This is a genomic window from Tenacibaculum agarivorans (assembly GCF_001936575.1).
GTDB lineage: Bacteria > Bacteroidota > Bacteroidia > Flavobacteriales > Flavobacteriaceae > Polaribacter > Polaribacter agarivorans.
Genome location: NZ_MSMP01000005.1, coordinates 57672 through 115342 on the forward strand (window position 1 = coordinate 57672; position 57671 = coordinate 115342).

Below are 57671 nucleotides of genomic sequence, written 5' to 3' on the forward strand. Positions count from 1 at the left end.
GTAAGTGCCGCAACAGCAGCTTCACAAATCAGTGAAGCAGGAATAAAAACTGTAAAAATGTTTACCTACAACCAATCTGATTGTATTACAGCATTTGCCAATACAGGTTTACAAATTTTAGTAGATGTACCAAATGACGATTTACAAGCTTGTGCAGGTAATGATAAAACTACGATAGATGCAATTGTACAAGTACTATCAGATAATTCAAATGCTATTCCTACACTTTGTGTTGGAAATGAGCCTTTAGGAAGTTGGTGGAACAATGCATATGCGCCTTATTTAGTAGATGCATTAACTAATATTAAAGCAGCAATTACAAAGGCAGGACTTTCTACAAAAGTTACGGTTCCTTTTAATTATGCAATTATGGGTGTTTCTTATCCGCCTTCAGCAGGAGCGTTTAATAAGAGTAAAATCAGTAGTAGTTCCAAAAAAACTATCAAGTCAATTGTATTAGAGGTATGTAAAATTTTAGCATCAGATAATTCTGCATTCATGATTAATGTATATCCATTCATTACTCAAAACAATCAAAGAAGTATTTCCTTAAAATATTGTTTATTTACTGCGGAAAACGATAAAAGTGTTTGGGTAATAGACGGAAGCTATACTTATAAAAATATTTTTGATGCAATGTACGATGCGTTGTATGTAGCATTAGAAAACAATGGTTACGGAAGTTTACCAATTGTTATTGGAGAAGCTGGATGGCCAACTGGACCTAATACTACATATCCATCAGCAACAACGGCTAATGCACAAACATTTAACCAGAATTTAATTAACCATTGTACTAGTGGAAATGGTACACCACGTAATTCAGGAATAAACATTCCATGTTTTATTTTTGAAATGTATGATGAAGATACTAAACCAACAGGAGCTGGTACTTTTGAACACGATTGGGGAGTTTATGGTTACAATTCAACAAAAAAGGATTACGAAGTAAAATATCCTTTGACTTGGTAGTATTTTTAAGGTAAAGTCATTTAGATATAAGAAATAGCTTTTGTATCATATTTCATCACTACATGAATGACTTATATCACAACTAAATAAAGCTTTTAAAACTAAAAAATTATGAATGTACAAATTATAGATACTCCATTAAATGTTACAGATTCAATAGATTGTTTAATAAAAGAAGGAGTAGAAACCGTTTTTCGTTATTATGCGTATGATATAGGATTGTCAAAAGTAATTTCAAGAAAAGAAGCCACAGCAATTGTTAGTGCAGGTTTGAAATTGGGAATTGTATATGAAAATTACAATGGAAACCAATTAAATTCATTTAATTACAATTCAGGTTATAAAGATGCATGTGCTGCTTATGTATATGGCTCAGAAACTATAGGACAGCCTTTTGGTACAGCTATTTACTTTGCCGTAGATGTAGATGTAACGGATGATCAAATTAATACGTTAATTATTCCTTATTTTGAAGGTATCAGAAAAGGTTTAGCTGATAATGCAAAAAATGGAGAAACCTATATTGTAGGAGTATATGGATGTGGAGCTGTTTTGCAGGCCTTAAAAGCAAAAGCACTCTGTGAATACAGATGGTTGTCTGAATCTACAGCATATAATGGAACATCTGTGGCAATAGAGAATGATGCATATGATTTTAGGCAGGTATATGTGTGTGGTTTTTCAATTTGTGGAATTACTGAAGCAGATGAAGATGTATTGGCTCCGGAAATAGGAATGAATGCTATAGGAACAATAACATCTTTAGATAATGTTAATGAGTAATTTTTTTAATGCTAAACAAAGTTCTTTCACCAATTTAAATTTACGTATGGAAATTATATAAAAGTCCATAGTTTGAAAACCAAAAAGAAAAAATTATACTTAGGAAGTATAACTAAATAATGTAATAAAACTAAAAACGAAGTTGAAAACAGTTTTCAACTTCGTTTTTTAATTGTATAGAATATAGTGTTTACACCATTGTTTTATTACAATAGGTTGCTTTTTCAAAATCTCTAATGTTGATTGAGATGATAGGAACATCTGGAAACATTACTTTTAATGTTGATACAACACTATCAGAAAGCTTTTTCTTTTGATCTACAGTGCGTCCTTCCATGATGTTAGCAAAAACATGAATGAAATCATCAGATGTATTTCCAACAGTGTAGTATTGAAAAGGGTTTATTCTAACTTTAATATCACCCTTAGCAAATAAACCAGAAGCATCTGCTGTATCATAAACTTTCTGAATAATCTCTTTAGGAGATTTTAGTTGAATGATATTTTCTGAACAATCAATTACAAAATGTGGCATAATAATATATTTGGATATAATTTTAGTTCTCTTTTTCGTATCCTTTAGGTCTTTTAGATCGAATTGGAGCTTTAGGTTCTGGTTTTAATTGGAATTCATTTCCTTTTAATAACCGTAAAGCTTCTTCAACAGCTTTTTCTAACTGAGGATCGTTTCCTTGTATTACTTTTTTAGGATCTTGTATAACTTCAATATCAGGAGCAATTCCTTCACCTTCAACAGCCCATTTTCCATCTAAATCGAAGAAACCACCACGAGGGGCAACCATACGGCCACCGTCTATAAAACGAGGAGTATCCCAAGTACCAACTAATCCTCCCCAAGTTCTAGTTCCTACTAAAGGGCCTATTTTTTTCAATTTGAACATGTAAGGCAATAAATCTCCACCAGATCCAGCACGTTCATTAATAATCATCACTTTTGGTCCCCAAATTCCTGCCATCGGTGTAGTCCAAGGTCTACGATCATTAGCTTTACTATTAAAATAGCCCATTAAATCTCTAGACATGATATCAATCATATAATCTGCAGCAGAACCACCACCGTTGTTTCTTTCATCAATTACAGCACCTTTTTTATCTTGTTGAGAAAAATAATAACGATTGAAAGATGTAAATCCTCTACCAGATGTATTCGGTACATAAACATAAGCTAGTTTACCATTAGATAATTCATCAACTTTTCTTCTATTCCCTTCAACCCAATCAATAGATCGTAATTGACGTTCGCTAGGTACAGGCTTTACTAAAATAGTTTTAGCCCCATCTTTAGAAGGTTTAGTATTTACAGTAATATAGATTTCTCTACCAGCAGTTTGCTCTAGTAATTGATACGGATTCATATCTGCTGTTAATGAAATTCCGTTAATCTCTAGTAAATAATCACCTTTATTTACATTAATACCAGGTAACGCTAAAGGTGCTTTTACGTTCGGATTCCAACGTTCTCCCGTATAAATTTTAGCAAAATGGTATAATCCCTTATCAATTTCAAAGTCACAACCCAACAAACCTACAGGAACTCTATTTAATTTTGGTGTATCTCCACCGTAAACATATGAATGACCAACAGCTACTTCACCGCTCATGATATCTACTACATAGTTTAAATCCGTTCTATGTCTTACGTGATCTATCCATGGAGCATACCACTTGTACACATCATTCCAAGGCGCACCATGTACATTATCTACATACAAGAAATCACGCATGTATCTCCAACCTTCCTTAAAAATTTGATGTGCTTCGGCTTTTGGATCTACTTTTATTTTTAGATTAGTTTTTAAAGCTCCTTTTGGTCCCTTAGTAGGTGTTTTGCTACTTACTAAGCTCCATTTACCATTTATAGATAATAGTACTGAATTTCTATCTTCAGAAGTAACCATTCTAGTTACTCCTTTATTAAATAGAGTAGCCTTTTCTTTGGTAATATCATAACTGTGAATTGTTAATCCACGACGTATATTAGGAATAGATTCAGCTATAAACACTATATTTTTTGGACCTTTAATCAAAGAAAGATAATTTCTAGGAGGTAATTTTAAAGCAACAGCTCTATTGAATAAACCTTCTTCATCTATAGTAACTTTAATCTTAGGAGTCTTCTTTTTATCTTTTCCTTTCTTACCTTTTTCATCTTTTTTATCTTTTGAAGAGTCCTTTTTTTCTGCTTTTATTTCTTCTTCGTCAGTTTTAGGTAAGTTTGGCGCTTTGTCTTTTGAATTTAAAACAACAGCATATAAGCTTCTAGTTACATTAGGATCATAAGAACTCATATCTAACCATCCTGATTGTAATCCATAATCAGTGCTAGCAAGTGTGTAGATATATTTACCCGAGGCATCCCAAACAGGAGAAATAGCATCTGCAATAGGATCTGTAATTTGGATCGTTTTTTTAGTACTAATTTGGTAAGCATAAATAGATTTAAAATGGCTATCATTTTGCTTAGCATAAGCAATCCAGTCACTATCAGGAGACCATTGTGGATTCATTGATCTATTTGGGTGTGCATACCTATCAGTAGCGACTTTAATTGTTTTTTTAGTGGCTAAGTTTAGTATCCAAATATTAAAATCGGTATCTGTATAAGCAATATGTTTACCATCTGGAGACCAATCTGGTCTGAAGTAAAAAGTTGGATTAGGTATTGCAATAAAGGTTTGATTTTTTCCGTTTTGATCGGCAATAACTAATTGGTATTCTCCACTTTTATCTGAAAACCAAGCAACTTTATCTCCTTTTGGAGACCAAATAGGTGAACGATCTGCTACACCAGGTGTATTGGTAATATTTCTCCAAGTTCCATTTTCTTTTGGAATGGTGAAAATTTCACCACGATATTCAAAGATGGCCCTTTTTCCTTTAGGAGATACATTTGGATTGGTTAGATTTCGACCAGTGACATTCATCCATCTTGTTCTGGCATAGTTTAAATCTCCTTTTACGTTGATTACAATTTGTCGAGTAGCTTTCGTTTCAGGATTTACAAAATGAATATATCCACCTTGTTCATATACAATCCCGTTTTGATTAGCATCTAAACTCTTTACATCAAACTTTTTATGAAATGTAATTTGTTGTTCCTGTTTGGTCTTTATATCATAAGACCAGATATTACTGGTATAATCTCTTTCTGAGATGTAGTATACTTTCCCTTTATACCAAACAGGATCTAAATGCCTTTCTTTATCTTTTTGTGGCGTTGTAGTTAATTGTTTTGTTTTTAAGTTCACAATCCATATTGGCATGGCTTGTCCACCTCTGTAGTTTCTCCATTCAGCATCCCACCCAGTAATAGGAGTGTAGGCGATGTATTTTCCATTTTTAGATATTTCACCATAAGCAGCTCTAGGAATGCCAACAGCGACTGGCATGCCACCATCTACAGAAACCTTGAAAAATTTGTTAGTTTGTGTTGGTCTGCCTTCTCTAGAAGAACGAAAAATAATTTTATTATCTGGAGTCCAACCTTGTACAATATCTGGTGAAGGATGGTATGTTAATCGTTTAGGTTCACCACCTTCAACTGGAATTACAAAAACATCAGTGTTACCATCGTATTCGGCAGTAAAGGCAATCATTTTACCATCGTTAGAAAAATGCGGGTTTGATTCATAGCCATTATCGCTGGTTAATCGCACTGCATTTCCTCCATTTATGGGAGCCTTCCATAAATCATTAGCATATACAAAAACAATATTGTTATTTGAAATTGTGGGTTGTCGTAGTAGTCTTGTTCCCTGTGAATTTCCCGAAATTATTACAAATAATAATCCAAGAATGAGTAGTCCTTTTTTCATTAAAAATTATTTGATTATGAAGAGTAACAAAGCTACTTAAAAGAACTAGGTGAAAAAGTGAAGAATATGTTAAAGCTCAATACTATAAGCTATTTCGCAAACAATTGACTCATATCTTTAAAAGCTTTAAATTCTAATGCGTTATTTTCAGGGTCTTTAAAAAACATAGTAGCTTGTTCACCAACTTTTCCTTTAAAACGAATGGTAGGTTCAATCACAAATTGAGTATTTAATTCTTTTAATCGTTCTGAAAGTTTTGTCCAGTCTTCCCATGAAAGTACTACACCAAAGTGAGGAACAGGTACATCATGTCCATCCACAGGATTTGTGATAGCTTTGGTAGGTACAAAACCATCTTTTTGATGTATCACCAATTGATGCCCAAAGAAATTAAAATCTACCCAATGATCAGCACTTCTTCCTTCTACACACTGTAATATGTCTCGGTAAAAAGTTCTACATTTTTCTAAATTTTGAACAGGTATTGCTAAATGGAAAGGTTGTGTCATATTTTAAATCAAATGGTGCTAAAAACCCAAAGATAATATACTTCAAAGTATTTGTAGGTTTTCTGATTCTTAAAATCTGTAAAAATTAAATTATTTATATACTAGATTTAGCCTATCTTATGGTAGTAATGTAAAGCCTTGTTACATTTTTTTTATTCTGTTGAACTGATCTTTTGAAATTTGGTAAAGAATTTAATAATCAGCTGCTACTGCAGCATAATACTTCTAACTATGTCAAATCTTACTATTCCATCTGTTCAAACTACAAGCAAATCTGCAGAACAAACTACTGAATTACATAATTATTTACTAAAGATAGCAAAGAGTGATGCTCCATATGTAAATCCAATTGGTGAAGCGGAACCTTTACTCTCATTTAATGGGTATTATGCACTTAATAGCACAGGAGCATTTCTAACTATTGATACTAACCTAGTGGTTAAAAATGGTGAGGTAACTCCTCACGTAGCATTAATCTATTCACCAGATGGTGTTACTTCTAGCTTATATCATCTTACTGGTCCAGATAAGGCTTTCAAGACCATAACATGGGCAGGAACTACTCTTATAGCTCAAACGGATCTAAATAGTGATGTCCCAAGTTTTACCCTTGAGTTTACACGTAAAGACAGTAGCCAATTAATTACTTCATCTTTTGAGGGTAAAATAACTCACGGTGTCAGTCAAGAGATTATAGAAATTAATGGGGAAACGTATAACAATCCAATTCCTATGGCTATGTACGCAGGTACTTACCATGAAAACAAAGGAAAAGGAGATGAAATCCTTAAAATAGGAACGGACAATACACTTCAGTACAACTATACCAATGTAGGTGGTAGTGGAGGTAGCCTTCAGAATGTGGATGTTTTCGTATATAATCTTAATATGTATGTATTCTCTTTCAGTTCTTTAGATGGTCTATTTAATTATAGTATTATCATGGGAACTTCAGCTGAAGGAGGAATGGTGTGTAATGATCTTTTTTCATTGAAAAATACACAATTATCTATTCCTCGCTCGTTACAAACGGTAACAGCAACTCCAGTTAAGAAACCTGTAAAGGGAACAAATGCAGCAAGCGAAGAATTAGCAAAGTTTGCTGGATTCTATCATATCAATTCAAGTTCTCAGGTATTTAATAATGCATTTATATCAATAGAAGGAGAATATAAAACTGTCGAAAACGGTTCAACTGCATACACAGTTACTCTTGGAGTTTCTTTAGACGGTACTTCATCAACAATTTATACCTTTGATGAAACTATGACCTTTGTACAAAATGGAAATAGCTGGGAACTTACAATTCCAATTACTGATCCTGTGGGTAGTACGCTAAAAATAAACTTCACACGTCAATATGAAAGCGCGTATCCAAATTCAGGAAGTTACTATGGTTCGGTAGTGAGTATTTCAGGAAGTTATAATGTGGCTCAGTTCACAGGAGAAAGCTTATTGAATGTAGTGCCATTGATGGGATTCTCTGGAGCTTCAATGAAAGTTACTGCGTCGTCTACTGAAACGATTGTAATTAATAGTAACTCTGAAATTGAATATCATGGTACAACGTATACAACTTTAACCGTTGTTCCTTTAATGTATATTGTAGGGTTTATTGATGAAAATGAGGATGAGGTGATTCTTTCTTTGGGAACTGACGGAGGAAAAGGAAATACTTGCTTAACTACGGTAAGAAGTACTACAATGGTTAATGGACAACGAGAGGCTGGACCTATTAAAAGTGTTGAACTATACACGGCTATTCCTGATGGAAATGCTGGTATACCACAACACTAATAGCTATATGTTTATTAAGATGAAAAAGCCTGGTAACAGGCTTTTTTTATTTTATAATTAAATATTTTAATTTATTGAATTGTTTTTTATCTTTAAAATAAGAGATTTATGAAAAAAGATTTATGATGGGTTAAGTTTAATTGACTGTAAAATAGTTTTTTATTTAAGTATAGAAGGAAGTGCAGATCAAATTTTTAGTCAAAAACAGCTAATATATCTGTAATCTTATTGATTAAATGATCAAACGAAAGTTTGTTGTATTTTTGGTGCAAGTAATGCTTACTGAAATAAAAAGTAATAATACATAAAATAAACATTTTCAGATTGAAAAAGAGAAAAGAATATTCATCAGAAGATATTTTAGAACAACTCGACAAATGTGCAGAGGATTTTACATTTCCAATGTTAGATAATGGATATATTTATCCTGTTCATTCTAAATTAAGTGCATACCGTGATGAAAAAAGATGGGCCTTAATAATAGAAGTAATTGGATTTAATTATAGAGGTGGTGGACATAATGGAATCTCAAATTGTTTACACATTTTTGGTAATTGTATTTCTACTAAACCAGGAACGGATAACGATAATTTCTTGTTTATAACAGATAATGCGCCTGAACATCTGACTTTTGATGAGGAATATCTAGAAAGTTTGAATCCTGAAACGAAAACAATGATTTTGAGAGATAAAGAAATTATTGTTAACCATGATCCTGAATTTTATTTAAAAAAAGGAATTGAACTTGAAGAAAATGACAAAATTTTCGTTTGGGAATTTTTGAGAGGCTTAGAACCTGAATATAATAATGAATTTGAGGCCACAGAAAATGAAATACGTGCACGAATTCCTTTAGACTTACCAAAAATTATGGAATTAACAGAATGGAATCATCCTGATTGTGCGAATTCTGAAATTCCAAGTAATAATGAAACTTTTAAACAAATAGCAAGAGTTTTGGAAACTGGACTAGATGAATTTTATAAACCGACAAAACAGCCAAATAATCATTGGAAAAATTGGCCTGAAGGTGGAGCTTTATAATAAATAAAAAGACACTAATCCTGTATGGATCTATTCAAAACATCTTATATTAAATATAGAAAGACATTTAAAATTGGAATTAGATTCTTAATTATTGGAGTTTTATTTTGGCAATTCGGATTTTTTACTCGATTTAACTACTTAACAGCTAAGATTGATATATGGAGAGATTCACCAAGGATTGTGTCATGTGGAAGGTCACTTTACCCTTGTGGAGTACCCTGTATTTCACTTAAAGAGAAATATGGGTTTCATGAATCGAATATTAGTTGTGTTGTTACGACACCTCAGATTCGTGGTATAAAATTATATAATGCTCAAATTATAAAATATCTGAATAAAAAGAATGGAGAGGATTGGCAAAAAGAGTATCATGCTGAAATGGAATTACTGATTAAAAATAATATGTTAGAATGATTATATCTAATTTAATCGTATTCAAAAACAAATTTCGATTCCACTAGTTCTTAATCTATTTTTCATGAGTAATAATTAATTTTTATGATTTCCCCAATCTACCAAAAGAATGGAATCTTACCAATAGTGTTGAAGCGCTTAATTATATAATTTCTAATTTACAACCCCAACATTGAACCAGAATATACATAGAACGTAACTAATACTAACTCTCCTAAAAAAACACCTGTAAACATATATTTAAATGGCATTTTTATGATGCCAGCAACATAGCATATAATATCTGTTGGAACTAGTGGGAAGAATGACCATCCCAATACTAAAAATGTAGCTTTAGAGCTTTGTAACTTACGTTCCCATTTTTTTACCTTTTTTGGATATTTTTTTTCTAGGTATTCACTAAATCCTAAAATATCAGCAAAGTAATATAGTGAGGTAGCAGATAACATGATGCCAACCATAGAAATAATCAATACAAGAAATAATTTATCAGGAAAGAGTAGTGCGCCAGCAATAACAAAAGGAGTACTTGGTATCAAGAAAAAACCTCTAACAAATGAAATAATAACATAAACCAGCATTATTTGTCCTTTATAAGAGCTTATAAAGTTTTTAATGTAGTGTACAGAGAATATTTCAGGGTTTTTTACATAACGATATAAGAGGTAGATAAGTAATACTCCCCAGAGTATATAAAAGATTTTTTTTCCGGTCTTTAACATAGTTTTTCTACTAAATGGTTAATTGCGCAATTGTATTCTATTGCTAGAGTTTAATAGATAAGACGATTAGTGAAAAAAAATGTTACTTCACTCTGAAAAATTAAAGCGTCAATGATGATTAGTAAAATATTAGAAGAGGAGGGAAGAATAGTAATAAAGCAGAAAGTAATACTAAATAAAAGCTATATAAAACGATTTTACTTTTGATTTCGATAAACTCAATCACCAGTAAAATCACTTGAACTGATAAGAATTTCGTGTCTAAAATTTACGTTAAATAAGAAAAAGAGGCTACCTGAAAATTAGTCATTCCGAACCTTTCGACTCGCTCAAGACAGGTGAAATGAAGGAATCTTTTTAAGCTGAATTGCTAATAATAAGATTACTTCAAAATTAAAATTTTTCGTAAAGACACTTGAAAATTACTTTTCAGATAGCCTCTTTTGTTTCTCATATTCAGTATACAATTATTTAAGAATTAATTAGGTGAAATACGTACCGCAGTTCCTGTTACAGAAACAACAAGTACTGATGAATTGGATACAGTTTCAATATCTACTTTAATACCTACTACAGCATCTGCATATAATGCTTTAGCATTATCTCTTAATTTTTGAAAAGCCTCTTCTTTTATATTGGCTAATCCTAATTCATAAGCTTCATAGTACTTTTTCATACTAAACATATCTTTAAAAGACATTTTAGTTCCTTTATAGGTGTAAGAAGAGTTGTAAGAAATACCAGTAACTATTCCTTTATATTCCGTTATTTTATGTCCTTCTATAGAGTTAGTTGTTGTTAAAATCATAGGTGTTGTTTTTACTATTAGTATTTAAAAATAATATTTTGTTACATTTTCAAATTTAGAAACCAACAGCAGTATCATCACCTCTATGATCTGCACCAGCCTCCAATCTTCCATCAGGTAATACCAAAATAGCATCAACTTTACCAATTACGGGTGAATTTGTTTCGTCTAGAATATATCCCAATGCTTTGAGTTCATTTTTAATATTTTCAGAAAAACCATTAGGCTCCATTTTAATATCATCAGGTAGCCATTGGTGATGAAAGCGTGGTTGATTCACCGCTTCTTGCATTCCCATATTGTATTCGTGGACATTTAGAATAGTCTGTAAAACTGAAGTAATAATCGTTGAACCTCCTGGGGTACCTACAACCATAAATAGATTTCCATTCTTCTCAATAATAGTTGGTGTCATAGAACTTAACATTCTTTTTTTAGGTTCAATTTTATTTGCTTCAGCACCAACTAATCCAAACATATTTGGAGTACCCGGTTTACTGCTAAAATCGTCCATTTCATTATTCAAGAAGAAACCTAATTCGCTGCAATATAGTTTTGAACCAAAAGCGGCATTAATTGTTGTAGTTACCGAAACAGCATTCCCAAATTGATCAACAATAGAGTAGTGGGTAGTTTCATTGCTTTCTGAAAATGTAATGCTACCATGAGAAATGGTATTAGAAGAGGTAGCTTTGTCAAAAGAAAAACTTTCCATTCTTGAACTACTATAGGTTTTACTAATTAAAGTTTCCTTAGGAATATTTACAAAATCAGGATCCCCAAGAAAATGACTTCTATCTGCATAGGCTCTTCGTTCTGCTTCAGTAATTACTTGAATTGATTTTGTTGAATTATGCCCATATGCAGCTAAATCATAAGGTTCTATAGCGTTCATGATTTGCGCTAAACAAATTCCTCCGCTAGAAGGAGGAGACATTGAAATAATTTTTAAATCATCGTATGTAAACACTATTGGCGTTCTCCATTTTGCTTCATAGGTAGCTAAGTCCTCTTCGGTAATTATTCCACCATTCTCTTGCATGAATTTAGCTAAGGTTTTTGCAGTTTCACCTTTATAAAACTCATCACGACCATTTTGTTGAATTCGTGTTAATGTTTCAGCTAAAGATATGTACTTTATAGTATCACCTTTTTTCCAGTTATTATCTAATAGTATTTTTTTGGAGTTTGCTTTTCTAAAACCTGGTGTATGTTTTATTAAACGCTTTTCTTGTTTTTGAGTCACTACAACTCCTTTTTTGGCTAAGTCAATAACAGGTTGTATAATTTCTTTCATAGGTAGTGTCCCAAATTTTTGATGAGTAGCAAAAACACCTGCAACTGTACCTGGAATTCCAACAGCCATAGCTCCTAATGTACTTTTATCGGGAATTACATTTCCTAAAGAATCCAAATACATATCTTTAGTAGCGGCAAGAGGAGCTTTTTCTCTATAGTCTAAAGCACCAATTTCTCCATTATTTTTTCGATAGACCATAAATCCACCACCACCAATGTTTCCTGCATATGGAAAAGCAACAGCTAACGCCAATTCAGTAGCAACCATAGCATCAAAAGCATTTCCTCCTTTTTTTAGAATATCAGCTCCTATTTTAGAAGCTTCTTTTCTAGCAGAAACTACTATAGCTTTTTCTGTAATTAGACCAATTTCAGGTTGTTTTTTACAATTGGTGAGTAATAAAATAAATAAAAGAATTGTAAAACTTTGTTTCATAAGGTTGAAGTTATTAGGTAGTGTTTGGTTGAAATGTATTATTTTTTATCGATTTCTGTAGTTACGAAGTCGATTAATTCTATCATAAAAGTTTGAAAATCATTTTCAAGATCTGAATAACGTAATTTTAAATCTTCAATAGCTAAATTCATTTTAGACCTCCCTTTCGTACGTCGGTTCATTCCGTTTAGAACATCTTGAATACCATCAATAAACTGATAATTATATAACCAGTTGTATTGAATCATATAGGGTAGTAATTCTTGTGTTTTTTCTGGTAATATTTCTTTATTCTTTTCTAAAAGTTGATAAATACTATCGGTATAAATATCTAATGGAATTTGAGAATAATCTCCCCAGTTCTTAGCTAAAAAATGATCGTAAAAAATATCGATAATAACGCCGCTATACAAGCCATATCGCTCATGTAAACGTCGTTTACTTTTACGTACAATTGTATTGGCATCTGTGAATGTATCTATAGCTCTATGTAGGTAAATTCCTTTTTGTATGTCTTCTGGATAGTGCTTAAACTTATTTCCTTTTACATGATCAGCTATAAAATTGCCAATCATTATTTGCACATTATTTGGAGATAAATAGAGATGAGCTAGAAAATTCATTGCATAAATGTAAGCAAAAAAAGATAATGGTTTTCCTATTACTTAACACTAAAATATTCTTTAAATGAAAGAGGATCTCCTTTTGGTGTAAATCCTTTAATTTCTATTTGAAATTCACCTGTAACATCTGAAGTATAAAAAACAATTTCATTTTTAGTGGAGTCTACATTAGGATCCCAATATAATTGTGTTCTATAATCAGGAACTTGCATGTTGATCTTGTTATGCTCTTGAAAGAAGTACTTCTTTTTAGGTTGAATATTCATTATTTTAAATTCTTGAATGGAATTTGAAACTGGAACGTAATCTTTTTTAAAAGTGTTGATAAAAGTAATACCTTGATAAATAGAATTGCCGTAGCAGTATTTCTGATTAATTACAGAGATTGAGCTGATTTTACTACAATCATAATTCAAAAAACTATCATGATCATATACAATATGACCATCAACAATCAGTAGTGAAGGAATATTACCTACTGCACCTGTAGCTTTAGTATCTCCAGAAGGGACTATAATCTCTTGTTTTTGATCGATACGCCTAATTTTTGCACTACTAATTATTTCAACAAAAGTTTCTTGCAATGTTTTAAATCGTTTATAATCATCTAATCGATATGTTGTTTTTTTATGGTTAAGTAGCGAGTCATTATATACCAAGGGTAAAATGATATCTTCTTTTACGGTATAATACGCGTTTTCTATTTGAGCATAAATACTACGTTCTTTTATTGTATTTATGTTGTTTTGAGTTAGTTTGATTGGTGAGGAGTTATCATTTTCTTTTTTAATTCCTTGGTCTTCTTTTAGTTTGATACTAAAATCCGAAGCATTAGTATCAAGGATTTGGATGTAAACTTTTTGACTATTCACATTAGGAATATTGAAATAAAATTCTCCAATAGTATTTGTTGTGGCAATTAAAGGTAAATGACTATGATCTATTGATAAGGAAATTAATTTGTTAGCTACATTTTTGTTGTTGTTGCTTTCTATTTTTCCTTTGATTAGATTTCCTCTTAGTTCTGGTAGAAACATAGTGTTTTGATATGTTATTTTGTCAAAATCGGCGTTCTTTTGGTTTTTTAAATTAAGATGAAAATTATCTTTTTTTCTTACGGATATTGAGAATTTATCAATTTGTAACGTTTTGATTTTTTCTAAATTCAAAAGTACTTTCTCTCTTTTTTGATATATTGTTTTATCAGTAGAAATTTGTTCACTTGTAGTTAAAATAGTGTTCTTTTTTGATATGATTTCTTGATCTGACTGCGCAACTATTCTATCTGAAAAGGGATTGATAATAACAATGGAATTTTCGAAGTAATTTGTGTAGTTTTTCATCCATTGGGTATAGCAAATTAATGTATAGGTATCTGTTTTTAGAGAAGGATTGATAAAAAAATCACCATAACCTATTCCTTTTTCTAACGCTATTTTTTGTTTTAAAACAGAAGTGTTTTCTGAAGATAATAACTCTATATAGGCTATTTTACTGTAATTTGAGAGTTTATGATTTTGATTAAAGCAATAAATCTTATAATACAGTTTTTCCCCAGTAACAAGAAATTCATTATTGTAATGAACTGATATCTGTTCTTTAGGAAATTTGGATAAATCGATTGTAGAAATAGACTCCGATTGTGAATATGAAATCGAAACGATAGCGAGGAGTAAAAATGTAATTATTTTCATTAGTAATAATGTTTAATCTATCCAAAAACTTGGAGCTACAGGTTGACCAACTCGAGTACAATCGCCACATGATTTTCCGATTAAAATATAAGGTTGATTACTGTCAAGAGGATCATTAGAAGGGTTATTGGTAAAATGAATATATCCATTTTCTAGTAGGTTTAATAGCGGAGAGCGTCCAAACTGATCTTCTATAAGTGGGTTAGGCCTATCTAAACAAGCAGAAGTTGTTACGTAGTTTGTGAAATCTGTTGTAGTAATATCTTTTCTATTGATATAGAAACGTTTGGAATATACTGAGGAAACTTCAAAAAATCCAGAGACTTTAGCATTAGATATATTTGTTTCTGCACTAATATTACTAGGAATATTTCCTAATTGTACTTGAGAAAAAATCTGATCAGGATCTGAAAATGTACTTAATAATTCATAATAATCGTAGGTATTTTTATTCAAGACATATTGATCTACTTTAATACTGTATCGTAAACCAATAATATAACTATCTAAAGGAATTGTTCTAATAGGAAAAGCAGCAACACGATCTTCGGCCAATGTTTTAGTTTCAGTAACCATAATTTTTTTAATTTTTTGATTACCATAGCAGAAACCTACACCGTCTATATCGGGATCTTTATCTTCAGTAGTAAAGGAATATGGATTTTCGGAAAGAAGTTTAATTCTTCTAGGACTCCAATGAATAGCCCTTACTTTATAAGTTTCGTCATAAGTATATCTATAATAATTAGCATTTTGATTTGTGAGAATACTATTTACCTTAATCACTACTACTCGTTGATTATTATCGTCTGATTCAACATCAAAATCAAGATGATTAATTTCTGAAGTTGTAGGCAATTGTTCTGAAGAGGATTTGTACTTTATTCCTTTCGGAGTTTCTATGTGTAATGTATATGATTTGGAAGATTCAGCAGCAAATTGAGTGATAGAAGTATACTCGCCATTTTCATTTTCTTGAAAATTATATACTGTACCAGTATCATCAGTAATAAATACTGTAGCATTTTCCAAAGGATTAGGTTCAGTAGCATCAATTTGTATAGTATTTGAAAGTACTACCGTATGATTTTTAACTTCATTAGTTAAAATTGCTTTAACTACGATGTTTTCTTCCAGTGTTATATTATCAATTTCTAAAAGCTGTGTACAATTCGTAATTAGAAAGATAACTAATAAAAAGTAAAAGTAGTGTTGACGCTTTTTCATTTTTTAGAATTTAAAATTATAGGTAATAGTTGGAATGGGAACAGAAAAGATAGAGTTTTGATAGCTTTGTACATTTCCATTAACAGATTCAAAAAAGACAGAGTAAGGGTTATTTCTACCCAAAACATTGTATACAGAGATGTTCCAAAAACTATGAGCGAATTTTTTTATTTTATGATTTCCTTCAATATTTATTCCGACATCCATTCTATAGTAATCAGGTATTCTAAACTGATTTCTATTACTGTAGGTTAAAAACTCTATATCGTTAATTATAAATTTTCCTGTAGGATAGGTAATAGGTTTACCTGTTTGATAGGTGAAGTTTACAGATAAACTATATCGCTTAGTAAATTTATAATTTAAAACAGCATTAACATCATGCGGTATATCGTAATTAGTTGGAAAAAAGTTACCATTATTCACCCTTTCTTCATCAAACATACTATTTAACTGAATTAGAGATCTAGAATAACTGTATCCCAACCAACCGTTTAAGCGACCATTATTTTTTCTGAATAAAAATTCTACACCATAAGATTTTCCTTTTCCTTGAATTACTTCAGTTTCAATATTTTCATTTAATAACAAATTAGCACCTATTTTATAGTCTAGTAGATTGTTATATTCTTTAAAATACCCTTCTAAACTAAATTCGTAATTATTGTCTTCAATATTTTTAAAAAGACCTAGAGATAACTGAGATCCTTCTTGAGGTTTTATATTAGAATCAGAAAGCCTCCAAGTATCTACAGGTGTAGCAGTTGTATTGTTATTTAATCGATGTATATATTGAAATGATTTATTATATCCAGCTTTAACAGAAAAACTATTGGTAAAAGAATATCTTCCAGAAATTCTGTAGCTTAGATTATGATATGTTTTATAAATAGAATTGTTATCGTGATTAATTGTGTTTACTAATGTTGATTCATTTTTAGGAAGATCACTTTCGTAAATTCTTTCTGAAGAAGGTCCTAAAGCTAAAAACTGATTCAATCTTAGCCCAAGATTAAAGTTTAGTTTTTTATTGATCTTAATTTCATCTAATACAAACAAACTATTCTCTAATGCTTTTTCTTGTGATATATTAAGTGGTATAGTTTCAGAATTTTCTCCATTAGGAAGTATAGACCCTGGATTTATTGTATATAGTTTAAATTCTAACCCATATTTAAAATCATGCTTTGCGGAATATTTATATTTCATTAAGAGTTTTAAATCTGTTTCATTGATACGATATTTCAAATTAAACCCTTTATTAGTATCGTCACCTTCATAATCTATATTAAAAGTATAATTACTATTAGAAAGCGTTAAGTCTCCTGTGTTTTTAGCATTAAATTTATGTTTCCAGTTTAAAGAGACTAAAGTATTTCCGTATTCATTTATGGTATCTGATGCAATTTGATATTGATCTCTGCTGTGGTATCCTGTTACTTGTAAAGAATTTTTTTCATTTATAGTATGCTTGTACTTGGCAATCACATCAAAAAAAGAAACACTACTATTTTTAATATCTTCATTATCTATAAGGTCTAATATCCAATCAGAATATGTACTTCTTGCACCTAATACTAAACCAGATGTATTATTAATAATTGGTATATCTATGTTGACATTTCCAGTAACTGGACCTACAGAAGCTTCACCAGAAAGCTTTTTTGTGTTAGGGTCATTTGTTTGTATGTCAAAAACAGAAGACAGTCTTCCTCCATATTCTGCTGGAATATTTCCAGTATATACTTTTAAATTATTTGTAGTAAATGGATTAATAGCTGAAAATAATCCTAAAAAGTGTGTAGGGTTATAAATTACGCCATTATCTAATAAAAATAAGTTCTGGTCTACTTTTCCACCTCTTACATTTACGCCTTCAGATCCTTCTCCTGCTGATTTAATTGCGGGCAAAGTAATAGCAACTTTTAAAATATCTCTTTCTCCTAAAATAGTCGGAATAGTTTTAATGTCTTTAGCTTTAATACTACTAATTCCAGCTATAGTCTGCCTTATATTTTTAGTTTTATTAGCGTTAATAACAACTTCATCCAATTGTTCGGATATTTCGTTAATAGAGAAATTAAGTATACCATTATTGTAAATAATTAATTTTTTGGTTTCATTTTTGAATCCACTAAAAATGGTTTCTATTTGATTCTCACCGTAGGAGAGGTTTAATTTAAACTGTCCGTTTTTATCAGTAGTTGTATAATTACTTTTTTGACTACCAATTATGGTTACGCCCTCAAGGGGTACACCTGTTTTATCATTAGTGATAATACCTGTTAAAATGTACTTTTCTTTTTTATTATCAGTTTCTTTTCCAATTTTTATATACTCATTTTTTATGTCAACAGAAGAATTTACAAAAATAGGTGAGTCTATTTGTGTAGTATTATCACTGTTTTCATAGACACTTTTTTTAATTAAATTTCCTTTAGTTAAAATGATTTTAAATTCTTCTAAAATGTAATAATTAATATTGCTTGTTTGTAAAAGATCATCTAAGACTTTTTCAATTTTTGAGTTGTTATAAGATATTGAGTATGTTTTTTTTGTAAACCATTCGTCTAAGAAATAAAAATGATAATTAGTGTTTTTTTGAATCAATTTAAAGATTTCTATAGCTGTTACATTTTCAGCTTCTAGTGTAATTCTTTTTTCTTTTTCTTGCGATTGAGCTATGGAAAATAATAGACTAGTTAATATGAAGAGTAGCTTTTTTTTCATTATTCATATATTACTTTCATGAGTTCTATACTAAATTCTTTGAAGTCGTTTTTGAGTTGTTTTTTGTGTTTTTGGAAGAATTTTGAAATTACTTTTTTCTTTTCTGGAAAGATTTTTATAAAATCTCTTTTAGACTTTACAATCGTATATTGTTCATCTTTTTGAAGAATATATAGATCTTTTTCCTTTTTGAATGTGTGATGTACAAAGTTTTTATCTTGATTATCTTTACTCACTTTGCGATGCTTTCTGAAAAGAGAATAATGTTTATTTGAAGCTATTTTTTCTATAAATCCATATGGCTTGGTTTTAATGAAAGAAGTTGCTCCAATTTTAAAATTTTCCACAAATTCCTTTTCAGGTATAATTGATATATGTTGATTTAAATTTGAGATTTTTAGAACAACATAATCGTCTACGATATCATATTTTATAAAAACGTTATAGAAAATTTCATTTCTATATGTTATACTTCCTTTTTGGAATACGTTTGTTTTAAAAAAATTATGAGTTTCCTTACTTCTTTTTATATATTTTTCCTTATAAACAGTACCATAACTTAATTTTGTGTTTACATTATTTATAGTATTATCTAAAAGAGAATAAAGTAATTCGTGTTGCTTTGTGTCCTGACTTAATAAGTTTTGGAGAAAAAGCACACTGAGAAAGAAGATGGTTAACTTCTTCATATCAGATTTTTAGCTTGGTTAATTACTATGCAATTTAAAAATTAACACGTAGTAAAAAACGATAAGTACTTATTTTGCTATTTTGTTTTCATAAAATGAGAATTAATATGAAGTATCGTTAGTTTTGTTGTGTCGAAAGTGAAAGAATAAAATAAAAAAACACAGTTATTAAAAAATAACTGTGTTTTACGTAGCTCTTATGGGGATTATAGCTAGATAAAATTCTTATTATTTTACACTAAAATATTCTTTATAAGAAATAGGTTCGCCATTTTGTGTAAAACCTTCAATTTCTATCTCAAAATCACCTATAACATCTGAGGTATAAAAAACAACCTGATTTTTTGATACATCTATATTGGGATTCCAATATAATTGTGTTCTATAATCTGGAATACGTTGCTTTTTACTAGTGTTTTGATATGTCTCAAAATAGTATTTTTTAGGTAGTTGAGCTTTAACGATATCAAAACTTTTAATGTAATCTGATTGAGGGATGAATTCTTGTTTAAATGTTTTTACATCAATTAATCCTTGACAAATTTGTCCTCCAAATACATATTTATCTCTAACCACAGCTATGCTTTCTATTTTTTTTGGATCAATATCAAATAATTGATTATGATCATAAACAATATATCCATCTACAATTAACAGTGTTGGTAGAAATTTTTGCGTTTTAGCATTAGGTTCTCTAACATGCAAAGAATATGTTTCACCTTCTTTAGTATAAAAAACGCTTTCTAAAACTTCAATAATTGTTTTTTTAACAGTTTTAAATCGTTTATAATCATCTAATAAAAAAGTTTCTTTTCTTTCGTCGAAGCTAGATTTTGATTTTGATAATGCTATTAATGTGTCCTGTTTAATTTGTTTGTAAGCGTTTTCTACTTGTAAGTAGAAAGCTCTGTCTTTTATAGCTTCAATTAAGTTGTTGTCTAGATCGATTTTAGTAAAATTATCAAACTTCTTATCTATGGTATTATTTGTGATCAACTTGATTTCGTATTTATCCCTAGTTTCATCAAAAACTTGAAGAAGGATTTTTGAAGCACTAATGTCTTTTAGATTAAAATAAAATTCACCTTTTTCATTAGTAACACCACTTCTAGAAAAAGTATCATCATTAACTACAGATAAGCCTATTTTTACATCTGAAACACTGTATAATGAATCTTTAGATTTTATTTTACCATGAATTAAATTACCTCTTACTTCGGGTAAGTAAAAACTATTGTTTTTGATTTTTTGGTATTGGTTTTTAGAAAAGTTAACACTTGTTGTTTTATTGGGTATTTTGTTATTTGTTTGTTTTATAGAAATAGAGTATTTACCATCTTTAAGCTTATCTTTTAAAGATAGATTCACTTTTTCTCTTTTTGTGTATGTTTTTAAGGTATTGTTTCTTTTTAAACCTTCCGCGGAAGTTGACGTTTTACTAATTAGATCATTACTTTTAAAAGGATTAATAATAAAAATATTCTCTTCAAAGAAGATGTTTTCATTTTTCATCCATTGTGTGTAAGCGATTAACTTGTAGGTTTCAGAGTTTAAATTTGGGTCAATAAAAAAATCACCAGAGCCTAAACCATCTTTCAGATTTATCTGTTGTTTAATAACACTTTTATTCTCAGAATTAAGTAATTCTACATAAGCGATTTTACTAATTTTAGAAAGCTCATCTTTTCCTTCCAAAAAATTATATAATGTATAATAGAGTTTTTCTCCGGTTAATAAAAAGTTCGAATTTGCGTGGACATAAATTTTTTCTTGGGGTAATGCTTTTAAATTGTCAACGAAATTTTCAGATTGCCCAATTAATAATGCATTTATAAAAATAAATAGTGTTGATAAAAGTTTCTTATTCATGAGTTAATTTTTAGTCGATCCAAAAATCGGGTTTTACATTAGAGCCAAAAACAGTACAATCTCCACAAGGTCTTTTTACCATAACAAATGGTAAGTCATTCATATCATCAACATCAGTAAGTCCAGAATCTCCAAAATTATAAAATATATATCCTTCTTGTATAGCTTCTTCTAAAGGTCTACTTCCAAAATTCCCAAATTTTGGAATTACTCTTGGCTCACAGGTTTCAGGAAAGTCGCTAAATTGATTTTGTAGAACATCTTCTTTATTAAAGAAAAGGCGCTTAGTAGCTACTGAATTCACTTCGAAGAAACCAATTACTTTTTCTTCTGGATCAGTATCCGAAAAAATGTTTCCTTGAATAAAGCTAACCTGACTTTGAGCAAATACATTTTCTGAAGTAGAAAACTTATCTAAAATTTCAAAATAGCTGTAAGCATTTAATGTTTGAACATATTGCTTTACAAGGATACTATAGCGATCTCTTAATATAAAATCTGTAGGAGGAATAGAACGTATTTTAAAATCGACAACTCTGTTTTCAGATAAATTGGAAGTTTCTGCTTGTAAAATTTCACTAGAAACATTAGTTCCATAGCACACTCTTCCAAATTCAGGATCAGCTCTCTTTACTGCTAATGGAGGGTAAACAGATGTATCCAATGTAAAAGAACTCCAAAAACGTGAAACAATTTGGTAGGTTTCCTCATATTCATAGAAAAAATATTTAGCATCAGCATTATTACTAAATGAATTGACAGTTATTTCTACTTCATCTTCATCTTCAAACTGTTTTTTAGTTACTTTAAAATTTATAGCTTCTACTTCAGCAGTTTCAGTAAGATTTTGATCTGTAGAGCTATATGTTTTCCCATTTTGAGTTTCAATTTTTAATTGGTAAATGGTATTTGCTTTAGCTGAAAAACTATTATCTGTTGTATAGACTCCCGCTTCTTGTTCTGTAAAATTATGTACAATAGTGCCATCTTCTATAACAGAGACTTTAGCATTTCTTTCAGGGCTAGGATCAGTAGAGTCTATTTGAAAAGTTCTTGATAATTTAATGGTATGAAATTTATTTTCATTGGTTAATCTACCTTCAATAACTAAAACATCTTCAAAAGTTAAATTAGTAGTTTCAAAAGGTTCTATACAACCTATTATAGAGATCAACATGAAACTGAATACTGAAACGATTTGTATTTTATAATTTTTCATAGGTTAAAATCTGAAATTATAGGTTATAGTAGGTATTGGAGTAGAAAAAATAGAGCTTTTAAAGCCTGTAACATTACCATTAACGGTTTCAAAAAAGATAGAATATGGATTGTTTCTACCCAGAACATTATATACAGATATATTCCAAAAACTGTGGGCAAACTTTTTAATTTTATGATTTCCTTCAATATTTATTCCAATATCAAGTCTATAATAATCAGGAATTCTAAATGCATTTCGATTGCTATAATTCAAAAACTCTGATCCTTGGAAGATAAATTTACCTGTAGGGTAGGTAATAGGCCTTCCTGTTTGATAACTGAAATTACTAGAAATACTATATCTTTCCGTTAGTTTATAATTCATAATGATATCTAAACTATGTGGCTTATCATAGTTTGTAGGAAAGAATTTCCCATTGTTTACAATTTCTTCATTGAAATTACCATCTAGTTGTATTAATGATCTGGCATATGTATAGCCTAACCATCCGTTTAATCTTCCTGCTTTTTTACGGATTAGAAATTCTACACCATACGATTTTCCTGGACCTTGTAACACTTCTGTTTCGATAGTTTCATTAAGAAGTAAATTGGCACCAGTTTTAAAATCAAGTAAATTTTCATATTTTTTATAGTAACCTTCCACACTAAGTTCATAATTGGAATTATCAAAGTTTTGGAATACTCCTAAAGAAAATTGTGTACCTTCTTGAGGTTTGATGTTGTGATCCGATAATCTCCACGTGTCCAATGGAGAGGCAGTTGTATTATTACTTAATCTGTGGATGTATTGAAATAGTTTATTCACTCCAGCTTTAACAGATAAGTCATCATTTAGTAAATATCTCGCCGATAATCGATAACTTAATCCTTGATATGTATTAAAAATTTCGAAATTATCTCTTTCAACTGTATTTAATAAAGACGATTGATTTCTTGGTAAATTATCTTGATATATTCTTTGAGAGGTAGGTCCTAAGGATACATATTGAGAAAAGCGTAGTCCTAAATCTATGGCTAATTTATCATTCACCTTGAAAGCATCTGAAATGAAGATCCCATTTTCTATACCCTTTTCTTTTGGGATATTTAAAGGTGTTACTACAGAGTTTTGCCCTTTAGGATTTATACTTCCTGGAGAAACATTATATAACTTAGATTCAAGACCATAAACAAACTGATGTTTTTTAGAATGTAAATATTGTAACTTGAGTTTTAAACCGGTTTCGTTGATGTTATAATTTAAATCAAAATTCCTGTTTTGATTTCCTTCAAAATCAATTCCAAACTCATAGTTACTATTAGATAAGATGAGATTTCCTTTATTCTTATCATTAAATTTATGAAACCAATTAGCAGTCACTATAGTGTTGTTATATGAGTTTAAGGAGTCTGAAGCAATTTGAAACTCGTCATTACTATAATATCCCGTAATTTTTAAGGTATTATTTTTATCAAATTCATGGTTGTATTTTAGTATTGCATCTTGAAAACTAGCACTACTATTAGCCAATTTTTTATCATCTAATATGTTAAGAATCCAATCAGAATATGTGCTTCTTGCTCCAACTAAAAGACCTGATTTATCTTTAATAATAGGCACTTCTAAACTTAAATTTCCTGTTACTGGACCTATAGAAGCCTCTCCTTTAAACTTTTCAGTACTTGCATCTTTAGTATTAATATCAAAAACAGATGATATTCTACCACCATATTCAGCGGGGGTATTTCCTTTATAAACATTTAAGTCTTCAGTAGTAAAAGGATTAATAGCAGAAAATAGCCCTAAAAAGTGAGTGGGATTGTACATTACTCCTTCATCTAATAAAAATAAATTCTGATCTACTTTTCCACCTCTTACATTAACTCCTTCAGAACCTTCACCAGCAGACTTAATACCGGGTAAAGTAACTACGGCTTTAAGAATATCTCTTTCTCCAAGGACTTGAGGAATGGTTTTAATATCTTTAGCTTTTATTTGAGTAATTCCAGCTACTGTTTGCTTTACATTAAAGTTTCTTTTTGCATCAATAACAACTTCATCAAGTTCTTCATTTTTTTCTTTTAAAGAAAAGTTAAGATTTCCATCGCTATGTACTACTAAAGCTCTAGAATCTCTAGAAAAACCTGAGGCAGATACTTCAATATAATTTTTACCATAAGGTAACTCTAAGCTGTAAAAACCATTTTTAGTAGTAGTTGTAAAGATGTTTTTTTCTCGTTCAAAAATTGTTACTCCTTCAAGCGGTTGATTGTTTTTTTTACTTTTTATTCTACCTGATAGTTTATAAAAATCTTGTCTTTCTTGTTTTTCTTTACCCACTACATAAGAATCTTCGTCAGTAATTATAGGTGCATGGTAATTATTTTTTTGATCTTCTTCAAAAACGGTTTTTCTAATCAAACTTCCGTTTGTAAGTATAACTTGATTGTTTTTGGTGATATGAAAATTAATATTTGTGGTACCAAAAATATGATCTAGGATTTCAGTAATATCTTTATTATTGAAAGTACCGTTGATTTTTTCAGTATCTAACCAATCTTTAATAAAGAAAAAACGATAATTAGTTTTTTTCTCAATTAACTCAATAGCTTCAAGTTTACTTAAATTATTGAATTCAATATCTATTTTAGTATTCTGGCTAGATAACTTTAGGAAAGTTACTAGAAAGATAAGTGATAATAATGCTCTTTTCATAGGTGTTCTTACAAGTTGTTTTCTATTTTACTACATAACGCAATCATAAATTTTTCGAAATAACTTTTTCTTAGTTTGCGTTGTTCGTTAAAAAATTGTTTTATTTCCTTTTTTTGCTCAGGAAATATCTCATAAAAATCATTTTTACTTTCTACAGTATAATATTCATTTTTGAATTTTAGAATATAACTTTCACGTTGCTTGAAAGAGTAGTAGTTGTAACTTTTATCTAATTTCTTTGTTTTGGTTTTTTGAAATTTTTTGAAAAGTGAAATTTGACCAAAGTCTTTTAGAATTTGAGCGTAACCATGTTTTTTGGTATTAACAAATTTAGTGGTATTAATAGTGAAATAATCCACTAAGTTATTTTCTAAGTGAATAGATAGACCTGTAGTTACAGATAAATCTGTAATGTAGTCTAGAATTCTAGCAATAACCTGATCATCAACCAAATCATATTTAATTTCTACATTGGGATAATATTCTCCATTATAAAAAACACTTCCTTTTGTATATTGATAGGTTTCGTAATAGTTGTGAGTTTCTTTAGATCTAGCGTACTTTTCAGCAAATAAGGGTCCATAACTTAAAGTAGAATTTTTTAGGTTAACAATTTTATCAAAATTGGTATAAAAAGACTCTAAGTTACTATCTTGAGAAATTACTGTAGCACAATAAGATATTAGAAAAAGGGATAGCACACTTCTTCTCATAGTAATTAATTGTTTGGTTGATTAAATTTAGTTTTTGGAGGCTAAATCTGGAACTAAAATAAAAAAAAACAGCTTTCAAAGCTGTTTTTTAACATTTAATTCTTGGTCTTAGGTATATTTTTAAGGATTTCTAATAAAAACTCCCAAAATTTTAACGTAGATGAAATTTGTGCTCGCTCATCTGGAGAATGTGCACCTCTAATATTAGGGCCAAAGGAAATCATATCCATATTAGGATAATTTTGTCCTAAAATTCCACACTCTAATCCAGCATGACATGCAGCCACGTGAGGTTCAGAATCATTTAGTTCAATATATAGCTTTTTCATGACCTTTAATATATCAGAACTCATATTAGGGAGCCAACCTGGATAAGATCCTGAGAACTCAACATCAAAACCTGCCAATTCGAAAATAGATCGTAATGAGTTGGCTAAATCCCATTTATTAGTTTCAGATGATGATCTGGTTAAGCATCCTATTTTGATATTTCCATCCTTAACAATAACTCGAGCAATATTATTAGACGTTTCTACCAAATCGGTTATATCTGGACTCATACGATATACACCATTTAAAGCACCATAAATAGATTTTATCAAGCCTATTTGAACTCCTAAATCCATAACATAATTAGGTAATTCTACTTCTTTAAGTTCTATGGTTAGATTAGGTTCTAAGGATTCAAACTCTGCTTTTATTTCATTAATTAACTCATGTAATTCAAGAAAAAAAGATTCTTTAGATACTGTATCAACAACTATAATAGCAAAACTTTCTCTTGGAATTGCATTACGTAGGCTTCCACCATTGATTTCTGAGATGCGAAGTCCGTGATTAGTAAAACCATCAAATAATAAACGGTTCATAATCTTATTAGCATTTCCTAATCCTTTATGAATATCCATTCCAGAATGCCCACCATTTAAGCCAGTAACGGAAAGCTCAAAAGCTAACGTATGTTCAGGAGTTTCTTCTTGCTTATATGTACCAGTAGCAGTAATATCAACACCTCCAGCGCAACCAATGCCAATTTCATCATCTTCTTCAGTATCAAGGTTCAATAAGATTTCTCCGGTTAATAATCCTCCTTCAAGTCCCATTGCACCAGTCATTCCTGTCTCCTCATCAATAGTAAATAAGGCTTCAATTGCTGGGTGTGCAATATCTTCAGAAGATAAAATAGCCATTATAGAAGCTACACCTAAACCATTATCAGCTCCTAAAGTAGTTCCTTTTGCTTTAACCCAATCTCCATCAACAAACATCTTGATACCTTCTGTATCAAAATCAAAAACAGTATCTGAGTTTTTTTGATGTACCATATCTAAATGACTTTGCATTACTATGGTTTTTCTATCTTCCATTCCGGAAGACGCAGGTTTTCTTATAATTACATTTCCTACTTTATCTACACTAGTTTCTAAATTCAATTTTTTTCCAAAATCTACCATAAATTGAATTACTCGTTCTTCCTTTTTAGAAGGACGTGGAACAGCATTTAAATCAGCAAAATGATTCCAAACCGCTTTGGGTTCTAAATTTCTTATTTCTGTACTCATTGTAAGTATTTGTTTTAAAGGAAAAAGTATGTAAATTTTAACGTCACATAAGAATCGGTACCATTTGGTACCACTGGAGGTATTGAAGCTGGAGAGTTTCGATGTGGATTAGTTAATCCATGGTGATAACGAACACTAGCCATAAACTTATCTAAATATTGAGCGTTTAACCCGATAGTTAAAAATAGATTTATAGGAATATTAGTATTTCCAGCATTAAAGTTTAAATTTCTAGTATTAATATTGAAAGGAGTTAAGAGGTATGATTCTTTCTCACTATCAACAATGTTATATTTATAACCAAAATCTGTAGTGGGGCCAATACTGATACCAAAGTCAGAATTTCTAGTCACATAATAATTGTAATTTATTAATACAGGTACACTAAAGTTTTCTAAATTATATCCAATTTCTTCAATTGTAGTTGCAACGCTATTTTCACGCCCCAGAAGTTTTAGATTGTGTCTATTATAGTTTAAACCAATAAATAAATCAAAACTATCACTTAATTCTAGAGCATATATCAATCCTAAAGAAAAACCTACAGACGATTTTGTTTCAAGATAATTTGGATCCGACATAAAATAAGTTGCTCCACCAGTAACTCCGATTCTACCAGAAAAGATTCCGTTATTGTATCTTCCATATCTTTGACCAAAGACATTAATAAATGCTAAGAAAATAAGCGAAAATGTAAGAGATTTATACATGCCACTAAATTAATAAAAAATAAAGATATCCTTATATTTGCATCAAATACTTTTGAATGGATTTTTCCTCTAAATTATTAGAAAATGCGGTTAATGAGGTAAGTAGATTACCAGGTATAGGTAAAAGAACTGCTTTACGTTTGGTATTACACTTATTAAAACAGCCTGCTGATCATACGAAGTACTTAGCCAATGCATTAACACAGCTAAGAAATGAGGTGAAAACATGTAAAAAATGTCATAATATTTCCGATACAATACTTTGTGATATTTGTAGTAATCCGAATAGAAATTCTGAAATTGTATGTGTTGTTGAAGACATAAGAGATGTAATGGCGATTGAAAATACAGGTCAATTTAGAGGTTTATATCATGTTTTAGGAGGTAAAATTTCACCTATAGAAGGAGTTGGACCTCAAAATTTGAATATTGAATCTCTAGTAGAAAAAGTAAAAAGTGGAGAAGTAAAAGAACTGATATTTGCTTTAAGTTCTACTATGGAAGGGGATACAACTAATTTTTACATATACAAGCAAATAGAAAAGTATGCTATTATTACTTCTACTATAGCAAGGGGGATATCAGTAGGGGATGAATTGGAATATGCAGATGAAGTAACATTAGGACGAAGTTTATTAAATCGAATACCTTTTGAAAATAGTTTAAAACAATAAAAAGCACCTCTAAGGTGCTTTTTTATTATTCATTATAATTTGTTGTACGTTTAAAAATACTATTGTTTTTTATAAACAGTATTTCCATTTAGAATTTTCATGGTAGTATTATCATCTGAAAATTCTATTTGTGATTCAATATTATTAAATGTGTATAAACTTTCACCTTTATTTTCCCAAGTATTAGTACCTTCTATTTTTATACAGTCAGTATTTACTGTTTGAAAAGTTTCAGATACCGTTGAGTTATTGGTTTTAAATTCTATGGTAGACATTTTCTCACAATCAGGTTGTTCTACATTGTCTATTGAAAATAAATTCCACTTTCCTAAAATAGGATCGTTAACGTTACTTGAGTTCTCATCATCACTAGAACATGAAAGTAAAGCAACGATAGCGCAAATGGTTAATACATATTTATACATAATAATTAGATTATTTTCTTTTATAGGTAAACCCTCCGATATTCATATTGGTATTATTCTCACTAAATTTTATTTCACCAACTGCTCCTGAAGTATAACCATGTCTTTTTATTTCGTACATACTGTTACCTTTGTTGGTCCATTGACCTCTTTGGTTGTTATCTGTTATTTCTGTACAATTGTTATTTACTACATTAAACTCAGTGTAGGTATATGAATTGTCTTCTTTGAATTCGTAAGTAGTTTTCTTTTGGCAGTCACTATCAATGTCTACATTATTATTATTTTTAATTAAGGTCCACGTTCCAATAAGAAGATCCTTATCAGAAGTGTTGTCGTCAATTATATCTTCTGCACCATCAATAGCTTCTTCAGCAGTATCGGAACAAGAAAAAAGACACAAAAAGGCAAATGAAAGAATTAAGATTTTTTTCATAATTAAGGGGATAATTTAATATTCAACAACGCAATGTACTTATTTTTTATGAAAGCTTATCTTCATTCTGAGTATTATTTTTTATAAGCTCTTCTTCGTATTTATCCCAACTTTTTTTAGCTCGGATTTTTTTATACAATCGAACACTCATCATTAATAAAACAGAAACCAATACAATACCAATAACTCCCCAAATCCAATTGATAGCATTTTTAAGGACTACTAAAAATACTACTGCGAACAATATTATAGTGGCAACCTCATTCCATATACGAAGTTTTAAAGAAGAATATTTAACTTCATCTCGTTGTAATTGTTTAAAAATAGAATGACAAGCTCCGTGATAAAAGTATAATGCTAAAACAAATGCCAATTTTACATGCATCCATGGCATTTCTAGATAAATAGGATTCTTAACCAACATCCAAAAAGCAAAAAAGCTGGCTAAAACAGCGGAAGGCCAAGCAATGATATACCACAACCTCTTTTGCATTAATTTATATTGTGTTTGTAAAATTTCTTTAGCAGGTGTTTCTTTTTTTTCGGCTTCTGTATGATATATAAATAAACGAACCATGTAAAAAAGACCAGCAAACCAAGTAACAACAAAAATTATGTGTAATGATTTAATGTATAGGAAATCCATAACTATCTCTTTTCAAATTCATTAATCCATTTAGTTAAAGCATCAACCCATTCTTCATTATCATTCAAACAAGGTACAGTATAGAATTCATCTCCACCAGCTTCGATAAATTCTTCTTTACCTTCCATAGCAATCTCCTCTAAAGTTTCTAAACAATCAGAAACAAAGGCAGGAGTAACAATCGCTAGTTTTTTAATACCGTCTTTTTCTGCTTTCTTAATGATGGTTCTATCAGTGTATGGTTGTAACCAAGGATCAACACCTAAACGAGATTGAAAAGTAGTAGTGACATCATTTTCATCTAAACCTAATTCAGCAATAACGTTTTTAGTGGTTTGAAAACATTGATGACGGTAACAATAGTTATGTGCAGCAGATTGTGTATTGCAACAACTACCATCTATTTTACAATGAGATTTTGTAATATCAGATTTTCGAATATGTCTTTCTGGTACTCCGTGATATGAGAAAAGAATGTGATCATATTCCTTATCTGATAAATATTCCTTTATGCTATTAGATAAAGCACTGATGTATTCCTTTTTATTATAGAAAGCAGGAAGATCAGTCAATTTCATGTCTGGAAAATGTTCTTTTCTTAATTTTTCAGCTAAAACTAAAATAGTTTCCGTAGTTGCCATAGCAAATTGTGGATACAAAGGAACGATAAACACATCTTTTACACCTTTATCATATAACTCTTGCATTCCTTGTTGTATAGAAGGATTACCATAACGCATAGCTAATGCAACAGGAAGATCTGTTTTTGCTTGAACTCTCTCTTGTAATCGTTCTGAAAGTACGATGAGGGGAGAACCTTCTTCCCACCAAATCTTTTTGTATGCTGCGGCAGATTTTTTAGGGCGCGTATTTAAAATGATTCCTTTAACTAAAAAAGAACGAAACCAATATGGAAAATCAATTACACGTTCATCCATTAAAAATTCACCTAAATATCTTTTTACATCTTTTGGATCAGTGCTGTCAGGTGATCCTAAGTTTACTAATAATACTCCTTTCATTATTTAGTGTTTATCTTACATAAGCCCATTAGGAAATAGAACTTATTTATATCTGTTTTTTTATTTAATAATTATTCTGATAATAGAAATTTCTAACTTCTAACTCGATTTCGACAAGCTTAATCTTCATTTTTATATCATCAGTATATAGTAAAACATGTATTTCATTATTTTACTTCTAACTTGCTTAATTGGTTAGTTACTTCATATAAAGTAATAGCTAAACTATGGATAACGTTCATGCTAGAATTTCTCCCGTACATTGGAATGGATATAGTTGCATCTACTAAATCGATATGTTCAATCCCATGTCGTTCGCTACCCAAAAGTAACACCAATTTTTCATGATTTTTAAAATTAAAATCTTGAATATTTATGCTTTTATCAGTTATTTCAATACCGATAATTGTGTTTCCTTCTTTTTTTAATTGTTGAATTAACTCAGAAAAATCAGAATACATACCATTTTGTATTTGTTGAATGGTGTTTCTTGCTGTTTTTTTTACAATTCGATTGCCTAGTGAAGGAGAATTTTCATGTAAGTAAATATGTTGCACCCCAAAACTCTCTGCTATTCTGAAACACATACCAATATTTTCAGGTGTTCGAATAGCATCACATACTATAGTGATTGGAAAATTTTGATTTTGATTTTCTATTTCGTAATGTGTCAGTTGTTTCATTTATGTTTCTAAATCTAATAAGAATTCATTCCATAGGTTGTCTCTAAATTTTGATTTAAAGAACCCGAAATGTCCAATGTTATCCGCATTATATTCTTTAGGAATTAAATGCTTGCGAATTATGTGTGCGTTAACATATTTTTTTGTCATCCAATCAATTGCTTTTTTGGGTGCAAAATGATCATTGTTTGTGCTATAAGAAGTAATTTTTCCTCTAATTTGATGATGATATAATTCATCATCTTTCTTATAATGGAATAAATATTTCTTTTTTCTTCCCCAACTGGCAAATTCACGAGCCATAGATTTTGGCAAATTCTCCATACCTGTAATTTTTTTGCTAGGTAGATAGCCAAATAGAAAAGTAAATAAAGGAAATATTACATGCCAATTGAAGAACATTTGTATTCTTTCGAATCCTTTCCAAAATTTAAAATACCCAGATTGGCTAGCAACTAAAATTATATTGTTTATGTACTTATTAGCTGGAGTCAAACCTAAGATTTGTCCACCAATACTATGACAAATACAATCTATTTTCGAATTTGGATGTTTATTTTTAATATATTCTAGAACACTATTAATATCATTTGTGGCCCAATTTGTCAGAGAAACATCAAAGTTCTTTAAATTCTTTTTTTTGGAAGCGCCTATCCCAGCATAGTCGAAAGTATAAGTAGTTATGTTTTTAGAGCTTAAAAAAGAAGCAAACTTTTCATAATATCCTTGGAGTACTCCAGTAGCGGAGCAAATAAGTACAACTTTACTTTTAGGTGTATTTGCACTGAATTTTGTTAAACTTAATGAATATCCTAATGGAGTGGCTATTTCAAAAACTTCCATTATTAAGAATTTAAAGATAATACGTACTGTTTTGGTGTGGTACCAAACTTCTTTTTAAAAGCTGCAATAAAGTGACTTGATGTACTATAGCCAACTTGTACACCAACTTCATTTACATTATATGTATTACTTTCTAATAACTTTCTGGCATGTTCCATTTTGTAATCAAATAAGAAACTATATACTGTATCGCCATAAACTTGTTTAAACCCTTCTTTTAGTTTTTTTAAATTTAGTCCAATTTCATTAGAAAGTTCCTGTAATGTTGGAGGTTCAGCCATTCTCGATATGATAATATCTTTAGCTTTTCTAATCTTGGATACATCTCTTTCATCAACTAAAAACGGACAGTATTCACCTTCTATTGATTCGTCTTTTTGAAAATGTAGACTTAAAAGCTCATATATTTTTCCTTTTATATATAAGTTTCTAATAGAACTATTTACATTGGCATTGATTAATTGTTTTAAAACAATTAACACGGTCGGTTTAATGATTGAATCATCGTAATACTTCCTGTTTTTATTTTCTTCACTTAAAAAAGGAATATAGCCTGCCTCACTAGAAAATAAAGAATGAAATTTTTCTATGGATACTAACAAAGAAACTAATGCGCTTTTAGGCTTTATTTCTAAATTTAAAGGTAATCGTTGTTGCGGGTTATATAGTAAAATGGAATGTTCCTCTAAAACATCCAATGTATAACTACCGTTATTAAAATGAAATTTTGAATTGCCATGTATGGAAAAATGCAATTGAATAAAAGAGTTATCTATGTCTCTTTCAAATTGTTGTGTTTCCATAGAATCATTAATGAATTCTAAAAGAAGGAAACCGTTCTCGAGGTTTGTTTCGTTAAAAGTACTTCCAGCGATATTTTTCAAAATATATTAAGTTTATATATGAAACATTTTTATTTAGAATGATTCTATATAAAAAATCATACAAACATTGATTTTTACTACAAAAGTAAAGAAAATCAATAGTTTTTAGAAAAAAATAACGATAAAGACAAAAATCGACATTTTAAGTTCTTTTAGCGATGTTTTTATCTAAAGTAAGTTTATACTTTTGTCGGGATTTTAGATTAATATTGAATGTTGACTGATACTAAGCACAAGAATTTTTATAATATTGGTGTAAACTATGTTAAGGCTGATGCTAAAACCAGAGGGAAGTTTTCTCTATCTAAAGACGATCAAATTTCGTTACTGGAAGAAGCAAAAAAAATGGGGTTTGATGGTATTTTTGTATTATCTACTTGCAATAGAACCGAAATATCAGGGTTTGCTTCTAGACCTTGCTTATTAATAGAACTTTTATGTAAGTATTCTAAGGGAACAGTAGATGAGTTCAGAAGTATTTCAACAATATTACAAAATCAAGATGCAGTAAATCATTTGTTTCGAATGGGAACTGGTTTAGAGAGTCAGATCTTGGGAGACTATGAAATTGTAGGCCAACTAAAATTAGCGGTTAAGCAAGCTAAAAAAATAGGAACCGTAAATGCATACATAGAACGCTTGATTAATTTAGTATTACAATCAAGTAAACGCGTTAAAAATGAAACAAAACTAAGTTCAGGAACAACATCTGTCTCTTATGCAGCAGTTCAATACTTAATAAAAAACCTTTCCGATTACAATACAAAAAACATCCTAGTTTACGGTTTAGGTAAAATGGGTAAGCATACATGTAAAAATCTAGCTCAGTATACTCAAAATCAACAGGTAACTTTAGTAAATAGAACTGAGTTTAAAGTGGATGAGTTTATTAAGGACCATGGTTTTATAAAAAAAGCTAAATTACAAGATTTAACATCTGAAATAGCTAAAACAGATGTGTTGATAGTATCTACGGGAGCAACGAAAGCCACAGTAGTAAAAGAAAATATTTCTCAAAATAGAGAGTTACTAGTTCTAGATTTGTCAGTACCAGCTAATGTAAGCGATGAAGTTAAAGAGTTGGAAAACGTTACTTTAGTTAATGTTGATGAATTATCTAAAGTTACGGATGAAACTTTAGCCGTTAGAAAGAAAGAAATCCCATTAGCAGAAAGTATTATAAAAGAACATAAAGAAGAGTTTAATGAGTGGTTAAATCATCGTCGATTTACACCAGCAATCAATGCGTTAAAACAATCATTAGAATCTATCCAAAAAAATGAAATTAACTTTCATAAGAAAAAACTTTCAAATTTTGATGTAGATCAAGCTGAAGCAATTACGTCAAGATTTATACAAAAGATTACTACACAATTTGTAAAACACTTAAAAGAAGAAAATACTTCAGTAAATCAAAGTATAGAAGTTATGGCAAAAGTGTTTGGCACAAATTTAGAAACAATAGATGCAGAAAATCATTAGAATTGGAACTCGCGATAGTGAATTGGCATTATGGCAAGCTAAAAAAGTTCAGAAATTACTTCACCAAGAAGGTTATCAATCAGAAATTGTCCCTATAAAATCTACGGGGGATATTATTTTAGATAAACCATTATACGAATTAGGAATTACAGGAATCTTTACTAAAAACTTAGATATCGCAATGTTAAATTATGAAATTGACATTGCTGTACATTCTATGAAAGATGTACCTACTGTTTTGCCTGAAGGTATTGTACAAGCTGCAGTACTTAAAAGAGCAAATCATAACGATATTTTAGTTTTAAAAGATAATGAAGAGTTTTTAGCTCAACCTAAAGGAGTTATTGCCACAAGTAGTTTACGAAGAAAAGCACAATGGCTTAATAGGTATCCATCACATAGTGTAGAAGACTTAAGAGGTAATGTGAATACACGTTTACAAAAAGTGAAAGACAACAATTGGAACGGAGCTATTTTTGCAGCGGCGGGTCTAGAACGTATTGGTAAACGTCCAAAAGGAGCAGTTAATTTATCTTGGATGATTCCGGCTCCAGCTCAAGGAGCGATTATGATAACTGCTTTAGAGGAAAATGAAGATATTAGAGAAGCTTGTTCTTATTTGAATCATAAAGACACAGAAATATGTACTTCCATTGAACGTGAATTTTTAAATAAGTTAGAAGGAGGCTGTACTGCGCCAATTGGAGGTTTTGCAAGAATAAATGAAGTAGAGAAAGAAATAGAATTTAAAGGAATTCTATTAAGTAGAGACGGAAAGAAAAAAATAGAAGTACAGAGGACAGTTCCAATTATCAAGAAAAAATATTTAGCACAAGATTGTGCAAACTATATCTTAGATAGAGGAGGAAAGGAACTAATGAATGAAGATGTTACTGTAGATAAAGAGTTTTCAATTTATTCAACAAAAGCACTTTCTGAACCTCAAAAAAATCTTTTACCACAGTCTATGAAAGTAGAGGATAGTGATTTTATTAAAATTAGATTTAATAGAATTGCTCCTAAATTAGTAAAGGAAGAGATTGAACATGTAATTATCACAAGTAAAAATGGAGTAGAAGCCTTACTGCATAATTTTACAGTTGAACAATTACAATTTAAAAATATTTATTGCGTAGGAAGAAGAACAAAAAAGTTAATTGAACAAAAAATAGGCAAAGTAACTAACTCTGAAAGAAATGCAAAAAAACTTGCTGAGTATTTATCTAAAGAAATTTCGGGAGAATCAGCAACTTATTTTTGTAGTGATTTACGTTTAGATACCTTACCTACAGTTTTATCAAGCTATAAAATAACCGTGAACGAGGTGGAAGCATATAAAACAATGTACAGCCCAGTTAAAGTTGACGAGACTGTACAAGGAGTTTTATTTTATAGCCCTTCTACAGTAGAGAGTTATATGCAAGAAAACGAGGGAGATAAAATTGCTTTTTGTATTGGAGAAACTACAGCCAAAGAAGCATCTAAGTATTTTGAACAAGTTCAAGTGGCAAAAATGCCAACAGTAGAAAGTATTTTAGAATTAGTGAATTTACACTTTGTAAAGAGTTAGTATATGTTGAATACACAAAGACCAAGAAGAAATCGTAAATCTGCAGCAATTCGCGCTATGGTAGAAGAAACTACCTTGTCTGTAAATGATTTTATTTATCCTGTATTTCTTATTGAAGGAGAACACAAAAAGGAAGAAATTGTTTCCATGCCAGGTATTTACCGTTATTCACTTGATTTATTATTGAAAGAGATTCAAGAATGTGTAGATCTTGGGATTAAAGGGTTTTGTGTATTTCCTTCATTAGGAGATGATAAAAAAGATAAATATGCTACTGAAGGTCACAATACAAACAGCTTATATAATACAGCACTAAAAGAAATAAAAATGCAATTCCCAGAGATTGCGCTGATGACTGATATTGCTATGGATCCTTACTCTAGTGATGGCCATGATGGAATTGTAGAAAATGGAGAAATTCTTAATGATGAAACTTTAGAGATTCTCGGTAAAATGGCTTTAGCCCAAGCTGAAGCAGGTGCTGATATTTTAGGACCATCTGATATGATGGATGGTCGTGTGGGGTATATTAGAAAAGTATTAGATGAAGCAGGATTTACTCACGTGTCAATAATGTCTTACACAGCAAAATATGCAAGTGCTTTTTATGGACCATTCAGAGATGCGTTAGACTCAGCTCCAAAGTTTGGTGATAAAAAGACGTACCAAATGAATCCAGCAAATAGTAACGAAGCCTTAATTGAAGCGGATTTAGATATTGCAGAAGGAGCTGATATGATTATGGTAAAACCAGCTTTAGCATATCTTGATATTATTAAATTACTGAAGGACAACTATAATGTGCCTATTACAGCCTATAATGTAAGTGGCGAGTATGCGATGTTAAAAGCAGCCGCAGAAAAAGGATGGTTAGATGGAGAAAAGGTAATGATGGAGAGTTTATTAAGTATAAAAAGAGCAGGAGCAGACATCATTTTAACTTATTTTGCTAAAGAAGCTGCTAGAATATTACAACAGTAGGAGGTATGAATAAAGTTAAAGTACTATTCTTATTTTTTGTTCTACAGGTCGTTTTAGTTTTATCACAGAATAACACAAAACAGAAATTTATATCTCATAAAATTTATGGGAAAGCTATAGAGGAAAAGACATTAGATAAGGAAGGTACTTTACTGTTTAAAAAAATATTTACACTAAATAAAAAACTCACGAAAGAAAAATATGAAATAGGAACTTACTTCTACTATCACAAAAATGGTACCTTAAAGGCTAAAGGAGATTATTATAAAGTTAATGAAGCTAATGTTTTTGGTCAAAGAAAAGAATATAAAGAAGGGGAATGGTTTTTTTATACAGATAGAGGAACTATTTCTTCTATCATATCTTTAAAAGATAATAAAGAACATGGAGATTTTAAGAGTTATCATCCCAACGGAAAAATAGCTTCACAAGGCTCATATACTAACGGACGATTAGATGGAGTTGTATCTTCTTTTTTTATGAACAACCAGTTACACAGGAAAATAGCATATAAAAGTGGTAAGGTATTTAATGTTGTTGAGTTTTTTAATAGTGAAGGAGAAAAAATCAATCATGGAACTTTAAAAAATGGATATGGAACATTTAAGGCTTATGACTTAAAAACAGGTGAATTAGAAAAAATATTTACATATGAAAACGGTATTCCAGAGAATGTTTCTATTGAGGAACAAACAACTGCAAAAGGAAAATTAAAAGTTCTTACCTATAAAAATAATGATGGAAGCATAAAAAAAGTTAAACGGTTAGTTAATGATGTTTTAGAAGGAAAACAAGAATTTTATAATTTCCAAGGAAAATTAGATAGTACGGTAAGTTATAAAAATGGAAAGAAACATGGTTTATTCATTACTTATATGAGTGATGGAGAAACCAAAGCCAATGAAATAAACTTTGTGAATGGAAAAAAGAAAGGGAAATATATCAAAAGAAGATATACAGAAGATGAAGGAAATCCTGTTTTAATTCAATATGGAAGTTATAATGATGAAGGAGAGTTATCAGGTACTTATAATGCTTACCTAGGAGAAGAAAAACAACTTGTAGAAACAGGGAAATATAGAGCAGGAAAGCAAGTTGGAGTTTGGAAAAATTATAACAGGAAAGGCCAATTATACAAAGAAATCCATTTTAAAAAATCTAATCAACAAGAAACTAAAGAGTATTACCCTGAAAAATCAGCATTAAAAAGTAGTACCAATTATAAAGATGGTCATATAAATGGTGAATTTAAAGTGTTTTTTAACAATAGTCAATTAAAGAAAATAGGGAAATATAAGGATCTAAAAAAAGAAGGGCAGTGGATGGTATATAATGAGGCTGGAAAACTTTTAGAAGACAAATTATACAAAAATGGAGAGTTGTTAGAAAAAAAGGAATATATCTATTTTACCAATGGTAAAATAAAAAAAGAATACTTCAAAACTTATAAAGATAGTACAAGTACAACCAGACAATACACAATTACAGGTAATTTATATAAAATAGAATCTCATAAGGATTTTAAAACAGGAGTAAGATCTGTTTATGTAAAAAAACATGGAGTTTTTAAATTGTATAATGAAAATGGGACACAAATACTAAAAGAAGGGAGTTATAAGGGAGGCGAAAAAGAAGGAGTTTGGAAAACTTATGAGAAGGGTAGATTGAAAAGTGTGATAACTTATGTTGACGGTGAAAAAATGGGGGCCTTTGAAAATTATGATTATTATGAAAATGGTCAAAAAGAAAGTGTTGTAAAAGGAATAAGATTTGAAGACAATAGAAAGAACACTACAACATATTATTATGAGAACGGAAAGGTAAAAGAAGTAGGAAATTATTTGTTTTTTTATAATGATAGACAGAATAGTGGTAAAAATGGAGAATGGAAAAGCTTTTATGATAACGGAAAAAAGAAATCTCAAGAGAGTTATGTAAAAGGAAAGAGAGAAGGAAAATTTGTCCATTATTATAATGATGGTAAGATAAAGTCTAAAGAAACTTATGCTAAAGGAAAAAAATCTGGCGAGTGTATTTATTATTACGATAATGGTAAAGTAGAATCCCAAGGAAATTACATAAAAGCAAACAAAGAAACACTTCCCTTAGTAAGATCATTATATTACAAGGTAAAAATAGGTTTATGGCAGCATTTTTATAGAAATGGAGATATTAAAGAAGAAGCGAACTATACAATATCACAAGACCATAAGTTTGTAATTAAAAAAGTGAAAGAGTTTTATGAGGAAGGAAAAATAAAGTCAGAAAAATTATTTCATGGTAGTAAACAAGAAGGGGTTCATAGAACTTTTTACAAAAATGGGAATATAGATTCTGAAAAAATGTATCACGAAGGATATGAGACAGGAGTACATAAAGAGTTTTTTGAGAATGGAAACTTAGCTTTGATAACATTGTACAATGAAGATGGATATAGATCTAATGTTAAGGAATATTACAACTTACCAGAATTGAAAAAGCAATTAAAAATTGAAATGCAGTTCGATGAAGATGGATATATTTTAAATATACCTCAATATTTTGATATAAAAGGGGGGAAGTTAGATGTTGGAACTTTAAAAGATGGTACAGGTACCTTAAAGTATTACGATAAAAACAATAAAGTAATTAAAGTAGAGAAATTTATAGAAGGAGAATTAGACGAGTAATTCAACCTTTTTAAAACTAGTATAAACAAATGAACTTTAAAAAATCACAAAAACTATATAATAAAGGGCTAGTAAATCTAGTTGGAGCTGTTAATTCACCTGTAAGAGCATTTGCTTCTGTAGGTGGTAATCCATTATTTATTGAAAAGGCGAAGGGAAGTAAAATAAAAGATGTAGACGGAAATTCATATGTAGATTTTGTTTTGTCATATGGTCCAATGATTTTGGGACATCGTCATAAAAAAGTTCAAAAAGCAATTGAAAAAGCATTAAAAAATGGATATTCATTTGGAGCCTCAACTGCTAATGAAATTAAATTGGCTAAGATAGTTTGTGATGCTTTTCCAGGTATGGATAAAGTTCGTTTTGTAAACTCTGGTACTGAAGCCGTACTTAGTGGAATTCGTTTAGCAAGAGCTTATACAGGGAAAGATAAAATTATCAAGTTTGCAGGATGTTACCATGGTCATCAAGATTCTTTATTAGTTGCTGCAGGCTCAGGTTTAGCTACTTTGAGTTTACCTGGAAGTAAAGGTGTACCAGAAGGAGCAGTACAAAATACGTTAATAGCGAATTACAATGATCTTGATAGTGTTAAAGCTCATTTTGATAAGCATGATGATATCGCTGGTGTAATCATTGAACCAGTAGGTGGTAATATGGGAGTAGTTGTACCTCAAAATGATTTCTTAAAAGAGTTAAAGGATTTAGCGCATAAGAATGGTGCTGTTTTAATTGCTGATGAAGTAATGACTGGATTCCGTTCTAAATTTGGAGGAGCTCAGGAATTATTGGAAGTAGAAGCAGATATTACCTGTTTAGGAAAAGTTATCGGAGGAGGTTTTCCTGTAGGAGCTTACGGAGCAAGAAATGAAATCATGGAGAACGTAGCACCTTTAGGAGGAATGTATCAAGCAGGTACATTAAGTGGAAACCCAATAGCAATGGCTGCTGGAATTTCTACATTAACAGAATTAAAGAAACAAAACCCGTACGAAAAATTTAATAAGATAGCGGAAGAAATAGAAGAGTACTTACTATCTACTGCTAAAAAGTATGCTATTGAATTATCGGTTAATAGATTTGGTTCTATGATCAATCCATTTTTTACGAGCAAAAAAGTTACTAATTTTGAAGAAGCACAAACATCTGATACCAAAAAGTTTGCAACTTTCTTTTGGGAAATGATTAAAAATGGTGTGTTTTTACCACCATCTCAATTTGAAGCTTGGTTTTTATCAAGTGCATTAAGTGATAAAGATTTGAAGAAAACGAAACAAGCTATAGACAAAGCATTGAAAGCAGTTTCAGAAATGTAAAAAAATGAATCATGAAATTACTAAGCTTAGCCTTAACACTTCTTTTTTATGTATCATGTGCACAAAAAGTGGTAAATAATACGACAAATGAACAACTAGTGGTTCAGAATGTATACCAAGGAGTAATGGCAGGTATGGAAGATGGAGGAGAGAAGGAAAATTTTGTTATTCAGTCTGTTAAAGAGTGGAAAGTTTTCTTAGCTAAGCTAGATGTAATGTATAAAATTTCAGAAGAGTTTGAAACAACCATAGATTTTTCAAAAAAAAGTGTAATTGTTGCCATAGATAGTGTAAGGAATACTACAGGTTATACGATTAAGATAAACGAAGTTTTATCGAAAAATAAAACTTTGGATATTGTAATTAAAAGAACCGGTCCTAAACCAACAGATATGGTTGGTATGGCAATTACACAACCAATACATATAATTACAATTAATAAAACAGACAAAAAGATAATTTTTGTCGAGGAATAATATGATAAAAAACGATTTATTTTTAAGAGCTTTAAAAGGAGAAACAGTAGATAGGCCACCAGTTTGGATGATGCGCCAAGCAGGGAGATATTTACCTGAATTCATGGAGATAAGAAAGAAATACGATTTCTTTACACGTTGTCGAACTCCAGAATTAGCTTCTGAAATAACAGTGCAACCTATTCGTAGGTATGGAATGGATGCAGCAATTTTATTTTCTGATATTTTAGTGGTACCACAAGCTATGAATGTTGAGGTAGAAATGAAACCAAATTTTGGACCGTATTTGCCAAATCCAATTCGTGATAGAAAAAGTTTAGACAATGTAATTATACCTGATGTTAATGAAGAACTTGGGTATGTTATGGAGGCTATTAAGGCTACTAAAGAAAAGCTAAGTAATGAAATTCCATTAATAGGTTTTGCAGGTTCTCCATGGACTATTTTATGCTATATGGTACAAGGACAAGGGTCTAAAAACTTTGATAAAGCAAAAGAATTTTGTTTTACACAACCAGTTTTGGCACACGAATTGCTTAAGAAGATAACGGATACCACAATTGCCTATTTAAAGGCAAAAGTAAAAGCAGGTGTAGATGCTGTACAAATTTTTGATTCTTGGGGAGGAATGTTATCTCCAGTAGATTATCAAGAGTTTTCGTGGCAATACATTAATGACATAATTGAAGCGTTAAAAGATGAAGTTCCAGTTATAGCATTTGGTAAAGGGTGTTGGTTCGCCTTAAATGAAATGTCTAAGTCAGGAGCCTCAGCACTAGGAATAGATTGGACATGCTCTGCAAGAAACGCAAGATATTTAACAGGAGGAAATATTACTTTACAAGGTAATTTTGACCCTTCAAGATTGCTTTCTCCACCAGCTGAGATTAAAAAAATGGTGACAGAAATGATCAACAATTTTGGAAAGGATAAATATATTGTTAACTTAGGGCACGGGATTTTACCTAATATTCCTTTAGAAAACGCAAAAGCATTTGTTGATGCGGTAAAAGAATATAAACCTGAATAAAAATTAAAATGATAATTCCCATGAAAAGAATAGTTACTTTACTATTAGTTATAGTATCATCAAGTAGTATGTTAGCACAAAGAACATATTACAATCAAGCAGTAAATAGTTGTGCAGGTAAATCGTCTGAAGAATTAATTAGTTGTATTAAAAATAGTTATTTATTAGACTACGATTTTAAAACAGACCAAGACAAATTAGTCAGTACTAAAGAAATTAAAAAACCGATAGTATTAATTACAGCAGCAACATGGTCAGCGCCTTGTTTTGGACAGGTACCTGCTCTAAATAGGATGGTGAAAAAATATCACGAACAAGTAGAGTTTATTATGATTTTTTGGGATTCTAAAGATAAAATCAAAAGATTTCAAGACAAGTTAGATTCAAGAATTACGTTAATTCCTGCTGGGGCTGATGATAAAGTTGAGAAAGGAAACTTAGATATCAGTGGATTCGTTCACAAATTAGATTATCCTACAGCATATTTAATAGACAAAAATAAGAAGTTTTTAGATGTTAAAAGAGGTGCAGCCACTCCTTCTAAAACTATGAATTGGGATCAAGTTACAGATACAAATACTAAAGAATTAGAAACTTTTATTAGTCAAGTTATAAATTAAAGTTCTAATTATTACAATATGTAAAACCTCTTTCTTAATTTTGAAAGAGGTTTTTTATTTTAATTAAGCTATGATACAATCAGCCATAAACGCTATTAAAGCATATTTTGATGCATTAGCCATCATTAAAAAATTGAATTTGTGGAAATATTTTTTTATTCCAGTAATTATAAGTGCAATAACAGCAATTGTTATTGGAACATTTTCCTACTTTTTATCAGATGATTTAGGATATTACTTAGCTAAACTTTGGCCATGGGAATTTGGAAAAGAAACTTTTACAGCTATTGGTAATGTACTTAGTGGAATAGCCATTTTTGCCTTAGGTTTAATGTTATACAAGCATATAGTTTTAGCTTTAGCTTCTCCGTTTATGAGTCCTGTTTCTTTAAAAATAGAAGAACATTTGTATGGCAAGCAACATCAACACAAGCCGAGTACCTTTTCAGAATCTTTGGCAAGAGGTATCAGAATTAGTGTCAGAAACATAGGTAAAGAATTACTATTAACTATACCTATTTTACTACTAAGTTTTATTCCTGTAATAGGTCTTTTTTCATCGATCCTATTATTTTTAATACAAGCATATTATGCAGGATTTGGAAATATGGACTATACCTTAGAACGTCATTATAATTATAAAGATACAGTAGCATTTGTGCAAAAAAATAGAGGTACAGCAATAGGAAACGGAATCGTATTTATTCTTTTCTTATTAATTCCATTTGTTGGCGTACTGCTAGTTTTACCTTTTTCAGTAACAGCTGCTACTACACAAACACTTCGTAAAATAAGATAAGTTTTAACTCAACAGTAATGTGTTAATTTGAAATTAATAACTAAAATTTTATGAAACGTTTGTAATGAGGTTTTATTAAAGGGAATTAGATCTATTGATAAGAATTTTTAAAAATCAAGGTAGCAGCATTGGAATTAAGATGAAAAGTTGTTTGAGCAACAGCGAGTTCTTTTCATCTGTGGCTGGAGTTACCGTAGTATTTTTTTATTCTTATCATAAATCTTGATTTTTGCTCCTTTGTATCAAGACAAAGGAGGGGGGGATTGATTTTTTTAAATAGCTTTTTTTAGCAAATTATTAAAGATTTTACTGGTAAGAATTTCTTTTTCAATATTTACGTTAAAATAGAAAAATAGAAAGTACGGTTCAAAAATTTTAGATCGTACTTTCTATACTTTTATATATTACTTTATTTTAGATAGAAATGAAATAATATTATCAACAGGAGTAATCTCTAACCAAGTTTCCTGCGTTTTATCATCTTTCCAACCAGAGGTTACTAAACCGACTACTTTTCCTTTTTGATCAACTACGGGAGATCCACTTAAACCTCCTAAGCTTTTCGGTCCTTTTATTTGTAACAAAGAATGATAATTATTTTCGGTTTTATCAAATGTATATTCATATACACGTTGATTTCCTATACTATCTTTATACGTCCAACCGATAGCATATAAAGGTTCACCTTTTTGTAATGTAGAAGCTCTAAATTTAAGAGGCTTATGATTTGTGGTATTCTCTTTAACAGAAAAGACTAACCAATCATTATATGTATTCCAATTAGTATTCATATAATTCCATGTTAAAGAATCTTTCCTATTTGTATTTAATAGTTTATCAGTTATAATATATTGTGTACTATCGTTTTTAGGATGCATTTTCCATTCCTTTAAACTACCTTCAAAATCAATAAATTTCATTTTATCATTTTTTGCAATAATTAAAATATGTTTAGCAGTTATGGCATATGTGGTATTGTTATAATCAACTAGAAAAGCGTTTGAAGCATTAGGATTATTGAACTTAGCATCCTTATAAGAAACATTATTGATTAATCCTATTGGTGTTTTTTGTAACCTTTGTGTTGTTGAACAATTACTAATTAACGTAAGTGTAAATATGATTGCTATAGCTTTAAATAATTTCATATGTTATTATTATAATACGATTTGTTTCAACTAATTTATAAAGTTAGCAAGCATCAATAATTTTAAAAAGATAAACAACTATTAAAAGAATACGTATGCTATGTTGTAGTATACTTTTACATTCTTATATAGTTAATACTGTTTTATCGATGCATTTTGGGTGTTTATCAATTTCTGAAATATACCGTATGTAAATTTAGTATATTTCCAAAATGAACTTTATGAAGAAAAAAATAGTACAGCATATTCTTTTTTGGATAGGAATTTTCTTGTTCTATATTTTCTCCTCTACAGATCCAGAATTATTTGAGCAAACAGTAATAACTACATTAGTGAAATTTCCGTTACTAATACTAGCCGCATATGCATTTAACTATTGGCAAGTTCCTTCGTATCTAAAACAAAAGAAATATATCAGTTTTGCAGTATCAATGCTAGGTGTAATTATCGTACTAGTCATTTTATTTCGCTTTATAGGGTATTTTTATCTAGACCGTTTTTGTGCAGATGGACCATATCCTTTATTAAGTTTGGTCGATTTTCCTTTTTATATGCTATCCTTTCATTTTCCTGCGCTATTAATGTACTTCTATAAAGTCAATAAAGAACAAGAAATTAAGAAAGAGAAAATTTTTCAATTACAAAAAGAAAAAATCACAACAGAGCTTAAGTATTTAAAAGCGCAATTAAATCCTCATTTCTTATTTAATACCTTAAATAATTTATATTCTTATGTGCTTATAAAATCTCCCAAAGCTCCTGATATGGTGCTACAACTTTCAGAAATTTTAGACTATATTTTATATAAAAGTCAACATGATTTTGTGGCATTAAGAGAAGAAATACAGATTATTGAAAATTATTTAGCATTAGAACAAATTAAGTATGGAAATAGGATAACGATTAGTTTTGAAAAAGAAATTCAACATAAAGAATTAAAAATAACTCCATTATTACTTTTGTCTATAGTAGAAAATGCATTTAAGCATGGAGCTAGTGGTAGTATTGAAAAACCTACGATTAACATAAGTCTTAAAGAGTTAGATTCTACCATTGAATTTGTAGTATGGAATACTATAAGTGCTACTAAAAAAGATAATAAAACAGATAGTTATAAAAATGGAATTGGTCTTTCTAATATTCAGAGGCAATTGGATTTAATTTATCCAGAAAAACATGAGTTGATCACAGAAGAAACAGATTCATTTTTTAACCTTAGACTAACTTTAAAAATAGATTGATATGTTACGTTGTTTATTAGTAGATGATGAATCTCCTGCAATAGAATTGCTGCAAAATCATATAAACAAACTTAATGATATAACAATTGTAGCAAGTTGTTATAGTGCAATAGAAGCATTTGAAGTACTAAAAAAAGAACATATCGATCTGATATTCTTAGACATCGAAATGCCTGTATTAACAGGACTAGATTTTTTAAAAACAATTAAATCTCCTCCTAAAGTAATTATTACCACTGCATATAGAGAATATGCGATTGAAGGTTACGATTTAGATATCGTAGACTATTTGTTAAAACCTATTTCATTTGATCGTTTTATAAAAGCGATAGACCGTTATCATGAAAGAAGTAGTTTCATAAATAAACAAGTGGAGCCATCACAAATCAATGATAATTCGTTCTTTTATGTCAACATAAATAAGAAACACATAAAAATTATTTTTGAAGATATCCTATATATAGAAAGCCTAAAAGACTATGTTAGAATTCATACTAAAAACCAAAGGCTCATAGTAAAAAGTAACATAGGAAAAATAGCTACACAGTTGCCGAAACATCTCTTTTTGAGAACACATCGTTCTTACATTATATCCTTAGATAAAATAACAGCATTTACACAAAGAGATGTAGAAATAGGAAATATAGAAATTCCTATAGGTTCTAGTTATTTTAAGGAAGTGCAACAAGTGTTAACAAGAACTTAGTCATATTAAAGGTATTCATATACTCTTACACTATCATGGTCTATTAAAGAAAAAATAGAGTTATATCTTCTATAATTTAGAGGTATGAATCTTAAAAAATAGATGATATGAATACCATTAACATTATAAGTATAGTATTAATTTTTACTAATATTATTTCTTGTTCAATTGACAAAACAGAAAGAGAAAAAGAAGATGAATTTGTAAAAAAATATGCTCCAAAAGATTTAAATACTCATGGATTTACCTTAGCTGTTGATTCTAAAGTTCCTGAGGTACATCAATTACTTAACGATTTAGAAAAAAGTTTCTATTTCTATGGAGATAAAGAAGAATATGAAAAAAAAGCAGCCAGAATTAAAATGTTAGATCCTGATTATCCAAGTGGAGTTTTAATGGGCTCTTTTTATGAAACCGACGAAAATGAGTATAAGAAAAAAGTAACCAAGGCCTATGAACTATCAAAGAAATCTAGATTGCAATCAGAACGAGATCTAATACAAGCAGAATATTCACTTTTAGTTGAAGAAGATTATCCAAAGGCACAAAAATACTTTCAAAAAGTGGTTGATATGTACCCAGATAGTGCAGCTGCTATATGGTCTTTAGGTATGGCTTATTATTACAGTAAAGAACACGATAAGGCTCTTGAGTGTTATAAAAAGAGTACTGAAATTATTCCAAATTTGCCAAAAGGTTATGAGTTTATGGCGGCCGTATATTACGATAAAAAAGAATATACTAAGGCATTAGAATATCTAAATAAAGCAATAGAGTATGGTGCAATTGCAAAAAACGATGTTTATTTTTCAGAGTTTGAGAATTACGTGTATTATAGAAATAAGCAATATGCTAAAGTTTTACAATCTGTTGAAAAAGCATTTACCTATGGAGAAATGTATAGGAATAGTGAAAATTTAAAAGAAGTGTATCGTTTGTCTAAAATAAAGCTAGATAGTTTAGGAAAATTATAGTTTATATTTTATGGCGTAAGATTGAAATTACGTTCTTGATAATAATTACTTTTGCGGTACAATAGAAATGAAAGAATGAAAGATCAATTTTACGCCTATATTCAAAAATTACAAGATACCATTACTACTACGCTAGAAACCATAGATGGTAAAGCTCAATTTCAAGAAGACATATGGAAAAGAGAACAAGGTGGAGGAGGTAGAACTCGTGTAATTGAAAATGGAAATGTATTTGAAAAAGGAGGCGTAAATATATCAGCTGTTCATGGAGAGTTACCTGAAGTACTAAGAAAACAATTTAAAGTAGAAACGGGTGATTTTTTTGCTTGTGGATTAAGTTTGGTATTGCATCCAAAAAATCCTTTTATACCAACAGTACATGCAAATTGGCGTTATTTTGAAATGTATAATGAGAAAGGAGAGATTGTTACACAATGGTTTGGAGGTGGACAAGATTTAACTCCTTATTATTTGTTTGAAGAAGACGCCAAACATTTCCATACAGTTTGTAAAGAAGCTTGTGATGCACATCACTCAGAATTTTATCCTAAATTCAAAGAAACCTGTGATAATTATTTTTGGAATTCACATAGAAATGAGGCTAGAGGAGTAGGAGGGTTATTTTTTGACTATTTAAAGGAAACAGAAGAATTTTCTATGCAAGATCGTTATGATTTTGTAACGGAAGTAGGTAATAGTTTTCTAAACAGTTATGTTCCAATAGTTGAAAAAAGAAAAGATACTTCATATACGCCAGCACATAAAGATTGGCAAGAAGTTCGACGTGGACGCTATGTTGAATTTAACTTAGTTCACGATAGAGGAACACTTTTTGGCTTAAAAACAAACGGTCGCATAGAAAGTATTTTAATGAGTTTACCACCTACGGTACAATGGAAATATAATCATATACCAGAAGATGGAACACCAGAAGCTGAGTTATTGAAAGTTTTAGCTAAACCAATAACTTGGGTTAAGTAGTTTATGAATAGGGGAAGTTTACTTACGATGTTGCTTCATTCATTGATAGTCATAGGATTTGGTCACGGTATCGGTTTTATAATATTTTTCGATGTGTTTGCTATTCCTCATCTTTTTACAAATGGAATTGAGATTAATTTTAACTCCAACTATGAAGATAGAGTTATGGATGTTGCTGTCTTTTCTGCGGTAGGAAAAATACTATTAATTTTGGGGCTACTTTTTAAGCAGAAAAATTATAAAATAGTATTGAATTTAATAGGGTTAAGTTTACTATTATTTTCTGTATGTTATCTTACCTATGGAAATTGGAGTTATAGTAGTTTATTCGGAATTTCTTTTAGTTTTAGTATCCCTTTTCTAATATATTCATTACTATTTTTAGCTACAATTTTAGTAGAAATAAAAAAATAACTTTGCTTACTGCCTACTGGTCTCAACTCCAAATCACATGTTTCTTTGTTGTTTTTGTATTGATCTTTTTAGCAGCCTGTAATTTAGCTTTCAATAAATATTTTCTACCTTTTATGTTTCGAGTGTAAATTAAATCTGATTTTTTGATATGTTTTTCCCAGTACTTCTTAAAGACAGATGCACTCTTTTTGTTTATTCCAAAAATATCTGGAACTGTAAAAAAATGTTCTTTTTTGAGTTTTTTACTAATCCAAGTAGATTCGCAAATTAAATACTTTGGATTATTTACGGGCAGTAAAACTTCATTTAAAGCATCAATAAATAATTTACATTCTAATCGGTTTAGACCATCAGCAGTGCAAGATATATTACCATCTTCTTTTATGCTAGTTTTAATCTGAACTTTATTTTTAGGAGTAGTAATCATCTTTAAATCATAGAGTGTATGTAAAATAACTAAAGCCCTATTGTATATTTTTTTATCGATGATTCCATATTTCAAATAATATTTGACAAAAACATTTACTTTAAAACCAAACCATATAATCAAGAAGAGTAAAAGTATAACCAAAATGGAAACTACAATTGTATTGTTAATCAAAAAGAGTATAAAAGCATAAACCATGAGTAGAAAAAGTATATACCATGTCTCTTTCAAACCAAAAATAACAGCATTAGTATAGTTTTCCTTTTGTGGGATAGTTTGTTTTTTAGGTGTTAAGTATGTAAGCTGTTGACGTACTTTTTTACCTTTAAAAATAGCAGATTTCCATTTTTCAGATATTGAGTTTCTATTTGAAGAGAATTCTAATGTTTTATGATTTAAACTTTCTACATCATTAGCAAAAATAGTACTTGGTAAATTTAATCGTGTCATTCCGGTTTGAATACTATTTTCTTCTGTGTTTGAAATTCCTAAGAATGAATTGAAACGTCTTTCTAACACAGTAAAATCTTTTCCTCCGTTTTCATTTGTAGTATCCAAACACGCCAAATGCCATATTAAACCAACTTTTCTAGGTTCGTTTTCATCAATTCGAATTGCTCGCCCTCGCATTTGATTCGACGTTACAAAAGAACCTACAACCGAAGCTAAAATAAGACTATTGATACTAGGAGCATCCCAACCTTCACCTAAAAGTGATTTGGTTCCTATAAGTACTTTAATATGTCCTAATTGAAAAAGAGCGGTAATGACTTCAACAATGCTTTTTTGAGAAGATGATTTAGATGAAATTAGTAGAAAATTATCATCTGATTTTAAATACGAGATTGAATAATTTTCCAAAGCATCAATCTTTTCCAATTCAGGAATAATATCTTGATGAATAATAACAATAGAACCTGTTAAAACAGCAAGAGATTTGGTATAAAAGATGACATTTCTAATTCTATGAAAAATAGGAATGACCCCAATCTTTTGAATATTTTCATACTCGTGATTGGGAAGATTTAAATACTCTTTCCTGATGTAATCCGTAAGAATAACACAGCGTAAACTATCTTTTAAGTTTTTTTGTTCTTGACGTACAATATCAATTATACTTTTCAGTTTACTTGGGCTATTGCTTAATGATTTATACACTAATTCATCACCAGTAAAATTCACTTTGTTCTTACTAAAAATGGAAAGTAATCGAAGTTGTTTTTCAATTGTATTCAAGTAAGTTTCGTGATCTATTAATATTTCTCTATCGGTGACTAATAAAAACTGAAATAAAATTTCAACCCAGTGGTTAGACAGTTTTGGAAATTCAATAGCCTCTTCTCTATTAAAACCTAAAATGACCAATTTCTCGTTAGCAATATTTTTTTGACATGCGCTTAAGAAAATGAGAACAGCAGAGAAAAATTCGGTATGTTGGTAAATTTCCTCTAAGTACCCCTGTGTGTTTTTATAAAAACGATGGTTCTCTATAAAATCAATAAAAGTAGCATCAGTAATAAGATTACTTACAAACTCATCCACTTTTTGTTTGAATTGTGTTATGAATTTGGCTTCTTCATCATCAGGTTTGGAGAGGTAAATAAGATCTTGATGAGGCGCTAAGTTTTTTTCTTTAACTAGGTCTGGTACTACAATTTCATCATCGACTTCACCACAGAGTTGAAAATATTTTTGAATTTCAGAATTTACACTATCATAAGGAGGAGTAGCTGTTAAAGCGACAACAGTTTGTAAATGTTCTTCTTTTAAATCGTATAAGCATTTCCACCAAGCATTTTTTAAATGATGGGCTTCATCTAATAATAAAACCTCTATCTTTTCTTTCTTAAAAAAATCGAAATAAGCTTCAGTGGAATCAAAAGTTTTAAAAAAACTATGTAATGCTTGGTAAGTAGAAAAAGTTAAGGTAGAAGGAGTTTTTATATCAAAAGAAACTTCATCAAATTTTCCATCTACAGTAAAAAAGTTTTGTAATCTATCATTCCATTGATTTCTAATAGTAAGTGTAGGAGCTAATACTAATGCTTTTTTACCAATGCGCCTTAGGATTTCCAAACCAAGAATTGTTTTTCCTGATCCTGGAGGTGCTACAATATGAAAATGATTATCTTCAATATGTGCGCTAAAATTTTGTAGAATAGTGCTTTGGTAAGATCTCCAATGAAATTTAAATTGCAATTTTTGTAAGTCTATGCTCATGATTGCAATTTACAATTTCAATTTATAAAAAGTACATTGTATATTATTTCATATACAATGTACCCTTGTTTATAATTTCAGCTTGGACACTTTTAGATTTTCCGTTAGCTGTATAATTTATATGGATAGCGTTTTTTAAGTCGTTTAATTTTTCAGAAGAAGAAACCCTAACTTGATATTCACCTGTAGTCAATACTTGTTTTGGGTTTAAAATAGTTCCATCACTAAGCTTGTAGACTTGAAACGTTGAAAAGTTTTTAGAATTAGAAGCATCACCAATAGACACTGAATCTATTTGAATGTCTTCATTAACTTTTAAAATTGCTGAGAAATTAGCACCAAAAGTACCGTTCGGTCTTCCAGGAACGGTACTTTGTTTATTGGCACTTTTTATTTCCATTTCTGTTGATTTACAACCCAATAATATTGCAAAAGAAAATAAGGCTGTTAAGAAACGTTGGATCATTATTTAATTATTATTTTTTTGTTGATACTACTTTTACCGTTTGTTATTCGAATCAAATATATACCACTAGCAATACTTTCGGTAGTTATTTTTTGAATATTTTCAGTAATATTTCCTTCTTTCACAATCCCACCAACATAATTATAGATAGTATACGAAAGGTTTTCTCTATTAAAGCTATCAGATATTTTGATATTGAACTCATTATCTACAACAGGGTTAGGGAATAAAGAAAGATTAACTGCATTTTTGAATTCCTCATCTTCAGTACCTAATGTAGAATCGCTAATATTATGTCTCCACATTCCTCTTCCGAATGTACCTATATATAAAAGTTGATCTGTATAATTGATTTCTAAATCATCAATAATTACATTAGGTAAACCAGTACCTAATTTTTCCCAATCTGTCATGGTATCATTTTTCCAATATACTCCTAATTCAGTACCTAAAAATAAAGTTTCATTAGTTGAGTCTATTTTAAAAATTACTTTTTTCACTACAATATTTGGTAGTCCATCACTCATATTAGTCCAAGTCACTCCATTATCAGTAGATCTGTACACTTTACTTCCAGCTGTATATCCTGAAACAGTTGCAAATACTGTAGTAGAATTAGGTACAGCAGCAAAACTATTAAAAGTAGCTCCTGTAGGCGCAGTTACAGCGTTCCAAGTAGCTCCGTTATCATCACTACGTCTAGCAGTAGTTCCTATACCATAGATTCTAATAGAACTACCATTAGTGGTTACATCTAAGAAGTCTGTACGGACTAATCCACTATTAAGCGCTGTAAAATTATCACCTCTGTCTGTAGACATTTTAATATCACTATCAGCTGCATAAATAGTGGTAGGAACTGTAGGGTGGATAGCCATAGGCGAAACAAAAGCAGCACTACCGTCACCAGCTAAAATTTGAGTGGCAGAAAACGCACTTGAAGCATATCCATCACTAGTTCTGTATAAAACACCACCTACACCACCTAAATATCTTGTACTAGGTGTATTGTAATCAATCCCTACACCTGTACCATCTCCGGCAGCTGCAGATACCCATTGTCTAACACCATTTTTTAATACTTTAGAAAAACCATCATTATCTTGATTTCCCATCATAAAATCATCACCACTTGAATCCTGTGTAACAGCAATATGATATGATTGTGTAATATTTAAACCTGGCGATAAATCTACCCAAGTGTTAGCTGCTCCAGAAAAAGAACCTCTATGAATACCTCCATCATGACCACTAAGAACCGTATCTCCATCAGGGAAGAAAGAAAAGTGGTGGAAATCAGGGTGTACATAAAAACCAACACCAGGAGGATCATTATAAGGATTTAAGCGTACAGCAAAAGTAGCTCCTCCATCAGTAGATCGATATCCTCTAACGCCACCAACTATGATGTTATTTGCATTTGTAGGAGAAAGTGCCAAACAAAGATTATAACCTCCTTGAGAATTAAAATCAGCAATGGTAGTTGTACTTACTAAATCATTAGCAGTATTATCCATATTAAAACGATACTTTTTAAATTCTCCTATTTGATTGATACCATAGAAATGATCTGGATCATTAGGTGTTGTAGCTATCTTTAAAATTCTCTGACTATTTTCGCCGATATATACAGAGTGAAGTGCGAAATTATCTCCAGAATCAGTGGAAAGGTAAATTCCATCCCAAACATCTGAAACAACTACTCTAGTAGGATCATTAGGATCAAAAACGATATTTTGGAAAAATTCTCCAAAAGTAGTTCCAGTTGGAGATGTAGACCATGAAGATCCAGCATTGTTAGATACTCTAATTTCTCTATTAGTTAATGCAAAAATTCGAGAAGAATTTCCAGGAGCAAAAGCTAAATCTCTAATAAATTCGTTATCATTAAGTGAAAATCGTAAACCTGTAGGCGCCCAAGTATCACCACCATCTGTCGATTTAAAAAGCCCGATAGAAGAAATGTGTTGAGCATTTTCATCTCCAGTGGCCATGTAAATAATGTTTGTATTGTTTGGATCAACTAATATGTCAGTTACACCTAAACCAGCTAACTCATCAGATTTTGGAGTCCAATTTTGTCCACCATCTGTAGACTTCCATATACCACCAGCCGCAGCACCAGCATATAATATTTGATTATTATTTGGATCTTCTACTACTACATTCACTCTTCCTTTTCCTGGATAAGCAGAATAATTATTTCGGTGCGGATTATCAACAGGACCAATATGTGTCCAAGTAGAAGTTAAAGATCTATTAGAAGTCAAAGCATTTAAAACTTCACTCTGATACTCTCCATTGTCTTTTTTAGTAGGGAAAGCTCCATTTGAATTTACTCTGTCTTTCCAAACATATGCCCATCTTTCTACTTGTTTTACTGCTTTTTCATTCGCTTTTACCTCAGATTTAGAAAGTGCTTTCTGAGATTTGGTAATTACTTTATATTTAACTCTTCTTTTGCTAAGAATTTCATTAAAATTTTCAGAGTAAATATCTGAAGATTCGCTTTTTGTTATTTGTGCAGCACAATTGAAAGTTAAAAAAATTGAAGCTACAACTAGTAAAAATCTACGAGGGATAATTCTAATTTGCATATATCTTAATTTATTTGATAAAATTAACAATTATTCTTCAAGTAGTCTAAAATTTTAACAACTAGGGAGGTATTTCCCGTTTAGTGTTAAAATAGTTAGTGACTTAAACTAGATTTAAGTTTTAATTGACATATATACAGCGATTTAAAAAATGAAATAAAATCGTCTCCCACTGTTAAAAAAAAATACTCGATTTAATTGACAGTTAGCTGTTTATAGATACCTATGAAAATGTTTTTTTCTTAAAGAAAATATAAAATAAACAAGAAGCTTATTTGATTTTTTACAGTATTGATAAAAATTTATCAGTTTTACATTTAATTTGATAATAATTAAGTCGTAATTATTTACTATTTTTGCATCGCAAAAAACAGATTAATACTATGGCTAGATTTGAATTAAAGCTTCCTAAAATGGGAGAAAGTGTTGCAGAAGCAACTATTACTTCTTGGTTAAAAGAAGTAGGAGATACCATTGAAATCGATGACACTATTGTTGAAGTTGCTACTGATAAAGTAGATAGTGAAATACCAAGTGAAGTTGATGGAAAGCTTGTTGAAATCTTATTCGATAAAGATACTGTTGTTCAAGTAGGACAAACTATAGCTATTATTGAAACAGAAGGAGAGGGAGAAATAGAAGCTCAAACTTCTAACGGTACGAATGTTGCGAATAATGGTACGTCTGTAGCTACCTCAGTTGCGGAAGTAGAAAAAACTGTAGAAGTTGCAAAAGAAATAGTGAATGATCCAATCGATACTTCCTCAAGTAGTAGATTTTATTCTCCTTTAGTTAAAAGTATTGCACAAACTGAAGGGATTTCTATAACTGAGCTTGAAGAAATAAAAGGTACAGGAAAAGAAGGAAGAGTAACTAAAAATGACATATTTGCTTATCTTGAGAATAGAAAAAATCCTAAAGTAAGTAATGACGCTATACAGTTTGATATTGAAAAGCCTAAAAAAATAGAAAGTGCACCTGTTTCTATAAGTGGAGAGGATGAAGTTATAGAAATGAGTAGAATGGGCAAGCTGATAGCTAAGCACATGGTAGACTCTGTACAGACTTCTGCTCATGTACAATCATTTATTGAAATTGATGTAACAAATATTGTAAATTGGAGAAATAAAGTTAAGGATGCCTTTTTGAAAAGAGAAGGAGAGAAGTTGACTTTTACGCCAATTTTTATGCAAGCTGTTGCGCAAACCATCAAAAAACATCCATTAATCAATATAGTTGTTGATGGAGATAAAATTATCAAGAAAGGTAATATTAACTTAGGAATGGCAGCTGCATTACCAGATGGAAATTTAATAGTACCAGTAATTAAAAATGCTGATGAGTTAAGTTTAGTTGGAATGACAAAAAAGGTTAATGATTTAGCTACTCGTTCTAGAGCAAATAAATTAAAACCAGACGAAATCCAAGGAGGAACGTATACGGTAACTAACATTGGTAGTTTTGGAAGTATAACAGGGACGCCAATAATAAATCAACCACAAGTTGCAATTTTAGCGTTAGGTGCTATTGTTAAGAAGCCAGCTGTTATAGAAACTCCAGAAGGAGATTTAATAGGTAT

At 30.2% G+C, this 57671-nt stretch carries 49 protein-coding genes (2 of these 49 cut by a window edge); 21 read left to right on the forward strand and 28 right to left on the reverse strand.

All coding sequences use genetic code 11. The annotated features are described in order from the left end of the window. Together BVC87_RS05070 and BVC87_RS05075 are read left to right on the forward strand one after the other, a co-directional pair. A protein-coding gene (locus tag BVC87_RS05070; RefSeq protein WP_075341272.1) for a glycosyl hydrolase family 17 protein crosses the window boundary here: on the forward strand, positions 1 to 972 show its 3' portion. Its footprint begins 72 nt before the window's first position; only the last 972 of its 1044 coding nucleotides appear in the window; its start codon lies beyond the left edge, outside the window; it ends in the stop codon at positions 970 to 972. Positions 973 to 1083: 111 nt separating this feature from the next. Then, positions 1084 to 1755 carry a DUF1906 domain-containing protein gene (locus tag BVC87_RS05075; RefSeq protein WP_075341273.1) on the forward strand — a complete coding sequence of 224 codons (672 nt, stop codon included), beginning with the start codon at positions 1084 to 1086 and terminating at the stop codon, positions 1753 to 1755. A gap of 190 nt (positions 1756 to 1945) precedes the next feature. Here the strand turns inward: BVC87_RS05075 and BVC87_RS05080 are convergent, their stop codons facing one another. From BVC87_RS05080 to BVC87_RS05090, 3 genes are all read right to left on the reverse strand, one after another. Continuing rightward, on the reverse strand, positions 1946 to 2290 hold the full coding sequence (locus tag BVC87_RS05080; RefSeq protein ID WP_075341274.1) for a 5-carboxymethyl-2-hydroxymuconate Delta-isomerase: 345 nt from the start codon (positions 2288 to 2290) through the stop codon (positions 1946 to 1948). A gap of 22 nt (positions 2291 to 2312) precedes the next feature. Then, the gene (locus tag BVC87_RS05085) at positions 2313 to 5591 is read right to left on the reverse strand and encodes a S41 family peptidase (RefSeq protein WP_075341275.1); all 3279 of its coding nucleotides are present in this window, start codon (positions 5589 to 5591) and stop codon (positions 2313 to 2315) included. Between the two features lie 89 nt (positions 5592 to 5680). Continuing rightward, positions 5681 to 6100 carry a VOC family protein gene (locus BVC87_RS05090; RefSeq protein WP_075341276.1) on the reverse strand — a complete coding sequence of 140 codons (420 nt, stop codon included), beginning with the start codon at positions 6098 to 6100 and terminating at the stop codon, positions 5681 to 5683. A 231-nt stretch (positions 6101 to 6331) separates the two neighbouring features. On the opposite strand from BVC87_RS05090, the gene BVC87_RS05095 reads away from it, so the two are divergent. The 3 genes from BVC87_RS05095 to BVC87_RS05105 all read left to right on the forward strand — a co-directional run bounded on the left by BVC87_RS05095 (position 6332) and on the right by BVC87_RS05105 (position 9358). Next, positions 6332 to 7897, forward strand: a complete 1566-nt coding sequence (locus BVC87_RS05095; protein ID WP_075341277.1) for a hypothetical protein — start codon at positions 6332 to 6334, stop codon at positions 7895 to 7897. A gap of 324 nt (positions 7898 to 8221) precedes the next feature. After that, positions 8222 to 8941: a DUF7003 family protein gene (locus BVC87_RS05100; protein WP_083629284.1), complete on the forward strand. Its 720-nt coding sequence runs from the start codon at positions 8222 to 8224 to the stop codon at positions 8939 to 8941. A gap of 24 nt (positions 8942 to 8965) precedes the next feature. Further along, the gene (locus BVC87_RS05105) at positions 8966 to 9358 is read left to right on the forward strand and encodes an FEKKY domain-containing protein (protein WP_075341278.1); all 393 of its coding nucleotides are present in this window, start codon (positions 8966 to 8968) and stop codon (positions 9356 to 9358) included. A gap of 158 nt (positions 9359 to 9516) precedes the next feature. Here the strand turns inward: BVC87_RS05105 and BVC87_RS05110 are convergent, their stop codons facing one another. From BVC87_RS05110 to BVC87_RS05175, 14 genes are all read right to left on the reverse strand, one after another. Next, entirely contained in the window at positions 9517 to 10080 is a 564-nt protein-coding gene (locus BVC87_RS05110) for a TVP38/TMEM64 family protein (RefSeq protein WP_075341279.1), read from the reverse strand. Between the two features lie 478 nt (positions 10081 to 10558). Further along, positions 10559 to 10888, reverse strand: coding sequence for a YbjQ family protein (locus tag BVC87_RS05115; RefSeq protein WP_075341280.1), 330 nt, complete (start codon positions 10886 to 10888; stop codon positions 10559 to 10561). 55 nt (positions 10889 to 10943) lie between these two features. Next, a complete protein-coding gene (gene ggt / locus BVC87_RS05120) occupies positions 10944 to 12623 on the reverse strand; it encodes a gamma-glutamyltransferase (RefSeq protein ID WP_075341281.1) in 1680 nt (559 codons plus the stop codon). Positions 12624 to 12661: 38 nt separating this feature from the next. Then, entirely contained in the window at positions 12662 to 13246 is a 585-nt protein-coding gene (locus BVC87_RS05125) for an acyl carrier protein phosphodiesterase (RefSeq protein WP_075341282.1), read from the reverse strand. Positions 13247 to 13284: 38 nt separating this feature from the next. Beyond that, complete coding sequence (locus BVC87_RS05130; protein ID WP_075341283.1) at positions 13285 to 14940, reverse strand: hypothetical protein; 1656 nt, start codon at positions 14938 to 14940, stop codon at positions 13285 to 13287. Between the two features lie 12 nt (positions 14941 to 14952). Beyond that, positions 14953 to 16167, reverse strand: a complete 1215-nt coding sequence (locus BVC87_RS05135) for a DUF4249 domain-containing protein (RefSeq protein ID WP_075341284.1) — start codon at positions 16165 to 16167, stop codon at positions 14953 to 14955. 3 nt (positions 16168 to 16170) lie between these two features. Beyond that, a complete protein-coding gene (locus BVC87_RS05140) occupies positions 16171 to 18897 on the reverse strand; it encodes a TonB-dependent receptor (RefSeq protein WP_075341285.1) in 2727 nt (908 codons plus the stop codon). Further along, on the reverse strand, positions 18897 to 19586 hold the full coding sequence (locus tag BVC87_RS05145; protein ID WP_075341286.1) for a hypothetical protein: 690 nt from the start codon (positions 19584 to 19586) through the stop codon (positions 18897 to 18899). The genes BVC87_RS05140 and BVC87_RS05145 overlap by 1 nt, the downstream gene beginning before the upstream one ends. Before the next feature lie 228 nt (positions 19587 to 19814). Further along, positions 19815 to 21455: a hypothetical protein gene (locus BVC87_RS05150; protein WP_075341287.1), complete on the reverse strand. Its 1641-nt coding sequence runs from the start codon at positions 21453 to 21455 to the stop codon at positions 19815 to 19817. A 10-nt stretch (positions 21456 to 21465) separates the two neighbouring features. After that, a complete protein-coding gene (locus tag BVC87_RS05155; RefSeq protein ID WP_075341288.1) occupies positions 21466 to 22674 on the reverse strand; it encodes a DUF4249 domain-containing protein in 1209 nt (402 codons plus the stop codon). Between the two features lie 3 nt (positions 22675 to 22677). Further along, a complete protein-coding gene (locus BVC87_RS05160) occupies positions 22678 to 25374 on the reverse strand; it encodes a TonB-dependent receptor domain-containing protein (RefSeq protein WP_075341289.1) in 2697 nt (898 codons plus the stop codon). 8 nt (positions 25375 to 25382) lie between these two features. Continuing rightward, on the reverse strand, positions 25383 to 26087 hold the full coding sequence (locus BVC87_RS05165) for a hypothetical protein (RefSeq protein ID WP_075341290.1): 705 nt from the start codon (positions 26085 to 26087) through the stop codon (positions 25383 to 25385). 95 nt (positions 26088 to 26182) lie between these two features. Then, positions 26183 to 27649: an aminoacyl-histidine dipeptidase gene (locus BVC87_RS05170; protein WP_075341291.1), complete on the reverse strand. Its 1467-nt coding sequence runs from the start codon at positions 27647 to 27649 to the stop codon at positions 26183 to 26185. A 14-nt stretch (positions 27650 to 27663) separates the two neighbouring features. Next, the gene (locus tag BVC87_RS05175) at positions 27664 to 28359 is read right to left on the reverse strand and encodes a porin family protein (RefSeq protein WP_075341292.1); all 696 of its coding nucleotides are present in this window, start codon (positions 28357 to 28359) and stop codon (positions 27664 to 27666) included. A gap of 56 nt (positions 28360 to 28415) precedes the next feature. On the opposite strand from BVC87_RS05175, the gene recR reads away from it, so the two are divergent. After that, the gene (gene recR / locus BVC87_RS05180) at positions 28416 to 29033 is read left to right on the forward strand and encodes a recombination mediator RecR (protein ID WP_075341293.1); all 618 of its coding nucleotides are present in this window, start codon (positions 28416 to 28418) and stop codon (positions 29031 to 29033) included. 59 nt (positions 29034 to 29092) lie between these two features. Here the strand turns inward: recR and BVC87_RS05185 are convergent, their stop codons facing one another. The 7 genes from BVC87_RS05185 to BVC87_RS05215 form a co-directional block, all read right to left on the reverse strand. After that, on the reverse strand, positions 29093 to 29458 hold the full coding sequence (locus BVC87_RS05185) for a hypothetical protein (RefSeq protein WP_075341294.1): 366 nt from the start codon (positions 29456 to 29458) through the stop codon (positions 29093 to 29095). A 10-nt stretch (positions 29459 to 29468) separates the two neighbouring features. Next, the gene (locus tag BVC87_RS05190) at positions 29469 to 29894 is read right to left on the reverse strand and encodes a lipocalin family protein (RefSeq protein ID WP_075341295.1); all 426 of its coding nucleotides are present in this window, start codon (positions 29892 to 29894) and stop codon (positions 29469 to 29471) included. Between the two features lie 46 nt (positions 29895 to 29940). After that, a complete protein-coding gene (locus tag BVC87_RS05195; protein ID WP_075341296.1) occupies positions 29941 to 30540 on the reverse strand; it encodes a CopD family protein in 600 nt (199 codons plus the stop codon). 2 nt (positions 30541 to 30542) lie between these two features. Next, positions 30543 to 31565, reverse strand: coding sequence for a ferrochelatase (gene hemH / locus BVC87_RS05200; protein ID WP_075341297.1), 1023 nt, complete (start codon positions 31563 to 31565; stop codon positions 30543 to 30545). Positions 31566 to 31729: 164 nt separating this feature from the next. Next, the gene (locus BVC87_RS05205) at positions 31730 to 32245 is read right to left on the reverse strand and encodes a TrmH family RNA methyltransferase (protein WP_075341298.1); all 516 of its coding nucleotides are present in this window, start codon (positions 32243 to 32245) and stop codon (positions 31730 to 31732) included. Then, positions 32246 to 33088 carry an alpha/beta hydrolase family protein gene (locus tag BVC87_RS05210; RefSeq protein WP_075341299.1) on the reverse strand — a complete coding sequence of 281 codons (843 nt, stop codon included), beginning with the start codon at positions 33086 to 33088 and terminating at the stop codon, positions 32246 to 32248. It abuts the gene before it with no gap. A gap of 2 nt (positions 33089 to 33090) precedes the next feature. Beyond that, positions 33091 to 33975 (reverse strand): helix-turn-helix transcriptional regulator, encoded by an 885-nt coding sequence (locus BVC87_RS05215; RefSeq protein ID WP_075341300.1) that lies wholly within the window; start codon positions 33973 to 33975, stop codon positions 33091 to 33093. A 210-nt stretch (positions 33976 to 34185) separates the two neighbouring features. Between BVC87_RS05215 and hemA the strand changes: the two genes are divergently transcribed. The 9 genes from hemA (at position 34186) to BVC87_RS05260 (ending at position 44918) form a co-directional block, all read left to right on the forward strand. After that, positions 34186 to 35454, forward strand: coding sequence for a glutamyl-tRNA reductase (gene hemA, locus BVC87_RS05220; RefSeq protein WP_075341301.1), 1269 nt, complete (start codon positions 34186 to 34188; stop codon positions 35452 to 35454). Continuing rightward, on the forward strand, positions 35438 to 37024 hold the full coding sequence (hemC, locus tag BVC87_RS05225) for a hydroxymethylbilane synthase (RefSeq protein ID WP_075341302.1): 1587 nt from the start codon (positions 35438 to 35440) through the stop codon (positions 37022 to 37024). The genes hemA and hemC overlap by 17 nt, the downstream gene beginning before the upstream one ends. Before the next feature lie 3 nt (positions 37025 to 37027). Continuing rightward, positions 37028 to 38005, forward strand: a complete 978-nt coding sequence (gene hemB, locus BVC87_RS05230; RefSeq protein ID WP_075341303.1) for a porphobilinogen synthase — start codon at positions 37028 to 37030, stop codon at positions 38003 to 38005. Positions 38006 to 38010: 5 nt separating this feature from the next. Continuing rightward, entirely contained in the window at positions 38011 to 40674 is a 2664-nt protein-coding gene (locus BVC87_RS05235) for a toxin-antitoxin system YwqK family antitoxin (RefSeq protein WP_075341304.1), read from the forward strand. A 29-nt stretch (positions 40675 to 40703) separates the two neighbouring features. Further along, positions 40704 to 41993, forward strand: a complete 1290-nt coding sequence (gene hemL / locus BVC87_RS05240) for a glutamate-1-semialdehyde 2,1-aminomutase (protein ID WP_075341305.1) — start codon at positions 40704 to 40706, stop codon at positions 41991 to 41993. 11 nt (positions 41994 to 42004) lie between these two features. Further along, positions 42005 to 42469 carry a protease complex subunit PrcB family protein gene (locus BVC87_RS05245; protein ID WP_075341306.1) on the forward strand — a complete coding sequence of 155 codons (465 nt, stop codon included), beginning with the start codon at positions 42005 to 42007 and terminating at the stop codon, positions 42467 to 42469. Position 42470: 1 nt separating this feature from the next. Beyond that, on the forward strand, positions 42471 to 43499 hold the full coding sequence (gene hemE / locus BVC87_RS05250) for a uroporphyrinogen decarboxylase (protein ID WP_075341307.1): 1029 nt from the start codon (positions 42471 to 42473) through the stop codon (positions 43497 to 43499). A gap of 20 nt (positions 43500 to 43519) precedes the next feature. Further along, positions 43520 to 44119 carry a TlpA family protein disulfide reductase gene (locus BVC87_RS05255; RefSeq protein ID WP_159439321.1) on the forward strand — a complete coding sequence of 200 codons (600 nt, stop codon included), beginning with the start codon at positions 43520 to 43522 and terminating at the stop codon, positions 44117 to 44119. 70 nt (positions 44120 to 44189) lie between these two features. Beyond that, complete coding sequence (locus tag BVC87_RS05260; RefSeq protein ID WP_075341309.1) at positions 44190 to 44918, forward strand: EI24 domain-containing protein; 729 nt, start codon at positions 44190 to 44192, stop codon at positions 44916 to 44918. A 404-nt stretch (positions 44919 to 45322) separates the two neighbouring features. Here the strand turns inward: BVC87_RS05260 and BVC87_RS05265 are convergent, their stop codons facing one another. Further along, the gene (locus BVC87_RS05265; protein WP_075341310.1) at positions 45323 to 46066 is read right to left on the reverse strand and encodes a S1 family peptidase; all 744 of its coding nucleotides are present in this window, start codon (positions 46064 to 46066) and stop codon (positions 45323 to 45325) included. A gap of 221 nt (positions 46067 to 46287) precedes the next feature. Here BVC87_RS05265 and BVC87_RS05270 point away from each other — a divergent pair, with 221 nt between their 5' ends. From BVC87_RS05270 to BVC87_RS05290, 5 genes are all read left to right on the forward strand, one after another. After that, on the forward strand, positions 46288 to 47307 hold the full coding sequence (locus BVC87_RS05270; protein WP_075341311.1) for a sensor histidine kinase: 1020 nt from the start codon (positions 46288 to 46290) through the stop codon (positions 47305 to 47307). Position 47308: 1 nt separating this feature from the next. Further along, entirely contained in the window at positions 47309 to 48013 is a 705-nt protein-coding gene (locus tag BVC87_RS05275) for a LytR/AlgR family response regulator transcription factor (RefSeq protein ID WP_075341312.1), read from the forward strand. A gap of 107 nt (positions 48014 to 48120) precedes the next feature. Continuing rightward, on the forward strand, positions 48121 to 48987 hold the full coding sequence (locus BVC87_RS05280; RefSeq protein WP_075341313.1) for a tetratricopeptide repeat protein: 867 nt from the start codon (positions 48121 to 48123) through the stop codon (positions 48985 to 48987). Between the two features lie 75 nt (positions 48988 to 49062). Continuing rightward, positions 49063 to 49968: an oxygen-dependent coproporphyrinogen oxidase gene (hemF, locus tag BVC87_RS05285; RefSeq protein WP_075341314.1), complete on the forward strand. Its 906-nt coding sequence runs from the start codon at positions 49063 to 49065 to the stop codon at positions 49966 to 49968. Between the two features lie 27 nt (positions 49969 to 49995). Continuing rightward, positions 49996 to 50382 carry a hypothetical protein gene (locus BVC87_RS05290; RefSeq protein ID WP_075341315.1) on the forward strand — a complete coding sequence of 129 codons (387 nt, stop codon included), beginning with the start codon at positions 49996 to 49998 and terminating at the stop codon, positions 50380 to 50382. A 22-nt stretch (positions 50383 to 50404) separates the two neighbouring features. Here the strand turns inward: BVC87_RS05290 and BVC87_RS05295 are convergent, their stop codons facing one another. From BVC87_RS05295 to BVC87_RS05305, 3 genes are read right to left on the reverse strand one after another with little or no spacing between them, the layout of a single operon-like run. Continuing rightward, positions 50405 to 53029, reverse strand: a complete 2625-nt coding sequence (locus BVC87_RS05295) for a DEAD/DEAH box helicase family protein (protein WP_075341316.1) — start codon at positions 53027 to 53029, stop codon at positions 50405 to 50407. A gap of 43 nt (positions 53030 to 53072) precedes the next feature. Further along, a complete protein-coding gene (locus tag BVC87_RS05300) occupies positions 53073 to 53495 on the reverse strand; it encodes a hypothetical protein (protein WP_075341317.1) in 423 nt (140 codons plus the stop codon). Continuing rightward, a complete protein-coding gene (locus tag BVC87_RS05305) occupies positions 53495 to 56092 on the reverse strand; it encodes a T9SS type A sorting domain-containing protein (RefSeq protein ID WP_075341318.1) in 2598 nt (865 codons plus the stop codon). Before BVC87_RS05305 ends, BVC87_RS05300 begins: the two co-directional genes overlap by 1 nt. A 383-nt stretch (positions 56093 to 56475) precedes the next feature. Between BVC87_RS05305 and BVC87_RS05310 the strand changes: the two genes are divergently transcribed. Further along, positions 56476 to 57671, forward strand: the 5' portion of a protein-coding gene (locus BVC87_RS05310; protein ID WP_075341319.1) for a dihydrolipoamide acetyltransferase family protein. The gene runs 124 nt beyond the window's last position; the window shows 1196 of its 1320 coding nt (coding positions 1-1196); its start codon is at positions 56476 to 56478; the stop codon falls past the right edge of the window.

What these genes read in the sequence shown, in the direction of transcription:
- hemF (WP_075341314.1), top strand. Translation starts at nt 49,063, where the DNA reads ATGAAAGATCAATTTTACGCCTATATTCAAAAATTACAAGATACCATT.
- BVC87_RS05295 (WP_075341316.1), bottom strand. Translation starts at nt 53,029, where the DNA reads ATGAGCATAGACTTACAAAAATTGCAATTTAAATTTCATTGGAGATCT.
- BVC87_RS05305 (WP_075341318.1), bottom strand. Translation starts at nt 56,092, where the DNA reads ATGCAAATTAGAATTATCCCTCGTAGATTTTTACTAGTTGTAGCTTCA.
- recR (WP_075341293.1), top strand. Translation starts at nt 28,416, where the DNA reads ATGGATTTTTCCTCTAAATTATTAGAAAATGCGGTTAATGAGGTAAGT.
- BVC87_RS05260 (WP_075341309.1), top strand. Translation starts at nt 44,190, where the DNA reads ATGATACAATCAGCCATAAACGCTATTAAAGCATATTTTGATGCATTA.
- hemE (WP_075341307.1), top strand. Translation starts at nt 42,471, where the DNA reads ATGATAAAAAACGATTTATTTTTAAGAGCTTTAAAAGGAGAAACAGTA.
- BVC87_RS05185 (WP_075341294.1), bottom strand. Translation starts at nt 29,458, where the DNA reads ATGTATAAATATGTATTAACCATTTGCGCTATCGTTGCTTTACTTTCA.
- hemL (WP_075341305.1), top strand. Translation starts at nt 40,704, where the DNA reads ATGAACTTTAAAAAATCACAAAAACTATATAATAAAGGGCTAGTAAAT.
- BVC87_RS05150 (WP_075341287.1), bottom strand. Translation starts at nt 21,455, where the DNA reads ATGAATAAGAAACTTTTATCAACACTATTTATTTTTATAAATGCATTA.
- BVC87_RS05270 (WP_075341311.1), top strand. Translation starts at nt 46,288, where the DNA reads ATGAAGAAAAAAATAGTACAGCATATTCTTTTTTGGATAGGAATTTTC.
- BVC87_RS05085 (WP_075341275.1), bottom strand. Translation starts at nt 5,591, where the DNA reads ATGAAAAAAGGACTACTCATTCTTGGATTATTATTTGTAATAATTTCG.
- BVC87_RS05235 (WP_075341304.1), top strand. Translation starts at nt 38,011, where the DNA reads ATGAATAAAGTTAAAGTACTATTCTTATTTTTTGTTCTACAGGTCGTT.
- BVC87_RS05275 (WP_075341312.1), top strand. Translation starts at nt 47,309, where the DNA reads ATGTTACGTTGTTTATTAGTAGATGATGAATCTCCTGCAATAGAATTG.
- BVC87_RS05140 (WP_075341285.1), bottom strand. Translation starts at nt 18,897, where the DNA reads ATGAAAAAAAAGCTACTCTTCATATTAACTAGTCTATTATTTTCCATA.
- BVC87_RS05165 (WP_075341290.1), bottom strand. Translation starts at nt 26,087, where the DNA reads ATGAGAAGAAGTGTGCTATCCCTTTTTCTAATATCTTATTGTGCTACA.
- BVC87_RS05245 (WP_075341306.1), top strand. Translation starts at nt 42,005, where the DNA reads ATGAAATTACTAAGCTTAGCCTTAACACTTCTTTTTTATGTATCATGT.
- hemA (WP_075341301.1), top strand. Translation starts at nt 34,186, where the DNA reads ATGTTGACTGATACTAAGCACAAGAATTTTTATAATATTGGTGTAAAC.
- BVC87_RS05090 (WP_075341276.1), bottom strand. Translation starts at nt 6,100, where the DNA reads ATGACACAACCTTTCCATTTAGCAATACCTGTTCAAAATTTAGAAAAA.
- hemC (WP_075341302.1), top strand. Translation starts at nt 35,438, where the DNA reads ATGCAGAAAATCATTAGAATTGGAACTCGCGATAGTGAATTGGCATTA.
- BVC87_RS05265 (WP_075341310.1), bottom strand. Translation starts at nt 46,066, where the DNA reads ATGAAATTATTTAAAGCTATAGCAATCATATTTACACTTACGTTAATT.
- BVC87_RS05195 (WP_075341296.1), bottom strand. Translation starts at nt 30,540, where the DNA reads ATGGATTTCCTATACATTAAATCATTACACATAATTTTTGTTGTTACT.
- BVC87_RS05280 (WP_075341313.1), top strand. Translation starts at nt 48,121, where the DNA reads ATGAATACCATTAACATTATAAGTATAGTATTAATTTTTACTAATATT.
- BVC87_RS05110 (WP_075341279.1), bottom strand. Translation starts at nt 10,080, where the DNA reads ATGTTAAAGACCGGAAAAAAAATCTTTTATATACTCTGGGGAGTATTA.
- BVC87_RS05145 (WP_075341286.1), bottom strand. Translation starts at nt 19,586, where the DNA reads ATGAAGAAGTTAACCATCTTCTTTCTCAGTGTGCTTTTTCTCCAAAAC.
- BVC87_RS05190 (WP_075341295.1), bottom strand. Translation starts at nt 29,894, where the DNA reads ATGAAAAAAATCTTAATTCTTTCATTTGCCTTTTTGTGTCTTTTTTCT.
- hemB (WP_075341303.1), top strand. Translation starts at nt 37,028, where the DNA reads ATGTTGAATACACAAAGACCAAGAAGAAATCGTAAATCTGCAGCAATT.
- BVC87_RS05135 (WP_075341284.1), bottom strand. Translation starts at nt 16,167, where the DNA reads ATGAAAAAGCGTCAACACTACTTTTACTTTTTATTAGTTATCTTTCTA.
- BVC87_RS05080 (WP_075341274.1), bottom strand. Translation starts at nt 2,290, where the DNA reads ATGCCACATTTTGTAATTGATTGTTCAGAAAATATCATTCAACTAAAA.
- ggt (WP_075341281.1), bottom strand. Translation starts at nt 12,623, where the DNA reads ATGAAACAAAGTTTTACAATTCTTTTATTTATTTTATTACTCACCAAT.
- BVC87_RS05155 (WP_075341288.1), bottom strand. Translation starts at nt 22,674, where the DNA reads ATGAAAAATTATAAAATACAAATCGTTTCAGTATTCAGTTTCATGTTG.
- BVC87_RS05130 (WP_075341283.1), bottom strand. Translation starts at nt 14,940, where the DNA reads ATGAAAATAATTACATTTTTACTCCTCGCTATCGTTTCGATTTCATAT.
- BVC87_RS05125 (WP_075341282.1), bottom strand. Translation starts at nt 13,246, where the DNA reads ATGAATTTTCTAGCTCATCTCTATTTATCTCCAAATAATGTGCAAATA.
- BVC87_RS05105 (WP_075341278.1), top strand. Translation starts at nt 8,966, where the DNA reads ATGGATCTATTCAAAACATCTTATATTAAATATAGAAAGACATTTAAA.
- BVC87_RS05075 (WP_075341273.1), top strand. Translation starts at nt 1,084, where the DNA reads ATGAATGTACAAATTATAGATACTCCATTAAATGTTACAGATTCAATA.
- BVC87_RS05255 (WP_159439321.1), top strand. Translation starts at nt 43,520, where the DNA reads ATGAAAAGAATAGTTACTTTACTATTAGTTATAGTATCATCAAGTAGT.
- BVC87_RS05210 (WP_075341299.1), bottom strand. Translation starts at nt 33,088, where the DNA reads ATGGAAGTTTTTGAAATAGCCACTCCATTAGGATATTCATTAAGTTTA.
- BVC87_RS05095 (WP_075341277.1), top strand. Translation starts at nt 6,332, where the DNA reads ATGTCAAATCTTACTATTCCATCTGTTCAAACTACAAGCAAATCTGCA.
- BVC87_RS05170 (WP_075341291.1), bottom strand. Translation starts at nt 27,649, where the DNA reads ATGAGTACAGAAATAAGAAATTTAGAACCCAAAGCGGTTTGGAATCAT.
- BVC87_RS05115 (WP_075341280.1), bottom strand. Translation starts at nt 10,888, where the DNA reads ATGATTTTAACAACAACTAACTCTATAGAAGGACATAAAATAACGGAA.
- BVC87_RS05160 (WP_075341289.1), bottom strand. Translation starts at nt 25,374, where the DNA reads ATGAAAAGAGCATTATTATCACTTATCTTTCTAGTAACTTTCCTAAAG.
- BVC87_RS05175 (WP_075341292.1), bottom strand. Translation starts at nt 28,359, where the DNA reads ATGTATAAATCTCTTACATTTTCGCTTATTTTCTTAGCATTTATTAAT.
- BVC87_RS05300 (WP_075341317.1), bottom strand. Translation starts at nt 53,495, where the DNA reads ATGATCCAACGTTTCTTAACAGCCTTATTTTCTTTTGCAATATTATTG.
- BVC87_RS05290 (WP_075341315.1), top strand. Translation starts at nt 49,996, where the DNA reads ATGTTGCTTCATTCATTGATAGTCATAGGATTTGGTCACGGTATCGGT.
- BVC87_RS05205 (WP_075341298.1), bottom strand. Translation starts at nt 32,245, where the DNA reads ATGAAACAACTGACACATTACGAAATAGAAAATCAAAATCAAAATTTT.